The 50560-nt window shown below is 66.3% G+C and carries 41 protein-coding genes and 2 pseudogenes (1 of these 43 only partly in view); 24 read left to right on the top strand and 19 right to left on the bottom strand.

The annotated features are described in order from the left end of the window. Nucleotides 1–391 (top strand): annotated as a pseudogene (locus DAEP_RS23125) (urate hydroxylase PuuD); the annotation flags it as partial. A gap of 313 nt (nucleotides 392–704) precedes the next feature. Beyond that, nucleotides 705–908, top strand: a complete 204-nt coding sequence (locus DAEP_RS0121090; RefSeq protein WP_027246094.1) for a hypothetical protein — start codon at nucleotides 705–707, stop codon at nucleotides 906–908. A gap of 61 nt (nucleotides 909–969) precedes the next feature. Here the strand turns inward: DAEP_RS0121090 and DAEP_RS0121085 are convergent, their stop codons facing one another. Continuing rightward, nucleotides 970–1887 carry a LysR family transcriptional regulator gene (locus DAEP_RS0121085; RefSeq protein ID WP_027246093.1) on the bottom strand — a complete coding sequence of 306 codons (918 nt, stop codon included), beginning with the start codon at nucleotides 1885–1887 and terminating at the stop codon, nucleotides 970–972. A 207-nt stretch (nucleotides 1888–2094) separates the two neighbouring features. Here DAEP_RS0121085 and xdhA point away from each other — a divergent pair, with 207 nt between their 5' ends. From xdhA to guaD, 5 genes are all read left to right on the top strand, one after another. Next, entirely contained in the window at nucleotides 2095–3558 is a 1464-nt protein-coding gene (gene xdhA / locus DAEP_RS0121080; protein ID WP_027246092.1) for a xanthine dehydrogenase small subunit, read from the top strand. A gap of 12 nt (nucleotides 3559–3570) precedes the next feature. Next, nucleotides 3571–5889 (top strand): xanthine dehydrogenase molybdopterin binding subunit, encoded by a 2319-nt coding sequence (gene xdhB / locus DAEP_RS0121075; RefSeq protein WP_027246091.1) that lies wholly within the window; start codon nucleotides 3571–3573, stop codon nucleotides 5887–5889. Nucleotides 5890–5892: 3 nt separating this feature from the next. Then, nucleotides 5893–6786 (top strand): xanthine dehydrogenase accessory protein XdhC, encoded by an 894-nt coding sequence (gene xdhC, locus DAEP_RS0121070; RefSeq protein WP_027246090.1) that lies wholly within the window; start codon nucleotides 5893–5895, stop codon nucleotides 6784–6786. A 31-nt stretch (nucleotides 6787–6817) separates the two neighbouring features. Beyond that, nucleotides 6818–8413, top strand: coding sequence for a xanthine/uracil/vitamin C permease (locus tag DAEP_RS0121065; RefSeq protein WP_027246089.1), 1596 nt, complete (start codon nucleotides 6818–6820; stop codon nucleotides 8411–8413). Nucleotides 8414–8477: 64 nt separating this feature from the next. Beyond that, nucleotides 8478–9782 (top strand): guanine deaminase, encoded by a 1305-nt coding sequence (gene guaD, locus DAEP_RS0121060; protein WP_027246088.1) that lies wholly within the window; start codon nucleotides 8478–8480, stop codon nucleotides 9780–9782. 18 nt (nucleotides 9783–9800) lie between these two features. Here the strand turns inward: guaD and DAEP_RS0121055 are convergent, their stop codons facing one another. Then, a complete protein-coding gene (locus tag DAEP_RS0121055; protein ID WP_208855470.1) occupies nucleotides 9801–11165 on the bottom strand; it encodes a sensor histidine kinase in 1365 nt (454 codons plus the stop codon). Continuing rightward, complete coding sequence (locus DAEP_RS0121050; RefSeq protein WP_008558446.1) at nucleotides 11155–11826, bottom strand: winged helix-turn-helix domain-containing protein; 672 nt, start codon at nucleotides 11824–11826, stop codon at nucleotides 11155–11157. The genes DAEP_RS0121055 and DAEP_RS0121050 overlap by 11 nt, the downstream gene beginning before the upstream one ends. Before the next feature lie 145 nt (nucleotides 11827–11971). Between DAEP_RS0121050 and DAEP_RS0121045 the strand changes: the two genes are divergently transcribed. Together DAEP_RS0121045 and DAEP_RS0121040 are read left to right on the top strand one after the other, a co-directional pair. Next, the gene (locus tag DAEP_RS0121045) at nucleotides 11972–13087 is read left to right on the top strand and encodes a trypsin-like peptidase domain-containing protein (RefSeq protein WP_027246086.1); all 1116 of its coding nucleotides are present in this window, start codon (nucleotides 11972–11974) and stop codon (nucleotides 13085–13087) included. Nucleotides 13088–13322: 235 nt separating this feature from the next. After that, nucleotides 13323–15863 carry an AMP-binding protein gene (locus tag DAEP_RS0121040; RefSeq protein ID WP_027246085.1) on the top strand — a complete coding sequence of 847 codons (2541 nt, stop codon included), beginning with the start codon at nucleotides 13323–13325 and terminating at the stop codon, nucleotides 15861–15863. Here the strand turns inward: DAEP_RS0121040 and DAEP_RS0121035 are convergent. From DAEP_RS0121035 to DAEP_RS0121025, 3 genes are all read right to left on the bottom strand, one after another. Next, nucleotides 15860–17068 carry a pyridoxal phosphate-dependent aminotransferase gene (locus DAEP_RS0121035; protein WP_027246084.1) on the bottom strand — a complete coding sequence of 403 codons (1209 nt, stop codon included), beginning with the start codon at nucleotides 17066–17068 and terminating at the stop codon, nucleotides 15860–15862. The two genes, DAEP_RS0121040 and DAEP_RS0121035, sit on opposite strands and share 4 nt — an antisense overlap. Nucleotides 17069–17197: 129 nt before the next feature. Further along, the gene (locus DAEP_RS0121030; RefSeq protein ID WP_027246083.1) at nucleotides 17198–18085 is read right to left on the bottom strand and encodes a LysR substrate-binding domain-containing protein; all 888 of its coding nucleotides are present in this window, start codon (nucleotides 18083–18085) and stop codon (nucleotides 17198–17200) included. A gap of 1 nt (nucleotide 18086) precedes the next feature. Next, nucleotides 18087–18992 (bottom strand): LysR substrate-binding domain-containing protein, encoded by a 906-nt coding sequence (locus tag DAEP_RS0121025; protein WP_027246082.1) that lies wholly within the window; start codon nucleotides 18990–18992, stop codon nucleotides 18087–18089. Nucleotides 18993–19129: 137 nt separating this feature from the next. On the opposite strand from DAEP_RS0121025, the gene amaB reads away from it, so the two are divergent. Then, the gene (amaB, locus tag DAEP_RS0121020; protein WP_027246081.1) at nucleotides 19130–20632 is read left to right on the top strand and encodes an L-piperidine-6-carboxylate dehydrogenase; all 1503 of its coding nucleotides are present in this window, start codon (nucleotides 19130–19132) and stop codon (nucleotides 20630–20632) included. Beyond that, nucleotides 20622–21893 (top strand): NAD(P)/FAD-dependent oxidoreductase, encoded by a 1272-nt coding sequence (locus DAEP_RS0121015; RefSeq protein WP_027246080.1) that lies wholly within the window; start codon nucleotides 20622–20624, stop codon nucleotides 21891–21893. Before amaB ends, DAEP_RS0121015 begins: the two co-directional genes overlap by 11 nt. Before the next feature lie 31 nt (nucleotides 21894–21924). On the opposite strand, the gene DAEP_RS0121010 is transcribed toward DAEP_RS0121015, so the two are convergent. Further along, nucleotides 21925–22938: a zinc ABC transporter substrate-binding protein gene (locus DAEP_RS0121010; RefSeq protein ID WP_036761536.1), complete on the bottom strand. Its 1014-nt coding sequence runs from the start codon at nucleotides 22936–22938 to the stop codon at nucleotides 21925–21927. 99 nt (nucleotides 22939–23037) lie between these two features. On the opposite strand from DAEP_RS0121010, the gene DAEP_RS0121005 reads away from it, so the two are divergent. The 3 genes from DAEP_RS0121005 to DAEP_RS0120995 are packed head-to-tail and all read left to right on the top strand — an operon-like array spanning nucleotide 23038 to nucleotide 25087. Then, nucleotides 23038–23520, top strand: coding sequence for a Fur family transcriptional regulator (locus DAEP_RS0121005; RefSeq protein ID WP_008558390.1), 483 nt, complete (start codon nucleotides 23038–23040; stop codon nucleotides 23518–23520). Then, on the top strand, nucleotides 23517–24284 hold the full coding sequence (locus DAEP_RS0121000; RefSeq protein ID WP_027246078.1) for an ATP-binding cassette domain-containing protein: 768 nt from the start codon (nucleotides 23517–23519) through the stop codon (nucleotides 24282–24284). Before DAEP_RS0121005 ends, DAEP_RS0121000 begins: the two co-directional genes overlap by 4 nt. Further along, nucleotides 24281–25087, top strand: a complete 807-nt coding sequence (locus DAEP_RS0120995; protein WP_008558505.1) for a metal ABC transporter permease — start codon at nucleotides 24281–24283, stop codon at nucleotides 25085–25087. The genes DAEP_RS0121000 and DAEP_RS0120995 overlap by 4 nt, the downstream gene beginning before the upstream one ends. Before the next feature lie 52 nt (nucleotides 25088–25139). Here the strand turns inward: DAEP_RS0120995 and DAEP_RS0120990 are convergent, their stop codons facing one another. Next, nucleotides 25140–27425: a response regulator gene (locus DAEP_RS0120990; protein WP_027246077.1), complete on the bottom strand. Its 2286-nt coding sequence runs from the start codon at nucleotides 27423–27425 to the stop codon at nucleotides 25140–25142. Nucleotides 27426–27443: 18 nt separating this feature from the next. Then, on the bottom strand, nucleotides 27444–28340 hold the full coding sequence (locus DAEP_RS0120985) for a PhnD/SsuA/transferrin family substrate-binding protein (RefSeq protein ID WP_027246076.1): 897 nt from the start codon (nucleotides 28338–28340) through the stop codon (nucleotides 27444–27446). A 200-nt stretch (nucleotides 28341–28540) separates the two neighbouring features. On the opposite strand from DAEP_RS0120985, the gene DAEP_RS0120980 reads away from it, so the two are divergent. The 4 genes from DAEP_RS0120980 to DAEP_RS0120965 all read left to right on the top strand — a co-directional run bounded on the left by DAEP_RS0120980 (nucleotide 28541) and on the right by DAEP_RS0120965 (nucleotide 34239). After that, nucleotides 28541–32608 carry a PEP/pyruvate-binding domain-containing protein gene (locus tag DAEP_RS0120980; RefSeq protein ID WP_425411789.1) on the top strand — a complete coding sequence of 1356 codons (4068 nt, stop codon included), beginning with the start codon at nucleotides 28541–28543 and terminating at the stop codon, nucleotides 32606–32608. A 138-nt stretch (nucleotides 32609–32746) separates the two neighbouring features. After that, nucleotides 32747–32983 carry a type II toxin-antitoxin system ParD family antitoxin gene (locus DAEP_RS0120975; RefSeq protein WP_027246074.1) on the top strand — a complete coding sequence of 79 codons (237 nt, stop codon included), beginning with the start codon at nucleotides 32747–32749 and terminating at the stop codon, nucleotides 32981–32983. Next, on the top strand, nucleotides 32976–33278 hold the full coding sequence (locus DAEP_RS0120970; RefSeq protein ID WP_027246073.1) for a type II toxin-antitoxin system RelE/ParE family toxin: 303 nt from the start codon (nucleotides 32976–32978) through the stop codon (nucleotides 33276–33278). The genes DAEP_RS0120975 and DAEP_RS0120970 overlap by 8 nt, the downstream gene beginning before the upstream one ends. Before the next feature lie 49 nt (nucleotides 33279–33327). Then, nucleotides 33328–34239: a MurR/RpiR family transcriptional regulator gene (locus tag DAEP_RS0120965; RefSeq protein ID WP_027246072.1), complete on the top strand. Its 912-nt coding sequence runs from the start codon at nucleotides 33328–33330 to the stop codon at nucleotides 34237–34239. A 9-nt stretch (nucleotides 34240–34248) separates the two neighbouring features. Here the strand turns inward: DAEP_RS0120965 and DAEP_RS0120960 are convergent, their stop codons facing one another. From DAEP_RS0120960 to DAEP_RS0120950, 3 genes are all read right to left on the bottom strand, one after another. Continuing rightward, the gene (locus DAEP_RS0120960; RefSeq protein WP_027246071.1) at nucleotides 34249–34683 is read right to left on the bottom strand and encodes a GFA family protein; all 435 of its coding nucleotides are present in this window, start codon (nucleotides 34681–34683) and stop codon (nucleotides 34249–34251) included. Nucleotides 34684–34749: 66 nt separating this feature from the next. Continuing rightward, a complete protein-coding gene (locus tag DAEP_RS0120955) occupies nucleotides 34750–36024 on the bottom strand; it encodes a nucleotide sugar dehydrogenase (RefSeq protein WP_027246070.1) in 1275 nt (424 codons plus the stop codon). 105 nt (nucleotides 36025–36129) lie between these two features. Beyond that, complete coding sequence (locus DAEP_RS0120950; protein ID WP_027246069.1) at nucleotides 36130–36813, bottom strand: hypothetical protein; 684 nt, start codon at nucleotides 36811–36813, stop codon at nucleotides 36130–36132. 552 nt (nucleotides 36814–37365) lie between these two features. Between DAEP_RS0120950 and DAEP_RS23120 the strand changes: the two are divergent. Beyond that, nucleotides 37366–38669 (top strand): annotated as a pseudogene (locus tag DAEP_RS23120) (AAA family ATPase). After that, nucleotides 38666–39793, top strand: coding sequence for a ParB/RepB/Spo0J family partition protein (locus tag DAEP_RS0120940; RefSeq protein ID WP_027246068.1), 1128 nt, complete (start codon nucleotides 38666–38668; stop codon nucleotides 39791–39793). The pseudogene DAEP_RS23120 and the gene DAEP_RS0120940 overlap by 4 nt, the downstream one beginning before the upstream one ends. A 559-nt stretch (nucleotides 39794–40352) precedes the next feature. Here the strand turns inward: DAEP_RS0120940 and DAEP_RS0120935 are convergent. Beyond that, nucleotides 40353–41393: an OmpA family protein gene (locus tag DAEP_RS0120935; RefSeq protein ID WP_027246067.1), complete on the bottom strand. Its 1041-nt coding sequence runs from the start codon at nucleotides 41391–41393 to the stop codon at nucleotides 40353–40355. 202 nt (nucleotides 41394–41595) lie between these two features. On the opposite strand from DAEP_RS0120935, the gene DAEP_RS0120930 reads away from it, so the two are divergent. Next, nucleotides 41596–43101, top strand: a complete 1506-nt coding sequence (locus tag DAEP_RS0120930; protein WP_027246066.1) for a caspase family protein — start codon at nucleotides 41596–41598, stop codon at nucleotides 43099–43101. Nucleotides 43102–43443: 342 nt separating this feature from the next. On the opposite strand, the gene DAEP_RS0120925 is transcribed toward DAEP_RS0120930, so the two are convergent. From DAEP_RS0120925 to DAEP_RS0120900, 6 genes are all read right to left on the bottom strand, one after another. Next, nucleotides 43444–44994 carry a DUF4384 domain-containing protein gene (locus tag DAEP_RS0120925; RefSeq protein WP_027246065.1) on the bottom strand — a complete coding sequence of 517 codons (1551 nt, stop codon included), beginning with the start codon at nucleotides 44992–44994 and terminating at the stop codon, nucleotides 43444–43446. Next, nucleotides 44994–45401 carry an ExbD/TolR family protein gene (locus DAEP_RS0120920; RefSeq protein ID WP_008558463.1) on the bottom strand — a complete coding sequence of 136 codons (408 nt, stop codon included), beginning with the start codon at nucleotides 45399–45401 and terminating at the stop codon, nucleotides 44994–44996. The genes DAEP_RS0120925 and DAEP_RS0120920 overlap by 1 nt, the downstream gene beginning before the upstream one ends. Then, nucleotides 45398–45808 (bottom strand): ExbD/TolR family protein, encoded by a 411-nt coding sequence (locus tag DAEP_RS0120915; protein ID WP_027246064.1) that lies wholly within the window; start codon nucleotides 45806–45808, stop codon nucleotides 45398–45400. The genes DAEP_RS0120920 and DAEP_RS0120915 overlap by 4 nt, the downstream gene beginning before the upstream one ends. Before the next feature lie 17 nt (nucleotides 45809–45825). Continuing rightward, nucleotides 45826–46443: a MotA/TolQ/ExbB proton channel family protein gene (locus DAEP_RS0120910; RefSeq protein ID WP_008558429.1), complete on the bottom strand. Its 618-nt coding sequence runs from the start codon at nucleotides 46441–46443 to the stop codon at nucleotides 45826–45828. Nucleotides 46444–46446: 3 nt separating this feature from the next. Beyond that, nucleotides 46447–46866: a hypothetical protein gene (locus DAEP_RS0120905; protein ID WP_008558443.1), complete on the bottom strand. Its 420-nt coding sequence runs from the start codon at nucleotides 46864–46866 to the stop codon at nucleotides 46447–46449. Nucleotides 46867–46931: 65 nt separating this feature from the next. Beyond that, the gene (locus DAEP_RS0120900; RefSeq protein ID WP_027246063.1) at nucleotides 46932–47777 is read right to left on the bottom strand and encodes a hypothetical protein; all 846 of its coding nucleotides are present in this window, start codon (nucleotides 47775–47777) and stop codon (nucleotides 46932–46934) included. A gap of 186 nt (nucleotides 47778–47963) precedes the next feature. On the opposite strand from DAEP_RS0120900, the gene tssA reads away from it, so the two are divergent. The 3 genes from tssA to tssC form a co-directional block, all read left to right on the top strand. Then, complete coding sequence (gene tssA / locus DAEP_RS0120895) at nucleotides 47964–49028, top strand: type VI secretion system protein TssA (protein ID WP_027246062.1); 1065 nt, start codon at nucleotides 47964–47966, stop codon at nucleotides 49026–49028. 70 nt (nucleotides 49029–49098) lie between these two features. Continuing rightward, entirely contained in the window at nucleotides 49099–49614 is a 516-nt protein-coding gene (tssB, locus tag DAEP_RS0120890) for a type VI secretion system contractile sheath small subunit (RefSeq protein ID WP_008558451.1), read from the top strand. A 15-nt stretch (nucleotides 49615–49629) separates the two neighbouring features. Next, nucleotides 49630–50560, top strand: partial view of a type VI secretion system contractile sheath large subunit gene (gene tssC / locus DAEP_RS0120885; protein ID WP_008558489.1) — the 5' portion only. It continues 566 nt past the right edge of the window; the window shows 931 of its 1497 coding nt (coding positions 1–931); its start codon is at nucleotides 49630–49632; its stop codon lies beyond the right edge, outside the window.

The raw sequence follows: 50560 nt of genomic DNA, 5'->3' as shown, positions 1-50560 counted from the left end.
CCTGTTCATCGGCATCATGATCCTCAGCCAGGCGCCGCTGCAGCAGGACACCTATGAGGAATCCGAGGCGCGGGAGCTGACCAAATCCGAGCAAGTGTTCGCCAGCAATCAGCATTTCGAGGACGTGATGAACGTGGTGCCGGGCCGCTGCGCCATGTGCCATTCGCGGGAGCCCTACTACGACGGCATCCGCCGCGCGCCCAAGAACGTGCTGCTGGAGACCCCGGCGGATGTGGCGAAATACGCCAAGGAGATCTACCTCCAGGCCGGCGCCACCCATGCGATGCCGCCCGCCAACGTGACCTTCATGGAGGACGGCGAGCGCGCCCTGATCCGCCGCTGGTACGGCAGCGCCTCCAAGGATCTGCCCTTCGCGCTGGCCGCGAACTGAGGCAGAACCGTCTGACAAGCCCAGTGGCCCCGCCCCCGTGGCGGGGCCATTTTTGTCCGGCATTCCGCGTGCACCATCCGTGCACCGGCTGTGCGCCCCCGGTGCTGCAAGACGCCGGAACCAAACTGAGCTGCCGTATGTTATACTGCCACAGGGTTTGCCCAAGTGCGCCGGAGACCCAGGGGTCTTCCGGCCTGTTCAGCCACAGCGCCAATCCCTTTCGGGCACCCTTTTTCCCGGCGGAAATCGCCGGCAGCTGGCCGTTTGGGACCGCGGCAACACTGCGGGGTTTGGGCGTGAAGGAGGAAATGTGATGTTTAAGAAGAGTTTCGCTATAGGATTTGCACTCTGCACAACTCTCGCCGCCTGCGGTGACACCACCGGCGAGCGGCTGGTTTACGGCGCGGGCGCCGGGGCCGCCGGCGCGGCGGTTCTGGACGGTAATGTGGCCGCAGGCGCCGCAGTCGGGGCGGCGGCAAACCTGCTCTATTGCCAGGAAAATCCTCACCGTTGCTAAAGCGGGAGCTCAATTCAGATCAGGCGGGCCAAAGGTGCCCGCCCTTCCGGCCATGCAGTCGCTATTCACCGGCCTCACTCTGCCGGAACGCCGCCAGTCCGCGTTTGACCGCGTAATCCACAAACAGGCGGATCTTGGGATCCTGCAGTTTCCGGTGCGGGTACAGGCAGCCGAAAACCGTCGGCTCCGGCGGGGTGTCCGGCAGCACCTCGACCAGCGCGCCGCTGCGCAGATGTGCGGCCACGTCAAAGCGCGGCTTGTTGACGATGCCGCGCCCGTCCAGCGCCCAATTGGTCAGCACGTCGCTGTCATCGGCGTCGTATTTGCCTGACACCTCCAGCTTGCGCGGCCCCTCCGGCGTGGCCAGCGTCCAGTAATATTCGGGTGAGCGCGGGTAGCGCAGCAGCAGGCAGTTGTGCCCCGATAGAAGATCCTCCGGCACTTGCGGGGTGCCATGCCGCTCCAGATATTGCGGCGCGGCGCACAGCACCCGGGTACAATCGGCGATCTTGCGCATCTTCAGCGTCGAGTCATGCGGGGTGCCGATGAAGAACGCCACATCCAACCCGTCCGCCAGAATGTCGACTTTGCGATCCGACATCCGCATCCGGATTTCAGTGGCGGGATACGCCTCGACAAACCCCGGCACCAGCGGCGCGATGATGCGGCGGCCGACACCCAGGGGCGCGGTCACCCGGATCACCCCGCGCGGCACGGCAGAGAACTGGGAGACCACCGCCTCCGCGTCCTCAATCGATTCGAGCACCTTCTTGGCCTCGGTGTAGAACAGCTGCCCGGCCTCGGTCGGGGTCAGCGATCTCGTGGTGCGGTTGAACAGCCGCACGCCGAGGTGCTTTTCAAGCTCCTTGATCCGCTTGCTGGCGACCGCCGGAGTCAGCCGCAGATCCCGCCCGCCAGAGGTGATGCTGCCCAGTTCGACGACTCGGGTAAAGACCCTGAGGGATTCCAGATAAGACATGGTTCACAGACCTTTACGGGGCGCATTCGCCGCTTGCCTTTCACGCGGGCGGGCAGCAAATACGCCGGTTCCGGCCCCTGTTACCCTAATCATTTTCAACAGGGTGTTGAAAGGCTTTCGCGATTGCGGCCGTTAACCGATGCAGTCAGACAAGGTAAAAATAACATAAGCGGGCCAGCCTGGCCCAAGAGACATTCGGGAGGCCCCATGGCACATCAAACCGGCATACGCTTTCTTCTGAACGGCAAGGACATTGTGCTGGAGGACGTGAAGGCGACCACCACCCTGCTGGATTTCCTGCGGCTGGAGCAGCGCCTGACCGGCACCAAGGAAGGCTGCGCCGAGGGCGACTGCGGCGCCTGCACCGTGCTGGTGGGCCGCCTGCAGGGAGGCGCGCTGCGCTACGAGACCGTGAATGCCTGCATCCGCTTCCTGGCGTCGCTGAACGGCTGCCACGTGGTGACGGTGGAGCATCTGTCTGGCCCCCAAGGCCGTTTGCATCCGGTGCAGCAGGCGATGGTGGAATACCACGGCAGCCAGTGCGGCTTCTGCACCCCCGGCTTCGTGATGTCGCTGTATGCGCTGTGGATGGAAAACCCTCAGCCGAATGAGACGCAGGTGGAAACCGCCGTGCAGGGCAACCTCTGCCGCTGCACCGGCTATGAGCCGATTGTGAAGGCCGCACTTGCGGTGAACCAGTACGGCACCCCGGCGAATGATTATCTGACCACCGAACGCGACGCCCTGACCGCCAAACTGAAGGCGCTCCAGCCCGAGGCCCGTGTCGTGACCGGCCCCGAGGACGACCGCGCCATCCTGCCGCTGGATGCGGCCGACCTGGCGCAGGTGCTGGCAGAGAACCCCAAGGCGACCATCGTGGCAGGCTCCACCGATGTGGGCCTGTGGGTCACAAAATTCATGAAGCCGATCGCGCCGGTGGTGTTTGTCGCCCACCTGGAGGAACTGAAGGCCATCGAACTGACGGATGAGGCGCTTATCCTCGGCGCCGGCGTCACCTATACGGAGAGCGAGGCGGCAATCCGCGACGCCTTCCCGCATCTTGGCGCCTACTGGGACCGGATCGCCGGCTGGCAGGTGCGCAACATGGGCACCATCGGCGGCAATATCGCCAACGGCTCCCCCATCGGGGACACCCCGCCGGTGCTGATCGCGCTTGGCGCTGAGGTGACGCTGCAGAAGAAGGGCGGTTCGCGCACCCTGCCGCTGGAGGATTTCTTTATCGACTACGGCAAGCAGGACCGCGAGCCGGGCGATTTCGTGGCCTCGATCCGCATTCCGCTGCGCCGGGACGGGCAGATTGATGCGGCCTACAAGATTTCCAAGCGCCGGGACGAGGATATCTCCTCGGTCGCCGCCGGGGTGAGCGTCACCGTCAAGGACGGCATCATCACCGCCGCGCGCATCGCCTTTGGCGGCATGGCGGCAACGCCCAAGCGCGCCGCCGGTGCCGAAGCCGCGCTGGTTGGCCAGCCCTGGGGCGAGGCCGCGTTTGACGCCGCAGCGGAGGCGGTGAAGCAGGACTTCACCCCCTTGAGCGACTGGCGCGCCTCTGCGGAATACCGGTCGCTCACGGCAAGCAACCTGCTGCGCCGTTTCTACCTGGAACATGATGCGGGAACCGCCGGTGCCGTCCGGCTGGCCGTCGCCTGAGGAGATTTTGAGATGAAAGACCATCAGACCATCAGCGGCGCCGTGCACCATGACCGCCAGCATGACAGTGCCATCAAGCATGTGACAGGCCGCGCCCAATACACCGACGATATCGCCGAGCCCTATGGCACGCTGCACGCTTACTTGGGTGTCTCCACCGTGGCGCACGCCAATATCAAGGGCATGGACCTCAGTGCCGTGCGCGCCGCGCCCGGTGTTGTGGATGTGCTGACCGCCGATGATATCCCAGGCGTCAACGACATCAGCCCCACTGGCAAAAATGACGAGCCGGTGTTCCCGACCACGAAGGTCGAATTCCACGGTCAGCCGATGTTTGCCGTGATCGCCGATACCCGCGATGCCGCCCGCCGCGCCGCCGAACTGGCACAAGTCGACTATGAGGTGCTGCCGCACGCGCTGGACCCGGTCCAGGCGCAGGAAGCAGGCTATCCGATGATCACCGACCCGCTGAAGCTGGAGCGCGGCGATGTGGAGGCGGGCCGCAAGGGCGCGCCCCATCGCATCCAGGCGCAGATGACCGTTGGCGGCCAGGATCACATGTATCTGGAGGGCCATATCGCCTTTGCCGTCCCCGGCGAGGACGAGGATGTGACCGTGCATTGCTCCACCCAGCACCCGAGCGAGGCGCAGCATATGGTGGCCCATGTTCTGGGCGTTTCGAACAATGCGGTGACCGTCAACGTGCGCCGGATGGGCGGCGGTTTTGGCGGCAAGGAAAGCCAGATGAACCTGTTCTGCGCGGTGGCTGCGATTGCCGCGAAGAAGCACAACAGACCCGTCAAGATCCGCCCGGACCGCGATCAGGACATGACCGCCACCGGCAAGCGGCATGATTTCGTGATCGACTATGACGTCGCCTTCGACGATGAAGGCCGCATTCAGGCGGTCGAGGGCAGCTTTGCCGCGCGCTGCGGCTATTCCTCGGACCTGTCCGGGCCGGTCACCGACCGCGCGCTGTTTCACGCGGATAACGCCTATTTCTACCCGAACGTGCTGCTGAAAAGCAGACCCATGAAGACCAACACCGTCTCCAACACCGCCTTCCGCGGCTTTGGCGGCCCGCAGGGTGTTGTCGCGGCGGAGCGGATGATCGAGGAAATCGCCTATGCCCTCGGCAAGGACCCGCTGGATGTGCGCAAGGCCAACTTCTATGGCGAGGAGGGCCGCGACCTGACGCCGTACCATCAGAAGGTGGAGGATAATATCCTCGACCGGCTGATCGGTGAGCTGGAGGAAAACGCCGAATACCGCAAGCGCCGGGAAGAGATCATCGCCTTCAACAAGGCATCGAAGATCATCAAGAAGGGCATTGCGCTTACGCCGGTGAAATTCGGCATCTCCTTCACCGCGACCTGGTACAATCAGGCGGGTTCGCTGATCCATGTCTACAATGACGGCTCGATCCACCTGAACCACGGCGGCACCGAGATGGGGCAGGGCCTCAACACCAAGGTGGCGCAAGTGGTGGCCGATGCCTTTCAGGTGGATTTCGAGCGCATCAAGATCACCAAGACCACCACCGAGAAGGTGCCGAACACCTCTGCCACCGCGGCGTCCTCAGGGTCGGACCTCAATGGCATGGCGGCGCTGGACGCGGCGGAGCAGATCATTGCCCGGCTGACCAAATTCGCGGCCGAGAAATATGAAGTCTCGGAGGCGGAAGTGGAGTTCCTGCCCAACCGCGTGCGCGCCGGCAGCGAGGAGATCCCCTTCGACCGGCTGGTGAAAGAGGCTTACATGGCCCGGGTCCACCTGTCGGCGGCCGGCTTCTACAAGACACCGGAAATCCACTGGGACCGCGCTGCGGGCAAGGGGCAGCCGTTCTTCTACTACGCCTATGGCGCGTCCTGCTCGGAAGTGTCCGTCGACACGCTGACCGGCGAATACCGGGTGGAGCGCACCGACATCCTGCATGACGTGGGCCGCTCGCTGAACCCGATCCTGGACAAGGGACAGGTGGAGGGTGCGTTCATTCAGGGCATGGGCTGGCTCACCACCGAGGAACTGTGGTGGGACGGCGAAGGCCGCCTGCGCACCCACGCGCCCTCGACCTACAAGATCCCGCTGGCCTCTGACCGGCCGCGCATCTTCAACACCCGGCTGGCCGAATGGTCGGTGAACAAGAAGCGCACCATCAAGCGGTCCAAGGCCGTGGGCGAGCCGCCGTTCATGCTGGGCATCTCGGTGTTCGAGGCCCTGTCGATGGCGGTTGCCAGCACCGCCGATTACAAGGTCTGCCCCCGTCTGGATGCGCCGGCCACGCCGGAGCGTGTGCTGATGGCGATCGAAACCCTCAAGGGGCAGGGCTGAGCCATGGCCCGCCGCCGCTCCCTCCAGGACTTTCTGGCCTGCCATGAACATGTGGTGCAGGTGCGCCTGAGCCGCGTCCGCGGCTCCTCCCCGCGCGAAGCCGGCACCTGCATGTTTGTGGCGGCGGAAGGCCTGTGGGGGACTATCGGCGGCGGTCAGCTGGAATATATCGCCATCGACCACGCGCGGCGGATGCTGAAGCAGGGTGTGATCAGCGACACCCTGGACGTGCCGCTGGGGCCGGAAATCGGCCAGTGCTGCGGCGGCCGGGTGGAGATGTCGCTGGCGCAGATGCGCCAAGCCGGCCGCGAGAACGCCATTGCCCGGCAGCAGGCCGAGGATCAGGCGCTGCCGCATGTCTATGTGATGGGCGCGGGCCACGTGGGCCGGGCCTTGGCGGATTTGTTCCAGCATCTGCCGGTGCGCTGCATCCTGATCGACCAGCGCGCCGAAGAGCTGGCCCTGTGCGACGCGGATGTGGAGATCCGCCAAAGCGCTATTCCTGAGATCGATATCGCCGCCGCCCCTGCGGGCAGCGCGTTCATCGTTCTCACCCACGATCACGCGCTCGACTTCCTGCTTGCCTCCGCTGCCCTGCAGCGCGGCGATGCGGGCTATGTCGGGCTGATCGGATCGGCCACCAAGCGGGAGAAGTTCCGCCGCTGGTGCCGGGACCATTGCGACGGTTTGGGAACCGACCGTCTCATCTGCCCCATCGGGGCAGGCGGCAGCCGCGACAAGCGGCCCAGCGTCATCGCGGCCTTCGTGGCGGCGGAAGTGATCGCTGATTTGACCTCTGAAACTGCCGCGTCCGCTCCATCATGGAGCACAGACCTGCCCCAAGCGGGCAAGCAACCGGACGCAGAGGGAGACACGGCTGGAGTGATCAGCCGTTAAGGACTGCGTCCTCTGATAGGAGGAGGCCGCCATGACCACAGGGCGGAGCTATACGTACAAACTGTTCGCGCGGAATGACTTCAGTGCATTCTGGGCGCTGTTCACCGACAACCTGATCAACCTGATCGTGCTTTCGGGCATCTGTCAGTTTGTCTTCAACATGCCTGCCGAAATCGTGTTCGGCCGCATCGTGCCCGGCGCCGCGGTGGCGATCCTGGCCGGTATCGCGGTCTATGCCTGGCTGGCCAAGCATACCGCCGAGAAAGAAGGCCGCGACGTGACCGCGCTGCCTTATGGCATCTCGACGCCCGTGATGTTTGTCTACCTGTTCGGGGTGATCGGGCCGATCTACTGGTCCACCAATGACGCCATGCTGGCCTGGCAGGTGGGCATCGGCGCGGGCTTCATGGGCGGCATCGTCGCCGGTCTTGGCGCCATCGTCGGCCCCTGGCTGAAGCGGGTGACCCCGCGCGCCGGTATGCTGGGCACGCTTTGCGGTATCGCGCTGGTGTTCATCGGCACCGTGCCGCTGGCGACGATCTTCGAGAACCCGTTCATCGGCTTTGCCTCGATGATCATCATCCTGTGGGGCCTCGTCGGCCGCCACCGGCTGCCGTTCAACATCCCGGCAGGCCTTCTGGCGCTGATCGTGGGTACCGTTGTGGCGCTTGGCATGGGTGAAGCCTCGGTTTCCTTCGAGGGCGTGGGCATCTACCTGCCGGTCCCCTACTTCGGTGACCTGATTGCCGGCATCCAGCATCTGTTTGCCAACCCGGAGCTGTTCCTGGTCCTGGTGCCGGTGCAGATCTACAACTTCATCGAAACCATGAACAACGTCGAAAGCGCCGAAGCCGCAGGCGACCACTACCCGGTGGCCCTGTGCCAGGTGACTGATGGCGTTGGCACCATGATCGGCGCGGTCTTCGGCTCGCCCTTCCCGACCACCGCCTACATCGGCCACCCGGCGTATAAGCGGATGGGCGCGCGCTCCGGCTATATCATCGGCGTCGGGCTGGTGATCCCCTTTGCCGCCTTCTTTGGCCTCCTGGCCTTCCTCAACAACCTGATCCCCGTGGCCGCGGCCGCGCCGGTTCTGGTGTTCGTGGCGCTGAGCCTGGTCACGAACACTGCGCATTCGGTGAAGACCGACCATATCGCCGCGGTGACCATCGCGATGATGCCGCATGTGTCGGCCTTCCTGGTGATCAAATGGGGGGCACTGGCCGGCGCATTGGGCGCACTGGGTGCCACTGGCATGGCGCAGCTGGGCGATCCGGAAATGACAGCGGCGCTGCTGCAGCAGGGCGCACACTACGAAGGCCATCTGGCGCTCAGCCAGGGTGCGATCCTGACCGGCCTGATCTGGGGCGCCATCGTGGCCAGCGTGATCGACGGCGACTTCCGCAACGCAGGCGGCTTTGCCCTGGCGGCGGCGCTGATGTCGCTGGTCGGCATCATCCACTCTGCCAGCCTGCATTGGCCGGAATTCAGCGGTGTCGCCATGGGCTACCTGATCGCCGCGGCCTTCCTCTACATCTACCCGATCTTCCACAAGGCGGAGCAGCATGAGGACGCGGCAGAGGACGGTGTGAAACCTCACGTGCCGCATCTGCCGGCGGGCGAATAATCCCAAATAACAACGGGCAGGGGGCCTGAGCGCCCCCTGCCTGCGAACCAAGGACAATAACGACATGACATCGAAACAGACGCTGCTGCGCGGGCGGGTGCTTTCCTTCACCGCCGAGCCGCAAGGCCCCGAGGACACCAGCGCCTATGAGTTCATCGAGGACGGCGCGCTGCTGGTCGCGGACGGCATGATCCTGGCCAAAGGCAGCTATGATGCGCTGGCCCCGCAGGCCGCAGGCGCCGAGGTGATCGACCACCGCCCGCATATCCTGATGGCCGGTTTCATCGACACCCACCTGCATTTCCCGCAGGTGCAGGTGATCGCCTCCTGGGGCTCGCAGCTCTTGGAATGGCTGAACAACTATACCTTCCCGGAGGAGGTCCGTTTTGCCGATGCAGGCCACAGCGCCGAGATGGCCGGGCATTTCTTCGACCTGCTGACCAGCCACGGCACTACTACCGCGGTGGCCTATTGCTCGGTCCACAAAACCTCCGCCGAGGCCTATTTCACCGAGGCCGCCCGCCGCAACATGCGGATGATCGGCGGCAAGGTGCTGATGGACCGCAACGCGCCCGAGGGCCTGCTGGACACACCCTTGAGCGGCTATGACGACACCAAAGAGCTGATCGCGAAATACCACGGCAAGGGCCGCGGCATGTATGCTATCACCCCGCGGTTTGCCATCACCTCCACCCCCGGCCAGATGGAGATGGCCGGCGCGCTGGTGCAGGAACACCCGGAGTGCTACGTCCAGACCCACCTGTCGGAAAACCACGACGAGATCGCCTTCACCGCCGAGCTTTACCCGCAGGCGCGCGACTATCTGGACGTCTACCAGTCATACGGGCTGCTGACGGAAAGGATGCTGCTCGGCCACTCGATCCACCTGCAACCGCGCGAGATCGACGCTCTGGCGGAGACCAAGGCCAAGCCGGTGTTCTGCCCGACTTCGAACCTGTTCCTGGGCAGCGGGCTGTTTGACGACGCGGGCCTGCGCAGCCACGGCATCACCAATGCGATTGCCACCGACATCGGCGCCGGCACCAGCTATTCGATGCTGCAAACCCTGAACGAGGGCTACAAGGTCCTGCAATTGCAGAACCAGAAGCTGCACCCCTTGCGCGCGTTCCACTGGATCACCCGCGGCAATGCGGTGGCGCTGGGGCTGGAGGACAAGATCGGCACGCTGGAGGCGGGCACCGAGGCCGATATCGTGGTGCTCGATTCCCGCGCCACCCCGGCGATGGACCTTCGGATGCAGCGGGCAGAGACCCTGTCCGAGGAGCTGTTCATCCTGCAAACCCTGGGCGACGACCGCTCCATCGCGCAGACCTATGCAGCCGGCCAGCCGATGAAGCCCGCGGCATAGGGCCGGAACCGCGGCGGGTCAGGGGGTGAATATCACCTCGGCCCGCAGACCGGGTTTTGCATCGGAGAGGCGCAACTCGGCCCCGTGCAGGCCGGCAATCGCCGCCACCAGGCTCAGCCCCAGGCCGCTGCCCGGCGTGGTCCGGCTCCGCTCCAGCCGGTAGAGGCGGCGCAGAACCTTCTGGTGTTCCGCCTCCGGGATGCCGGGGCCATGGTCGCGCACGGACAGCACCGCCGCCGCCCCGTCGCGGCGCAGCGACAGGCTGATGCCGGTGCCCGCGGGGGTATGGCGCAGCGCGTTTTCGATGAGGTTCGCCAGCAGCTGGCCCAGCAGGGCGCGGTCGCCTTTGACAGCGACCGGAGCATCCGGCAGGCTGAGGCTGAGGGTGCGGTTCTGTTCCTCCGCCGCCGGTTCATAGATTTCGGCAAAGGTGGCGGCGACCTCGCGCAGGTCCACGGTTTCGAACCGCGACCGCGGCGCGCCGTCCTCAAGCTGGGCGATTTGCAGCAGCGCCTGGAAGGTGCTGGTGATGCCGCGGGTCTCCTCCAGCGCCTTGTCCGCCAGCGCCTGCGCCTCTTCTGGCAGGTCCGGCATCTCCTGCAGCCGCGACAGCTGCACCGCCACCCGCTGGATCGGCGTTTTCAGGTCATGCGCAATGTCCGCCGAAACCTGCCGCAGCGCCTCGGTGGCCTGCTGCTGGGCCTGCGCCATGCGGTTCACGCTGCGGCCGATGCGGGCGATATCGCCCTGCGCCGGCCCGGTCTGCGGCACCCGCGCGCCAAGGTCGCCGGAAGTGAGCGCCGACAGCGTGCGCTCGATCCCCCTGAGGGAACGGGCTGAGCGCCGCGCCAGCAGCACGCCGCCCAGCATCGCCAGGGCCGTCGCGGGCAGCAGGCTGAACAGGAACACCCACAGGAACGTCTGGCGCAGGTCATCGAGCGGCTTGGCGCTTTGCGCCACGGTCAGCAGCCCGCCGTGGATGTATTCGCTGAGCGAAATGAACCGGCCGGAGATCTCCACCGGTTCCGGCCCCAGCGCCACCACCCGGAACCCCGCGTGCTGCTGCATGATCGCCGCATTGCCGGCCACCACCCGCCCGCCGGGACGGCGGTAGCTGAGCAGGCGGCGCTGCGGGTCGGTCTCGCGCGTTTCGGCATTGACCAGCGCCGCCAGCGCCGCGGCGGAGGGCGCGGCGCGAAAGCCCGCCATGTCCTGAGTCAGGCTCTGCTCGATCGCCTGCCGCTGGGCACCATGGGCAACGTAATAGGTGATCCCGAGGCTGAGCGAGCTGGCCGCGACAAACAGCAGCGACAGCCACAACGACTGCCGCATCGGCGAAGAGCGGAGCAGCACCCGCGCCCGGCTGAACAGGTCAGCCGGCAATCCGGTACCCCGCACCGCGCACGGTTTCGATCAGTTCGGTCCCGAACGGCTTGTCGACCTTGGCCCGCAGGCGCGAGATATGGGTCTCCACCACATTGGTCTGCGGGTCGAAACTGATGTCCCAGACCGCTTCCAGCAGCATGGTGCGGGTCTGCACCCGGCCCTTGCGGCGCAGCAGATGCTCCAGCAGGCGGAACTCGCGGGGCAGGAGGTCAATCTCCTGGCCCGCGCGCGTCACCTTGCGGCGGATCAGGTCCATCTCCAGATCCCCCGCCCGCAGCACCGTTTCCTGCTCCTGCAGGCCCGGGCGGCGGGCCAGCGCGGCCACCCGGGCGGCCAGCTCGCCAAAGGCAAAGGGTTTGACCAGATAGTCATCCGCCCCGGCCTCCAGCCCGTCGATCCGGTCGTTCACGCCGCTCAGCGCCGTCAGCATGATCGCGGGCGTGCGCACACCCGCGCCGCGCAGGGTCTTGATCAGGCTCAGCCCGTCAAGACCGGGCAGCATCCGGTCGATGATCAGCACGTCATACTCCGCTGCGGTGGCCTGCAGCAGCCCCTCGCGCCCGTCGGTGACGAGATCGGCGGTATGCCCTTCCTCGCGCAGGCCCGCCTGAACATAGGGGCCGGTGGTGGCGTCATCTTCGATCACCAGGATTTTCAAGGCCGGCCCCTCCCGTGTTTCAGCCGCGCCGGTGATACACCCCGGCGCGGCGCAGCGCACATTACAGATCTGTATAGAAGGCGTCAGGCGGTTGAAATCCAAGCCCTCCATCTGGCTTTCATCACTTCAACGCAAGGAGACGAAGATGTCCAATCCTGCCACCGCCCCCAAGAGATTTGCCTTTGGCCTGACCGCCGCCGCTTCGGCCGCCGCGATGCTTGCGCTGACCCCGGCCGCTGCGCTGGCCGTGCCTGCCGGCGGCTACGCCGATCTGGTCGAAACCGTCGCGCCCGCGGTTGTCTATGTCGAGGTGACCGGCAAGGCGCAGCCCGTGTCGGACCACCAGGCAATGCCCAATGACCCGATGATGGAGGAATTCATGCGCCGCTTCGGGGGCCGCCTGCCGCAGCAGCCGGACAGCCGCCCGATGAAGGGCGCAGGCTCCGGCTTTGTGATTGCCGAGGAGGGGCTGATCGTCACCAATAACCACGTGATCGAAAACGCCCAGACGGTGACCGTGACCCTGGCCGACGGCAGCAAGCATGCAGCCACCGTTGTCGGCACCGACCCGCTGACCGACATCGCGCTGCTTAAGGTAGCGGCGGACGCGCCGCTGCCGGTGGTGGACTTCGGCTCCTCCGGGGAGCTGCGGGTGGGCGATGAGGTCATCGCCATGGGCAGCCCGTTCGGCCTGTCGGGAACGGTGACCTCCGGGATCGTCTCGGCCACCTCGCGCAACATCAACTCCGGCCCGTTCGACGATTTCATCCAGACCGACGCGGCGATCAACCGGGGCAACTCCGGCGGGCCGCTGTTCAATGCCGAAGGCGAGGTCGTGGGGGTGAACACCGCGATTTATTCGCCGGGCGGCGGTTCCGTCGGGATCGGCTTTGCGGTGCCCTCGGACATGGTGCAGAAGATCGTCGCCGATCTGGAAGATGACGGCGAAATCACCCGCGGCTGGCTGGGCGTGCAGATCAAGCCGCTGTCGGAGGACGCCGCCAACGTGCTGGGCCGCGAGGCCGGCAAGGGCGTGGTGATCGAAGGCGTGCAGGCAGACAGCCCCGCTGCCAAAGCGGGTCTGAAGCCCGGCGATGTGGTGCTGCGCTTTGGCGGTGCCGAAATTGACGAGCTGCGCGACCTGACCGCGGCGGTGGCGATGAATGCCCCCGGTGAGTCCGCACAGATCGAGGTGCTGCGCCAGGGCAAGGGGCTGACGCTGGACGTGACCTTGGGCGACCGTTCCGGCCAGGAAACCTGACCCCCTGCGCCGCCAGCGCACCCCCGCCGGGCTGCCGGCGGGGGTGTCCGCATGTGTTCAGCCGGGCGATGCCAACCACTGCTGTCCCGGCTCGATCCATTATTACCATAATGTTGATTACACACTTCAGATAGGGTCCGCACGAGGGCGTGAGAGAGCGTCGCGCAGCCGGCCCGCATCAATAATTGACAAAATTAGTAAATTATCTTACCCGCCGCCCTCGAAGGAGTTGCGGATGTTTTTTGACCTCGAGAATTTGCGCGCTTTCGGCCCCCGGCCCTGCCTGGAGACGGCGGGTGGACCCGGGCTGTCCTACGCCGGACTGGCCGATGCCGCAGCGCAGTTTGGCGCCCTGCTGCCGCAGGACCGGCAGCTGATTGCGGTGGAAGCCGCCGCCGATCCCGAGGCCATCACTGCCTATGTTGGCGCCCTGGCCACAGGCCACGCCGTGATGCCGCTGCCCGCCGGGGATGAAGCAAACGCTGCCCGGCTGGAGGAACGTTTCCGCCCTGCCGCCAGTTTCCGCCGGCTTGGCGGCGCCTGGCAGCTGCTGGCCCATGCGCATGAGTCCGCCGCCATCCACCCGGAGCTTGCGCTGCTGCTGCAAACCTCCGGCAGCACCGGCCATGGCCGCGGCGTGCGGCTGACCGGTACCGCCGTGGACGCCAACGCCCGCGCAATTGCGCAGTATCTGGAAATCCGCCCCGAGGACCGCGCCGCGCTGATCCTGCCGCTGCATTATTCCTATGGCCTGTCGGTGCTGCATTCGCATCTGGCAGCCGGCGCCAGCCTCTGGCTCGCCCCCGGCTCGGTGCTGGAGGCCGGTTTCGCCGCCGCTCTGGAGGCCTCCGGCGCCACCAGCCTGGCCGGTGTGCCGCACCACTTCAGGCTGCTGGAAAGCGCAGGCCTGTCCCACGCCCTGCCCGAAAGCATCAAGACCCTCACCGTGGCGGGCGGGGCCATGGAGCCGGATCAGGTCAGCGCCTGGGCCAGCCGGATGCAGGCCCGCGCCGGGCGGTTTTTTGTGATGTACGGCCAGACCGAGGCCACCGCCCGGATCAGCTACCTGCCGCCGGAAGAGGCGCTGGCAAACCCCGGCGCGGCAGGCCGCGCCATCCCCGGCGGCCGCCTGCTGCTGCGCGATGCCGGCGGCAAGGAAATCACCGCGCCCGAGGGCGAAGGCGAGCTGATCTACCAGGGCCCTAACGTGATGATGGGCTATGCCGAAGACAGCGCCGATCTGGCCAGGGGCGCGGAGCTCAGCGAACTGGCCACCGGCGACCTGGCCCGGCGCGATGCAAACGGGCTCTATCACATCACCGGACGGCTGTCGCGGATGTCCAAGATCGCGGGCCTGCGCATCGGCCACGACGCCATCGAACGCGCCCTCGCCGCCCAGGGGCATGAGGCCGCGGTCTGGGGCGACGACGCCCGCATCTCCATCGCCGTCTGCGGGGCACAGGACGGCATCTCCGCGCTGGCAGCCCGGCTGACCGGCGTTGGCCAGCAGCATTTCACAGTGATCCCGCGCACCTCCCTGCCACGCCGCGCCAATGGCAAGATCGACTACCCTGCGCTTAAGGCGCAGTCTGCTAAATCTGCGCCTGCGAAGGGCGTTCTGGCTGCCTATCAGGCCGCCTTTGCACCGCAAACCGTGGGCCGCAACGACAGTTTCGCCTCGCTTGGCGGCGACTCGCTGCGCCATGTGGAGCTGTCGCTGGCGCTGGACGAGGCCCTGGGCGGCGCCCCGGCCGGCTGGGAAGACATGCCGGTCAAGGATCTGGAGCAAGCGGCCCCGGCACCCTCCGCCAGCCTGCCCTTTGACCTGGTGGCCAGGGTGGTTGCCATCCTCGCGGTAGTCACTGCGCACCAGACATTCTGGCCGGTCTACGGCGGTGCGGCCGCAATGGTGGTCCTGATGGGAATGAGCGTTGCAGGCTTCCGCTGGGACGCGCTGGCATCCGGCAGCATGCGCAGCTTTTTCAAACCGGTGGCAGCGGTGCTGATCCCCTATTACCTGATCCTGGCCGGCTATGCCGTGGCCTGGGAGCAGGTGCCCTGGGCCTCGGTCTTCCTGGCCGGCAACTTTGCCCTGACAACGCCCGAAACCCATCTGATGCTGCCCTATCTTTACTGGTTCATCGAGGCGTATCTGCAAATGACGCTGCTGGCGGCGCTGCCGTTTGCGCTGCCGCAGGTGCGGCGCTGGCTGGTGCGGCAGGGCGCGTTCCGCACCGGCCTTTGCTTCCTGGGATTTGCCGTCGCCATCCGCCTGATCGCGCCGGAAGTCTGGCAGATCGGCGGGCGCGCACAGTTCACCGTGCCGTGGGTTTTCTACCTGTTTGCCCTCGGCTGGTGCATCACAGCCGCCAAAACGCCGGGGGAGCGGCTGCTGGTGCTGGGGGCCGCCTGCGTGATCATGCCTTCGGCGGCCTATCTCGGCGGCAACTGGTACGGCGGCTGGATCAAATACATGTGGCTCCTGGCCCTGATCGCCGGGCTGCTGTTCATCAGCCGCCTGCCGGTGCCGCGCTTTGCCGCGCGTCCGCTGATGCGGCTGGCGCAGGCGGCCTTCCCGATCTACCTGCTGCACCGCTTCGTGCCGGAGCTCTTGATGCCGATGATCGGGCTGGAGGGCCGCAGCCCGCTGAACGATGCGCTGGCGATCTTCGGCGGCATCGCCCTGGGCCTTGCCGCCGCCGCGCTGCAGCGCCAGCTGGTGCAGGCCTGGTCCAATGCGCGCAACCGCCGCCAGCCCGCCATGGCCGAAGCCTAGCTGAGCGCCGCCACCGCCCCGCCGATCCGGCTCAGCGCCTCCCTCAGCTCTGCCTCGGAGGTGGCATAGGAAATCCGGAAATAGGGCGAGATGCCAAAGGCGCGGCCCGGCACCACCGCCACATGGTGCTGGTCCAGCAGATAGGCGCAGAAATCCGCATCGGTTTCCAGCACCGCGCCCCCGGGCGTCCGCTTGCCCAGCACGCCAGCGCAATTGGCGAAGGTGTAAAACGCCCCCTCCGGCACCGGGCAGGCGATCCCCTCCATGCCATTCAGCGCCTCCACCACCAGATCGCGCCGCGCCTGGAAACTCTCCCGCCGCTCGGCCAGCACCTCCTGCGGGCCGGTCAGCGCCGCCACCGCCGCCGCCTGCGAAATGGACGAGGGATGCGAGGTCGATTGCGACTGCACCACCTTCATCGCATCAATCAGCGCCTTCGGCCCGCCGGCATAGCCCAGCCGCCAGCCGGTCATCGCATAGGCTTTAGAGACGCCGTTGACGGTCAGCACCCGGTCCTTCAGCCGCGGCTCCACCTGCGCAGGTGTTGCGAATTCAAAGCTGCCATAGGTGATGTGCTCATACATGTCATCGGCCATCAGCCAGACATCCGGGTGCCGCAGCAGCACCTCCAGCAGCGGCCGGTAATCTGCGGCGCTGTACCCTGCGCCTGCCGGGTTCGACGGCGAATTCAGCAGCAGCCAGCGGCTGCGCGGGGTGATCGCCGCCTCCAGCTTCTCCGCGGTCAGCCTGAAGCCGGTATCATCCCCGCAAGGCACCAGTACCGGCACACCCCCAGCAATGCGGATGATGTCGGAATAGGAGGTCCAATAGGGCGTCGGCACGATCACCTCATCGCCCGGGTTGAGGCTGGCCATGAAAGCATCGAACAGGATTTCCTTGGCGCCGGTGCCCGCGACGATCTCGTCCAGCGCATAATCCAGCCCGTTGTCGCGCTTGAACTTTGCCTGGATCGCCTGCCGCAGCGCCAGCGTGCCGCCAAGCGGGGTGTATTTGGTCTCCCCCGCCCGCATCGCGGCAGCGGCGGCCTCCTTGATGTGGTCCGGCGTGTCGAAATCCGGCTCCCCGGCGCCGAGGATGATCACCGGCGCGCCCTGGCGCTTCATCTCGGCCGCCTTGGCGCCGATGGTCAGGATCTCCGAGACCTCGATCGGGTCGAGACGGGCGGCGCGGCGGAATTGGGCCATGGCGGGGGCTCCTTGCTGATTATGCTCCGCCAGAATGAAACGGCAGCAGCCGGCGGGAAAACCAGCCGGTTTCGACGGCATCCATTCCTGTTTGTCATGGCTGCCCGGCCTGCGGCCAGGCGGACCGCCTCAACCCGGCCTGCCTCGCAACTGCTTGCGCATCCACCCTTCCAGCTTCTGCACCGCCTCCGGCACAACCCCATGCGGGCGCACCAGGTAGTAACGCTTGCGCGACACCAGCGCCGGACCGGGTATCCGCAGCAGATCCGCTGCCGCGATCTCCCGCGCTACCATATCGTAAGGCACGATGGCCGCCCCCAGCCCCGCCGTGGCGGCTGCAATCACCATCGAGTGCTGGTCGAAATAGCGCCCGTCCTGCCGCGGCGCGCCTGCCAGCCCTGCCCGCTCGAACCACTCGGCCCAGGACCCGGCGCGGCTTTCAAGATGCAACAGCGGCGCCTGCGCCAGGTTGCTGGTTTGCGCCAGCTGATGCGCGGCATGAAACCCCGGCGCGCAGACCGGCACCATTTCCTCGCCAAACAGCGGCGCCATATGCGTGCCGGGCCAGTTATCCAGCCCGTAATGCACCGCCAGGTCGAAATTCTCGCGGGCAAAATCAAACGGCTCCAGCCGGGTGGAAAAGCTCAGCTCCACCTCCGGGTGGCGGGCAAAGAAATCCGGCAGCCGCGGGATCAGCCACAGGTTGGCGAATGCCGGCAGCACCGCAATCCGCAGGGCCGACCGCCCGGCCCCGGCGGCGGCCGCTTTCTGCAGGGTGGCGCGCAAGCCTGCCAGATCCAGCTCCAGATCCGCCGCCAGCCCCTGCCCCGCCGGCGTCAGCACCACGCCCCGGCCCGCGCGCTGGAACAGGTCGAACCCCAGATCCGCCTCCAGCTCCTTCACCTTCTTGCTGACCGCGCTCTGGGTCAGCCCCAGCTCCTCCCCCGCGGCGGTAAAGCTTTGATGCCGCGCCGCACTCTCGAAGCAGCGCAGATGGGTCAGGCTTGGCAGCCGCATGTCAGCTCTCCTCCAGCTGCATCAGCAGCCACTCGCGGAACTTGATCAGCGGATACTCCTCCGCCTGATCCGCGGGCCAGACCAGGAAATACTCGCCCAGGCTCACCGCCTCACCCTCCATCGCCAGCGCCAGCCGCCCTTGCGCGATCTCATTCTCCGCCAGGAAATCCGGCAGCAGCGCCACCCCCAGCCCATGCACCGCGCCCTGCGTCATGGCGGAGGACTGGTCAAACAGCATCCCCCTGAGCTTCTCCGCCGGCACATCGTGCAAATGAAACCACTGCTCCCAGCAATCGGGATGCGTCTCCAGATGCAAGAGCGGATAATCCAGCAGCTCCGCCGGGCGGGCCACCGGCCCGTCCATCAGCCCCGGCGCGCAGACCGGCAGCACATGTTTCGGCATCAGGGGCAGATACTCCACCCCCGGCCAGTCCCGGGTGCCGTAGTGAATCGCCGCCTGCGCGGTGCCGGTATCAAAGCTGAACGGCAGGTTGTGGGTGTGCAGGTTGACCGTGATGCCGGGATGGGACGCGGCAAACCCCTTCAGCCGCGGCGCCAGCCAATGCAGGCCAAAGGACGGCAGGATCGACAGGGTGAAACTGCCGCCGTCCGGGTTCGCGCGCAGCTTGACCGAGGCCTGCGCCAACCGGGTCAGGATCGCGCGCGCCTCCTTGGCGAAGCCTGCGCCCGCCGGCGTCAGCTGCATCCGCATCTGGTCGCGGGCGATCAGATCCACCCCCATCTGCTCCTCCAGCTGCTTCAGCTGGCGGCTGACGGCGCTTTGCGTCAGCGACAGGTCCTCCGCCGCCGCGGAGGCGCTGCCGAGCCGGTCCACGGCTTCCAGCGCCAGGAGAGACGGGATCGAGGGCAGAAAGCGGCGCGGGGCAATCATATGATCTTTGCTCATAGCTTCAGGATTTAGTTTCAATAGCAATCCGCGCCGGAGGGTGCAATTTCTATATCAGACCGACGCCCGGCGGGACATCAGCGCAAAGCAGGCTAAAGTTTTGCTCATGCCTGCCCTCGCATCCAAAGGATTCCGACATGCCCCATTCCGACATTCTCGCCGCTGCCGGCCTCACGCAAGCCGAACTGACCGGCGGCAGCCTTTCCGTCACCACCCCGGTGGACGGCAGCGAAATCGCCCGGCTGAAACCGCACAGCACGGCTGAGGCCGAAGCGCAGATCGCCGCCGCCAAATCCGCCTTCAAATCCTGGCGCCTGGTGCCGGCCCCGCGCCGCGGGGAGCTGGTCCGCCTGCTGGGCGAGGAACTGCGCCGTGAGAAGGAAAACCTCGGCCGCCTCGTCACCCTGGAATGCGGCAAGATCTACCAGGAGGGTTTGGGCGAAGTGCAGGAGATGATCGACATCTGCGACTTCGCGGTTGGCCTCTCGCGCCAGCTTTACGGCCTCACCATCGCCTCCGAACGCCCCGGCCATGCGATGCGCGAAACCTGGCACCCGATGGGGACCTGCGGCATCATCACCGCCTTCAACTTTCCGGTCGCGCCTTGGTGCTGGAACGCGGCGCTGGCGCTGGTCTGCGGCGATCCGGTGATCTGGAAACCGTCGGAGAAAACCCCGCTGACCGCGCTGGCGGTGCAAAAGATCTGCGACCGCGCCATGGCGGCGTTCGGCGGTGACGCCCCCGAGGGCCTCATCCAGGTGCTGATTGGTGAACGCGATCTGGGCGAGGCGCTGACTGCCTCCAAGGACGTCGCCATCATCTCCGCCACCGGCTCGGTCCCGATGGGCAAGGCGGTCTCCGCCGACATGTCGAAACGCCTCGGCCGCACCATTCTGGAGCTGGGCGGCAACAACGCGATGATCGTCGCCCCCTCCGCCGACCTGGAAATGGCCCTGCGCGCCATCGTGTTCTCCGCCGTCGGCACCGCCGGCCAGCGCTGCACCTCCCTGCGCCGCCTGATCGTGCATGAAGACATCTATGACGCGCTGATCCCGCGCCTGATCAAGGCCTACGAGGGCCTGCCGATCGGCGACCCGCTCGCGGACGGCACCCTGGTCGGCCCGCTGATCGACGCCGCCGCGCTGGATGCGATGACCAGCGCACTGGAACGGGCGACATCCGAGGGCGGCACCGTGCATGGCGGCACCCGCGCGCTGGCGGACAGCCACGCGGCGGCGGCCTATGTGCATCCAGCCATTGTCGAGATGCCCGCCCAGACCGCCATCATGCACACCGAAACCTTCGCCCCGATCCTCTATGTGGTGAAATACTCCGATCTGGACCAAGCCATTGAAATGCAGAACGAAGTGCCGCAAGGCTTGTCGTCCTGCATCTTCTCCACCGACGTGCGCGAAACCGAATATTTCCTCTCGGCAGCGGGCTCCGACTGCGGTATTGCCAACGTGAACATCGGCCCCTCCGGCGCGGAAATCGGCGGCGCTTTCGGGGGCGAAAAGGAGACGGGCGGCGGCCGTGAAAGCGGTTCTGATGCCTGGAAAGGGTATATGCGCCGGCAGACCAACACCGTGAACTACTCACGCGAGCTGCCGCTTGCTCAGGGGATCAAGTTTGACATCTGATCTGGCGTCCGGCCTCTGGCACCAAACCTGCCAGGAAACCCCTGCCTTCCCGGAATTCTCCGGGGAGGCCGAGGCCGATCTGGTGGTGATCGGCGGCGGCTACACCGGCTGCTCCGCCGCTTTGAAGGCCGCCGAACTGGGCGCCTCTGTCCACCTGATCGAGGCGGAGGATACCGGCAGCGGCGGCTCCGGCCGCAACGTCGGGCTGGCCAATGCCGGCCTCTGGCTGCCGCCGGAGGACATCAACGCTGCAATAGGCGCAAAGGCCGGCAGCCGCCTGTCGGCCCTGCTGGCCGGCGCGCCGCAGATGGTGTTCGATCTGATCGCAAGACACGCCATTCAATGCGAGCCGGAGCGTAAAGGCACCCTGCACTGCGCCCATGCGCCGTCCGGGCTGAAAGACCTGCAGCGCCGCCACGCCCAGCTTCGCGCCATCGGTGCGCCGGTGGAGCTGCTGCCGCGCGAGGAGGCCGTGCAGCGCACCGGGTCTAACGCCATTCACGGCGCCCTGTTCGACCCGCGCGCGGGCACCATCCAGCCGCTGGCCTACGCCCGCGGCCTCGCCCGCGCCGCCGCTGCGGCAGGCGCCCAGCTGCACACCCGCTCCCCGGCCACCGCCATCCGCCGCGACGGCAGCACTTGGCATGTGGCGACGCCCAAGGGCAGCCTGCGCGCGCGTCACCTGATCATGGCGACCAACGCCTATGCCCGCGACATCAGCGGCTACGGCGCGCCGCGGGTGATCCCGGTCCATTACTTCCAGGCCGCCACCGATCCGCTGCCCGCGGCCTTGCTGGAGAAAATCCTGCCGGGCAAGGAAGGCTGCTGGGACACTGCGCTGGTGATGTCGTCGTGGAGACTGGATCAGGCCGGGCGGCTGGTGATCGGCGGCATGGGAGCACTCAACCACTTCGGCAGCTCTCTGCACCGAAGCTGGCTGCCCCGCAAGCTGGCGGCGCTCTATCCTGAGCTGAAGGATGCCCGGCTCCACAGCCACTGGCACGGCCGCATCGCCATGACCACCGAGCATTTGCCCAAGATCCTGGACCTGCAGGGCGGCTATGCCTGTTTCGGCTATTCGGGCCGCGGCATCGGCCCCGGCACCCTGTTCGGCGCCGCCATGGCCGAGGCGCTGCTGACCGGCGACAGCGCCCGCCTGCCCGTGCCGCCTGCCAAGGATCATGCGATCCCCTTCGCGGGCCTGCGCAGCGCCTACTATGAAACCGGCGCCACCCTGACCCATCTGGTCAGCGACAGATGAAAAAAGCGGGCCGCCCTGGCCCGCCCTTCACTCATTCGCAACCGGCAATCGCACTGCCGATATCCCGCAGAAGCGCTGGATAAAACTGCGGCCCCGGTTCCAGTTTGGCGCCCAGCGGATCCAGCAGCGCGGTGCCTGCTCCGGTTCCGTCCAGCACGGTGGCGACCACGCCCGGATTAAACTGCGGCTCCGAGAACACGCAGGACACCTTGAGATCCGCCACAACGCCGCGCACTTCGGCAATCCGCGCCGGGCTCGGCTTGACCGCATCCCCCAGTGAAATCGCACCGGCCGCGTTCAGGCCAAAACCGCGCTCGAAATACTGATAGGCGTCGTGGAAGACGATGAACTGCTTGGTCCGGAACGGTTCCAGCGACGCCGAGATACTGGCGGCAGCGTCCGCAATCTCCTGCTTGCCGGCCTCTGCATTGGCTTTGTAGGCTGCGGCATTGTCCGGGTCGTGCTCTGCCAGCTCTGCTGCGATCAGGTCCAGCCAGGCCTGTGCATTGGCCGGCAGCAGCCAGGCGTGCGGATCGGCGCCCGCATGACTGTGCCCGTGCGACTCCGCGTGATCGTGATCGTAATCGCCCTCGCGGCTGTCGTGGTCTGCATGATCCTCATGGCCTGCGTGATCATCATGATCGCCATGGTCCTCCTCATGCCCATGGGCCTCAAACCGGGCCCCTTCGCGGAATGCCAGCACTTCGGTGCCTTCCGCCGCCAACAGCTCCACCCGGTGCGCATCGCCCGCCAGTTCCTCCAGCGGGCCTTCCAGCCAGGGGGTCAGCGCCTCGCCCATCCAGAACACCAGATCCGCCTGGTCCAGCGCCTGCGCCTCGGACGGGCGCATCGCATAGCCATGCGGCGACGCCCCCGGCGGCACCACAAGCGCAGGCGCGCCCAGGCCCTGCATCACCCGCGCCACCAGCCCGTGCACAGGGGTGATATCCGCCGCCACCCGCGGCACCTCGGCCCAGGCCCCGCCTGCCCCGGCCAGCAAGGCCGCCGCCGCCGCACCGCTTTTCCACACGCTAGAAGTCCGCATTTTGAGCCTCATGTAATCTTATAACATCACGCGGTTGATAAACGTCATAACATAACATATCAAGAGGCAAATCACCCCGCCTCTCAAAGGACCCGTCAAATGGACTCCATCGGTTTTGAGCCGCACGACCACAGCAGCTGCATTCAGGACTGCATCGCGGCAGTGGACGCCCACTGCCGGGCAGAGGGGCTGCAATTCACCCCCGTGCGCCGCCGGGTGCTGGAAATCCTGCTGCAAGAGCACCGCGCGCTGGGGGCCTATGAAATTCTCGACCGCCTGCGCGAAGAGGGCCTCGGCTCGCAGCCGCCGGTGGCCTACCGCGCCTTGGATTTCCTGGTGAAAAACGGCTTCGCCCACAAGATCGAGCGGCTCAACGCCTTCATCGCCTGCTCCCATCCGGGCGAGACCCACGCTCCGGTTTTCCTGATCTGCCGCGCCTGCGACGCCGTGGCGGAGGCACAGCGCGAACCCACACAGGGCCAGCTGGGCCAGGCCGCCCGCGACGCCGGTTTCGTGATCGAACGCGCGGTGATCGAGGCTGAGGGGCTATGCCCCAAATGCCAGAAGGCCGCCGCCGCATGAGCCTGATCGCCCTGAACAACCTGTCGGTCCGGCACGGCGGCAATACGGTCCTGTCCGGCGTCAGCCTGACCATCGAACCGGGCGAAATCGTCACCGTGGTCGGCCCCAACGGTTCCGGCAAGTCCACCCTGCTGCGCAGCGTGATCGGCGCGCAAAAACCTGCGCGCGGCACTGTCACCCGGGCGCCGGGGCTGCGCATCGGCTATGTGCCGCAGAAACTGCACATCGACCCCACCCTGCCGCTGACGGTGCGCCGCTTCCTCAGCCTGCCGCAGCGGGTGTCTGACGCCCGAGCCGCCGAGGCGCTGGAGCAGGCCGGGGCCGGCGATCTGGCGGCGCGGCAGATGTCGGGCCTCTCCGGCGGCCAGTTCCAGCGGGTGCTGCTGGCCCGCGCGCTTCTGTGCAATCCGCAACTGCTGATCCTGGACGAGGCCACCCAAGGCCTCGATCAGCCCGGCTCCGCCGCCTTTTATCAGCGCATCGAGAAGGTCCGCCAGGAGCTGGGCTGCGCGGTGCTGATGGTCAGCCACGAGCTGCATGTTGTGATGGCGGCCTCCGACCGGGTGATCTGCCTGAACGGCCATGTCTGCTGCGAGGGCGCGCCGGAGCATGTCGCCTCCGCCCCGGAATACCGGGCGCTGTTCGGCACCGGCACCCAGGGCGCGCTGGCGCTCTACCGGCATGAACACAACCACAGCCACGACCACGACTGCGCCCACACCCACGGGAACGGGCACGAGCACTCTCACGAGGCCGCAGAATGACCTTTCTCGACGATTTCCTGATCCGCGCCGCGCTGGCCGGCATCGGCGTGGCGCTGGCCGCCGCGCCCCTGGGCTGTTTCGTGGTCTGGCGCCGGATGGCCTATTTCGGCGATGCCACCGCCCATGCGTCGATCCTGGGGGTGGCGCTGGCGCTCAGCTTTGACGTCTCCGTCTTTGCGGGCGTCCTGGCTACGGCGCTGGCCATGGCCACCACCGTGTCGGCGCTGGCCGGGCGCGGCTATGCGATGGACACGCTGCTGGGCGTGCTGGCGCATTCCTCGCTCGCCTTCGGCTTGGTGGCCGTTTCTTTCCTGCAGGGGGTGCGGATCGACCTGATGGCCTATCTGTTCGGCGACATCCTCGCCGTGGGCCGCGCCGATCTGGCGGTGATCTGGGGCGGCGCGGCGCTGGTGCTGGGGCTGCTGTGGTGGCGCTGGTCCGCCCTGCTGACCGCAACGCTGAACCCCGACCTGGCCCATGCCGCCGGCATTGATCCGCGTCGCGAGCAGATGGTGCTGACCATTGCGCTGGCGCTGGTGGTTGCCGTGGCGATCAAGGTGGTGGGCGTGCTGCTGATCGCGGCAATGCTGCTGATCCCCGCTGCCGCGGCCCGCCCCTTTGCCGCCACGCCGGAGCGGATGGCCGCCATTGCCGCGCTGCTGGGAATGCTGTCGGCCACCGGCGGTTTGCAGCTGGCCTTTGCGCTGGATACCCCGGCCGGACCCAGCATTGTCTGCCTGGCCGCGGCGCTGTTTGCCGCCTCCAGCCTGACCGGGCTGCTGCTGCACCGCCGCCGCGGCTGAGACTGCAGCGGGCAGCGCCCGCAGCCTGACCTGGCAGCCCGCCGCGGCGGGCTCAGCTGCCGGTTTTCTGCAGATCCTGGCGGCCCGCCCATTTGCCGATCGCCTCGGTCAGCGCCTTCTTGTTGATCGGCTTGCTCAGGAAGTCATCCATCCCCGCCTGCAGGCATTTTTCCCGGTGGGTCTGCAGCGCATTGGCGGTGAGCGCCACGATCGGGCATTTGCCGCGGCCGGTCTCGGCCTCGATCCGGCGCATTTCGGCGGTGGCTTCGATCCCGTCCATTTCCGGCATCATCATGTCCATCAGCACGATATCAGGGCGTTCGGCGCGGAAGCGGGCAACCGCTTCGGCGCCGTTGTCGGCGATGCTGATCACCAGCGGCGCATCCTTCAGCATCTTGGTCACCACCAACTGGTTGGTGCGGTTGTCCTCTGCCAGCAGCACTTTCAGCAGCTGCCCTTCCGGCTGCAGCCCGGCCGCCGCCCCGGCGGCGTCCGCCGGTTTCTGCACCGGTCTGCTCAACAGCCGGCTCATCACCTGGCGCAGCTGAACAGCCCGCACCGGCTTCAGCGCAAACTCGCAGGCGCCAAGGGTCTCGCAATCGGCCCGGCACAGGGCATTGTCGACCGAGGACAGGATGATCAGCGGCACGGTTTCAAAGCCGGGCATCGCCCGGATCCGCGCCGCCAGCTCATGCCCGTCCATCGCAGGCATCTGGTAATCCAGCAGAATCACATCGAACCGCCGCCCGTCCAGCTGCGCATCCGACAGGATTTCCAGCCCCTCATGCGCCGAAGCCGCCTGCGTGCAGGCCACGCCCCAAGTGTTGAGCCGTTCCGACAGGATCACCCGGTTCAGCTCCAGGTCATCGACCAGCAGCACGCTGAGCCCGGCAAAGCTGCGCCCGCCGCTGTCCTGTGCCGGCAGGGTCTTTTCAGTGGCCCGCAGCGGGATCTGGATCGTGAAGACGGAGCCCTTGCCCGGCTCCGACTGCACCTCGACCGAGCCACCCATCAGCTCCAGCAGCCGCGACGAGATCGCCAGCCCCAGACCGGTGCCTTCGAAATTGCGGGTGGCCGCATTGTCGGCCTGCTCAAAGGCGCGGAAGATCCGGCCGATCCGGTCCTGCGCGATGCCGATCCCGGTATCGGTCACCTGCAGCCTGACCAGCAGGCCGCCGTCCGGCTGCGCGGTTCCGGTCACTTCGATGAAGACATATCCCTCGCAGGTGAACTTGACGGCATTGCCCGCGATATTGGTGATCACCTGGCGGATCCGCCCGGCGTCGCCCTCGAACAGTTCCGGCAGGGCGGGGTCGTACCGCATGGTGACCTCCACCCCCTTTTCCGCCGCCTTGGGCGACAGCAGGGTCACCACATCCTCGACCGCGGTCTGCAGATTGAACGGGGCGCAGCTGAGCTCCAGCTTGCCGGCCTCGATCTTGGAGAAGTTGAGGATGTCGTTGATGATCGTCAGCAGCGCCGAGCCGGATTTGCCGATGGTCTCCGCATACATCCGCTGGTCGTCGTCCAGCCGGGTTTCCTGCAGCAGCTCCGCCATGCCGATCACACCGTTCATCGGGGTGCGGATCTCGTGGCTCATGTTGGCCAGGAATTCCGACTTGGCGCGGTTGGCGATATCCGCGGCCTCGCGGGCCTGTTCCAGCGCAAACTCGCGCTCATCGCGTTCGGCAAAGGTTTCCTCCAGCACCCCGACCGAGAAGTCCAGCGCCCGGAATTCCCGCGAGGCGAACCAGGGCAGCGGCCGCAGCGGGCTGCGCAGGCCGGCAATCGCATCCGACATCCGCTTGTGGATCATGTGCAGCGGGCGCAGCGCCAGCACATGCACCAGCAGCAAGACCAGCAGCGACAGCGCCAGCACCGGCACCACCGTCCAGATGATGATCTGGCGCACCTTCTCCCGCACCAGCGCCTGGCCGTCGCGCGTCGACCATTTCACCAGCATGGTTCCGAAGGAGGCCCCCTCCAGCTCGATCGGCCGCTCATAGATCACATGGTCGCCGTCCTGCGGCGCATCGGGCGCCTGGGCCGAGGCCAGCAGCTTGCCCGACGGGTTGCGGATCTGGATCGACACGATCTGCGGCTTGCGCGCCACTGCTTCGTGAAGGCCGGTTTCCAGCACCGGCACATCCTCCACGATGATCGCTTCCAGCATCAGCCCGCTCAGCAGCGACACCGTCAGGTCCGCCTGCTCGGTCAGCTGCTGCTCCAGCCGCTGCACCTCCTGGCGCTGCGCCAGATTGCCAACCGCAAAACCGACCGCGGAGGCGGCCAGCAGCAGCGACAGTACGATCTGAAAGAGGATGCCTGTTCGTTTCATGTCTTCAATGCGGCGCCTTTAAAATGCCAGGCTGCGCTCCATTGCCCGGCGGATGATGTCATAATCCTGATCGTCCCCCAGCAGGAACCCGTTCTTCGAAATCCGGCGCACGATCTCCTCGTTCTCCGAGGACAGCATGACCTTGCGCATGGCCTCCAGCACGTTTTCCGGCATCTGCGACGACGCCAGCCAGGGCTTGGTAACATTGTCGAACGAGGCCAGAACCCGGATCGGCACCCCCTTGGCGACCAGCTTCTTATAGGTGCTCTCCTTCAGGGCGCCTGCGGAATACCGGCCTGCGCCCACCGCCTCCCCGACCAGGTCATGACGCCCGAGATAGGCAAATTCATAAAGATCGGCGCTGCTGATACCGGCGTTCAGCAGGTATTCCTGAGCCAGATAGCGGCCGATGGTCGACAGCTCATCCCCGAAGGCAAAACTGAGACCGGCCAGATCCTCCATCGCCTGAACGCTGCTGTCCTTGTGGACCACGATCACCCCCTTGAACCGCTTGCCGCCGTTCTTGGATTCCATCGCGACAATCCGGATGCCCGGGTTTTCCTGCATCACATGCACGTAAGACGCCGGGCCGAAACGGGCGAAATCCACCTCGCCGCTGGCCAGCTGGCGGATCCCCTCGCCGTACTCCTTGGCGATCTTCAGCCGGATCGACACCGGCTCGCCCAGCTCTTCGCTCATGCGTCCGGCGAGGAAGGAGAGAAACGGCTGGTACTTTTTAACCGTTGCAGTAGGTTTATCCGCTGCATAGGTTCCGAAGACCAGTTCAATCCCAGCCTGGCCCGGCCCCGGAAACCACAGCGCAAGGCACGCGGACAGCACAGCAGCCGGTGCCGCTGCCCGCAGCGAGCCCAGGAAAAGCTTAATGATACCAATGATCCACGCAAACAACTTCACGGCTTTAGCCTCCTGACTGACATCGGCTGGCATAGCGGGCGGGCCTTTCCACCCTCGTTACATGCCACATGGTTAAGAATACAATGTTAACGCGCCTCCAATTCTTGGAAAAATTTTGCGGTTCTTTTATTCTCCGTCCTCTATATTAACGGTTCAGTAAGATTTTCGTAATCTTTTAGGCAAATTCGCCACAATTCAGAATGCCCGATAGAACTGGCTCAACAGGAAACGCCGTGAAGAATACCACCTTGCCCCACAGAACCTCAGGGTCCCGCCACCGCTCAGTGCAAATCACTGTGCTGACGGCACTTTTTTCAGCAGTCCCGGTCGCGGCTCTGGCCATCCCCTCGCCGGAGCTGGTCATCGGCTCGGTCTCTTCGCTGTCGCAGGTGCTGGCTGTTGGAATTGCCATGGTTTCCGGCCTCGGCGCTGTCGTTGCGGCAAAACTTGGTTTTACCCCCAAACCGGGCGGAACTCCGCGGCGGTACCCGGTCAAGCTGATTTCTGTGCTCGTTCTGGCGGCCATTGCGCTGGCGGCTGGTAACTATTGGCAGTATTCCTCGCATGAGCAGAAGGAACTGGCAAGACTGCAGGCAACCCTGACCCGGCCGGCGCAGTTTGACGGCACCACCATCAAGGACGCCGCGCTCAAAGAGACCAGCTTCACCAAGCAGGAGGACCATCCGCTGGCGATGAGCACCGCCGAGGCCGCGGCGGCGCTGGAAGACGGCACGACCCTGTTCTACGACATCCGCGAAACCGGCGAGAACGCCATGGGCACCCTGCCCGGCGCGACCCATATCCGCTTTCCGGATTTCGTCCAGAGCCAGCCGGTCAAGCCCGGCCAGAAGGTCGTGCTGTTCTGCCACAACGGCAACCGCAGCTCGGAAACCTGCGCCAAGCTGGCGGCGATGGGCATCGACTGCAGCTTCATCGCCGGCGGCATCGAGAAATGGATCGTCGAGGGGCGCGCGTTCTCCGACAAGGACGTGAAAACCCTCTCCGATCTGCGGGCGATTCCGGACTATCCGGGCAAGGACGTGCTGCTCAGCACCGATGATTTCACGAACCTGCTGACCACCGAGGATTTGCAGATCGTCGACACCCGCTATCCCGGCGACTTTGAAACCGGCCATCTGCCCGGCGCCGTCAACATCCCGATCCGCAAGATGACGACCGCAGACCTGATGGAGCGCATCGCGGAACTGGACCCGGACAAACCCACCATCGCCGCCTGCTATGACCGCCGCAGCTGCTTCATGAGCCAGGTGCTGGGGCTGGAGCTGTCGCAGCAGGGCATCGACTTCCGCGGCCGCTACACCCTGCCCTGGGAATATTTTGTCGCACCCAAGCCAAAGCCGCATGTGCAGGCGTGGCTGGCCGATCAGCAGACCGGCCTCTGGGACAAGGCGATCTCGGCGCTGGCCGCCGCGCTGCTGTGGGTGCATGAGCGCAGCCATATCCTGCTGGGCCTTCTGGCGCTGTCCATCGTGACCCGCATTCTGGTTCTTCCGGTGGCGCTGAAATCCGAACGCGACCAGATCATCACCAATGAAACCGCGGACGAGATGAAGGCGCTGAAGGCGAAACTGGCCCATGACCCGGTGCGCAAGGCGCGCGCGGTGCAGGCGTTCTACGCCGAAAAAGGCCTGACCCCGATGAAGAACCTCACCGCGCTTCTGTTTCTGCCGGTGATGATGCTGGGCGTCTCCGCCGCACAAGAGGCCAGCGCCTCGCTGCAAACCCCGTTCCTGTGGATGGAGGACCTCGGCGCGCCCGATCCACTGTTCATCCTGCCGGTGCTGTTCTGTGCGCTTGCCGCCGTCTACCTGCTCTGGGCCGTGGCCAAGACCAAGCGCCAGAAACTCCTGTGGATGGTGCTGGGCATGCCTGCGCTCTTTGCCATGGTGTTCAGCCTGACCGCGGCCGCCAATGCCTATCTCTGCTTCAGCCTGACGCTCCTGCTGGTGCAGCGCGCCTATGTCACCGGCATGCACCGCACGCTGGCTGAAGCGGTGTCGCTGCGCGCCCACAAGCGCCGCCTTGCCAAGCTGCCGCGCGGCGTGATCCCGATGGGCTACACCGAAGAACTGGAGCACGCCGGCAACAAGGCCCTGCGCCTGTCGATCCTGCGCAACGCCGGCCTGCCGGTGCCCGGCGGCGTGATCGTGCGCTCCGATGCGATCCACGACTACCGCGAAATGTCCGATGCGAAAAAAGACGCCTTTGCCGCCAGGGTCTTTGCCCTTGCAGGCGGCAAGCCGGTCGCCGTGCGCTCCTCCGCCAGCAACGAGGACGGCCACGATCAAAGCTTCGCAGGCGTCTTTGAATCCGTGCTCGACGTGACCGCGGACACCATGCGCGCGGCGCTGGACGAAGTTGTTACCAGCTTCTCGTCCGAACGTGCCGCCAGCTACTCCGGCGAGGGCGACAGCACAGATCAGGGCAACATCGTGGTGCAGGAAATGGTGCAGGCCGAATACGCCGGCGTCCTCTTCACCCAGGACCCGATGGCCCCCGGCATGGCCATGATCGAATGGGTCGAGGGCTGCGGCGAGGATCTTGTGTCCGGCCGCGTCACCCCGACCTCCTTGCGCTTTGGCCGCTACACCGGCCTGCCGGCGGATGCCGATCAGGACCAGACCCTGGACATGGCGCCGCTGCTGGCCCTTGGAAAGCAGATCGAGGAGACCTTCGGCTGCCCGCAGGACGTGGAATGGGCCTATGCAAACGGCCAGTTCCAGATCGTCCAGAGCCGCGACATCACCACGCTGTCCCTGGGCACCGAGCAGGAACAGACCCGCCTCGCCGAATGGCGCGATCTGCTGGACCGCTACGCCGGTGCGGACCCGGACCAGATCATTCTGGAACAGGACGAAATGTCCGAGGTCCTGCCCCGCCCCACCCCGCTCTCCTTCTCGCTGATGAGCGAGCTGTGGGCGCCGGGCGGCAGCGTTGACCTGGCCTGCCGCGAGCTGGGCGTGCCCTATGGCCTGCCGGAAGGGCGCGACGGCCATCTGGTCAACCTGTTCGGCAAGACCTACGTCGATGTGGCGCTAAAACAGGGCATGACGCTCAAGCTCACCGCCGCCAAGGCCAAGCAGCTGCGCAAGCAGGCGCACCCGATGATCACCCGCTTCCGCGGCGAGGTGATGCCGGAGCTGAAGAACAAGCTGGCGATCTGGCAGGCGGTGGATTACGCCGCCCTGCCCCAGGACAAGCTGCTGGAGGCGATCTCCACCCTCAAGGACATGTTCATCCGCGAGGTCTATCTGGAGGCCGAGAAGATCAACATCCTGGCAGGCTTCACCATGGGCGAGGCCGGCACGGCAGCGGCTGGCGATCCGGCCCTGCGCGCGCACCTGATGCACGCGGACCTGCCCAACGCGCCCTCCAGCCTGCTCGCCTCCTGCACCGGAAGGGATGCCCAGGCCCGCGCCACGCAGCTGATGGGGCACCGTTCGATCTTCGACTATGAGCTGTCCTCGCCCCGCTACAGAGAGGCGCCGGCGCTGCTGGAATCGCTGCTTACCAACACGGTGGAGCCGATCGGGTCCGTCCCGGTTCCGGCCAACCTGCCGGATGAGCTGGACGATACCATCGGCATCGCCATCGCCTACCAGGACCTCAAGGAGCAGGCCAAGCACGAGGCCCTGCGCGTCGTCGCCGAACTGCGCCGCGCCCTGTTGGCGCTGGGGCAGATCAGCGGGCTGGGGGATCTGGTGTTCAGCCTCACCTTCGACGAGGTTCTGTCCGGCAACTGGTCCGCACCCGCGCAGCTGCGCGCCCTGGCAGAGGCCCGCGCCGCCAAGGAGGAGCTGCGCAAGAAATCCGCCCCCACGGACGTCACCCTCACCCTGCGCGACTGCGAACTGCTGTCGCTCGGCGCCCAGGCCAAGGCGGCCGGCGGCACCATGGGCGGCACCTGCGTCGCGGGCAGCGGCAGCGCCACCGCCCGGGTGTTCTGGATGGAAGACGACAGCTGCATCGACCCGGCTGCGTTTGCAGACTTCGAGGACGGCGACATTCTGGTCTGCCGCATGGTCAACCCGGCCTGGCTTCCTTATGTCCAGCGCTCTGGCGCTGTGCTCAGCGAGGTCGGCGGCTGGCTCAGCCACATGGCCATCGTTGCCCGCGAAAAGGACGTCCTGATGCTGGTCGCATGCAAGGGTCTCGACAGCCTCAGCCACGGCGAGAAGGTGACCGTCAGCGAAGACGGCAGCATTGAGCCGCTGGAAGAGAAAGGCCTCAAGGTGGTCTCGGCCTGATCCAACCGGACAGCAACAACCAAAAGCCCGCAGCATCTAGCTGCGGGCTTTTTGCGTCAGGCGGGCAACCTTCCCGCTTCCTCTCTTGCACTTTTGGCAAAGATTGCCATATCCTGTGGCAGCGAAAGGAACCCGCCCATGGCCACCATGAACGTCTCCCTGCCGGACCAGATGAAGGATTGGGTCGAGGAACGCGCCCGCACCGGCACCTATGCCAACTCCAGCGACTATGTCCGCGACCTGATCCGCCGCGACCAGGCCCGCGCCGCCGCCATTGCCGAACTGCAAACCGCCATTGATGCAGGCCTCGCCAGCGGCCCGTCCGAGGCGCTGACCGCCGAAGCTTTCAAGGCTGCCATGCGCCGCAATGGCTGAGCCGCGCTGGCGGATCCGCCCCGCCGCCCGCGCCGACCTTGCCGCCATCTGGCGCTATGGCCAGCACACCTGGGGCGCGGCGCAGGCAGACGCCTATACAGACAGCCTGTTTGCCCTGTTCGACCTGCTGGCGGACTTCCTGGAAATGGCCCGCGAACGGGCAGAGTTCACCCCGCCGGTCCGTATCCACCCCTCCGGCGCGCATCTGGTGATCTACCGGCTGGAACACGGCCGCCCCGAGATCCTTCGCATCCTGCACGCCCGCCAGGACCTGATGGCGTTCCTGTCGGAATAACAGCCGTTCCGCCCTTGTCATTTTCCGCACATCTGCTCTGATACGGCGCATGGACCCGCATCTCGACCCCCGGAAAACCGCCCGGCTGATCCAGCACCTTAAGGACCGGATGGACAGCCTGCCGCCCAAGCTCAAGGCGGCGGCGAAATACGTGATCGACAACCCCGGCGACTTCGGCCTCGACACCGTGCGCACCTCGGCCCAAAGGACCGGCATCAGCGCCAACGGGTTTGTGCGCCTCGCCCAGCACCTGGGATTTGACACGTTCGAGGCCTTCCGCGCCCCCTTCCGCGCCGCCCTCACCACCGCGCATGAGGCAGACCTTGGCCAGGACTGGCTGGAGCGCATGGCCGGCGAAGGCCCCGCAGGCGCGCTGCAGGCGGCGGCGGCGCGCAACCAGCTCAATATCACCTCCCGCTCGCTGCGGCTGATGACGGCCGGGCGGACGCAGGCGATCGTGGACGCTCTGACGTCCGCCCGCCGCAGCTATGTCACCGCCACCCGGTCGTCCTACGCGCTGGCCTACTATTTCCACTACGTCGGCCGTATGGCCTTGCCCTCGCTGGAGCTGGTCCCCCGCCACATGGGGGCCGCGCTGGATGACCTTCTGGACATCGGCCCCGGAGACTGCCTGGTCGCCATCACCTTCGCCCCCTACTCCGCCGGCACCATCCAGGCGCTGCGGCTGGCGGGGGAGCGCGGCGCATCGGTGATCCTGATCTCCGACAGCGAGGTGATCGCCCCCGGCATCCGCACCGACCATGTGCTGGCCGTGGCCGCCAACTCGCTGCACCCGTTCGGCGCCATCGGCGGCGCGATGGCGGTGCTGGAATGCCTGCTCACCCATCTGATCGCTGCCGGCGGCGAGGACGCCCGGCGCCGGATCGAAGCCTACGACGCCCTGCGCCAGGACAGCGGCGCCTATTGGAGCGGCCCGAAGCTGCCGCGGGTCGGCAGCTGACGCCTGCCCTCAGACATCGCCGTCAATGAACGGGTTTTGCGCCTCCCATTCATCCCGGGTGGCGCGCTTGTGGCCGCCCTCCAGCCGCACCGATGCCATCGCCCGGTCGGCGTAGATCTCCGACCTGAGCGGCCACGCCAGCGCGGCATCAAACAGCCCCGGCATCAGATCATAGGCTTCCCCGTCCTTGTCCACGTCCCGCATCCACAGATGCGATCCGCAGGTGCTGCAAAAGGCCCGCTCGGCAAAGGCAGAGGATTGGTAGCGCGAGACCGGCCCCTCCACCGTCACCGCCGCTGCATCGGCCTCGAAACATAAGAACAGCCCGCCGCTCCAGCGCTGGCACATGCGGCAATGGCAGGCCCCGGCGCGCGGATCATGCGCGCCCTCCACACGGATTTTCACCGCGCCGCACAGGCAGCGGCCTTCCAGCACGTCACTCATGACTGACCTCCTTGCCACGATGAGCAAGGATACAGCAATTCGAGGATGAGCGGGAGAATTCCCCGGTTAGAGCCGCAAATCCGCCTCCTCCGGCGCCAGCACGTATTTCAGGTCATAGACCAGCGCGCCCTCCGCCCCCAAGGCACGGACCGCTTCCGCCCCCATCGCGCGGAACTCCGAATGCGCGACGGCCAGCACAATCCCGGCATAGGCCCCCTGCCCCGGCTCGGCCAGCAGCGAAATGCCATATTCCTCCTGCGCCTCTGCCGGGTCGGCATGGGGATCGTGGACATCCACCACAGCCCCGTACTGCTGCAGCTCCCGCACCACATCAATCACCCGCGTGTTGCGCAGATCCGGGCAGTTCTCCTTGAACGTCAGCCCCATCACCAGCACCCGCGCGCCCGCCACCGGAAGCCCGCGTTTCAGCATCGCCTTGACCATCTCACCGGCAACATAGGCGCCCATGCCGTCATTCAGGCGGCGGCCGGCCAGCAGGATCTCCGGGTGATAGCCCAGCTGCTCTGCCTTATGCGTCAGGTAATAGGGGTCCACCCCGATGCAGTGGCCGCCCACCAAACCGGGGCGGAACGGCAGGAAGTTCCACTTGGTGCCCGCCGCTTCCAGAACCGCCTGAGTGTCGATCCCCATCTTGTTGAAGATCTTGGCCAGCTCATTGACCAGCGCGATGTTGATATCCCGCTGGCTGTTCTCGATCACCTTCGCGGCCTCTGCCACACGTATGCTGGCGGCCTTGTGGGTGCCCGCCGCCACCACCTCGCGGTAGAGCGCATCCACCCGCTCCGCCACCACTGGCGTGGAGCCGGAGGTCACCTTCACCACATCCTTCAGCCGCCGCTGCTTGTCGCCGGGGTTGATCCGCTCCGGGCTGTAGCCGGCAAAGAAATCCGCGTTGAATTTCAAACCCGAACGCGCTTCCAGCACCGGCACGCAGTCTTCCTCGGTGGCGCCGGGATAGACGGTGGATTCATAGATCACCAGATCACCGGCTTTGAGCACCCCGCCAACAATGGCCGAAGCCGCCAGCAGCGGGCGCAGATCGGGACGGTGGCTGGCGTCCACCGGCGTCGGCACAGTGACGATGTAAATGGAGCAATCCGCAATCTCTGCCGGGTCCGACGTGAATTTCAGAAACTCCGCAGCGGCCAGCTCCTGCGGCTCCAGCTCGCGGGTCCGGTCCTCGCCCCGGCGCAGCTCCGCGATGCGGCCCGGATCTATGTCGAACCCGATGACCTCGCGGTACTGCCCGAATGCGGCCGCCAGCGGCAGCCCCACATAGCCAAGGCCGATGATACAGATCCTGTCCTGCGCGCCGTTCATTCCGGGCTGCTCCTTGTTCCGCGGGGCCGTTCGTTCCAGGCCCCCTGCCCGCCCACATAAGCCCCTGCCCCCAAGGGGTTCAACCATATGGGCCAAGTTTCGGCCTCACGCCTCCACAACAATGGCGGAGACTTCGCCATCCACATCGCGGCAAGCCGCCAGCAAGCGCGGCATCAGATGCGCCATGACATAGTTCGCATGGAACCGGCTCGGTGCCTTCAGCATCAGCCTGCCCCCTGCCCGGCCCGCGCGCTCCAGCCCCTGCACCCAGGAGGCATAGTTGGCGGGATCCTCCGCATGCAGCACCGCCTTGGCCAGGCTCCATTCACTGCCGTCCGACACATCCGGCGCAGGCGGCACCGCGCCGGGGCGCAGCGGCACCACATTCGGCGCCGGCTCGTCCGCCCCTTGCATCCGGTGCTCGAAGTCCGGCCCGACCGCCCCCCAGCGCTCCTGGGTATCCGCCAGCAGCCGCTCCAGATCAATGCCGTACTCGGTGACCCGCCCGCGCGCGCCCTGGCGTTTCACCACCAGCCAGCCCATGCCGCGCAGCTTCGCCATCTCGCGCTTCACCGTGCGCTCGTCCACGTCCCACAGCCGGGCGATCTCCCGCTGCCCGACGGCCAGTTCATCGCGCTGCCAGTTGTAGCGCGCGGTCATCAGTGTCATGAAACGCAGAACCAGCCTCTGCGCCCCCTTGCCCTGGGCAAGCGCATAAGCCCCCATCGCCGTGAGGATGTCATATTTCAGCGCAGAGGCGTTGCGCCCCGCAGGCCGTTTGGCAAGCATTGCTGCCCCCGTTTCTCCCCCCTGCCCTCCTGGGCCGGGATGTGCTGCCTCAAGTGCTCCCGGATGGTTTGCCGGGAATTACGCTGGCCGGTTTGGCTCCGAACTCAACGCTATTCGTTTGTTGTATCCGATTTGCGTCCGGAATTCCGATTCTGTCAAGCGCCGGCGGGAATTGAATTCAGACCCAATCCCTTTTTCGAAAGAAAAATTGGTATCAATGGTATGGGGGGACATCCTGAGTGTCCCCTATTCGCGCGGAAATGTCCCCCAATCTGCAGTGTTCCGGTCTGAGGTGTCCCCCTAAATCTGGCGTCTGAACCCCAGAAAAATCCAATGAAACGAATCGTTTGGCCGGGGCCTTCCGAATCGCCCAGGCCCTTGTGCTGCTGGGCCTTTTGCAAATGTGTCCCCGCGGGGACAGGACGCTCTTTCCAACCATATTAGCTTTTGCGTTTTTTGCAAATTCGGCGTAAATGGATATTGAGGCTGAATTAGCGTCCGCAAGAAATGGGCGCTGTAAAAAACAACACCGTGTGAGGCTAAGGAGCAGCGATGTTTACGCACGAAGACCTGTCCAAGATGCAGGCCCAATCTCTCAAGATGCAAAGCTGGATCCGCCAGCAGACCTTCTCCCCCGAACTGGAAAAGACCCTGCGCCGGTTCTCCTCCTGGGAGGTGGCGGAGCTGATCTTCCGCGTCAACCAGTCGACCCTGCGGGGACGGCTCGCCACCGACCCCTCGCTGCCCCAGGGCCATGTCGAGGAGGACGGCCGCCAGCGCTGGTATTCGCTGGACGAGATCAACGAGCTGCGCCGCCGCATCAAGATCAACCGCAAATCGCTGCTGCCCAAGCGCCCCGCGGGGAAACGGGCGCTGCGGGTGGCGATCTCCAACTTCAAGGGCGGCGCCGGCAAATCCACCGTTGCCCTGCACTTCGCCCATGCCGCGGCGCTGGACGGCTACCGGGTGCTGTGTGTCGACTTCGACCCGCAGGCCACCCTGTCGCACTCCATGGGCCTCAGCGACGTCACCGAGGACTACACCGTCTGGGGCATCATGGCCCGCGACCTGGTGCGCGAGACGGAACGGATGAACGCGGTATCGCAAGGCGCCGAGTCCGGCACCGCCCTGCCCCAGCGCCAGCTCCCCGACGCGATCACCGGCATGGGGCTGCAGGACCTGCGGGTCAGCGATTTCGTCAAGCCGACCAGCTGCCCACCATCGACATCATCCCGTCCTGCGCCAACGCGGCCTTCGTGGAATTCGCCTCCGCCCAGTACCGCCACTTGAACCCGGAATGGTCGTTCTTCGCCGCGGTCTCCCGCTACCTCGACCAGCTCCCGGCCGAGGACTACGACCTGATGATCTTCGACTGCCCGCCCGCCATCGGCTACCAGTCGATGAACGCGGTCTTCGCCGCTGACATGCTCTATATCCCCTCCGGCCCCGGCTACTGGGAGTATGACTCCACCACCTCCTTCATCGGCCAGCTCTCTGAGGCGCTGGAGGATCTGTCGGCGTTTAACGGTGTTGTCCCCGCGGGGACATTTGCTCTGCCGAAGGTTTTCCAGGACGTCCGCTTCCTCCTCACCCGTTACGAAAGCGGTAACGATTTGCACCGTGCGATGCGTTCGGCATTTATGAAGGTGTTCGAGGGTAGAATGACCGAGCACCCGATCGAGATGACCCGCGCAGTCGAGCAATCGGGCCGCTTCCTGAGTTCGATCTACGAAATCGATTACCGGGACATGACACGCGAAACCTGGCGCCGTGCGCGGGCGTCGTTTGATCAGGCCTATGACGAATTCAAGGCCTACGCGCTGGAAGCCTGGGAAAATCTGGAGGATGAGGCATGAGCAAACGCAGAGTCTTCGACATCGACTTCCCGACTGAACCAAACGACCCCTCCGAACCAAAGACGCCCCCCGCGGAGACCGCCGTCCAGAAGCCGGACCAACGGATGCGCAAACCGTCTGAAGCGCGCCGCGGGCCGATGGCCACCGCGATCTCCGAGAACGCCGATGCGTTGCGCACCCGTGCCGAGGCGGAAATGAAGATCCGCGCTGAGAACGACCGGCTGGCGCATGAGTTCGTGCGGCTGAAGAAGCTGGGCCTGGTGGTCGACCGGATTCCGATTGGCCGGATCGGCATGCAGAAGCTGGTCCGCGACCGCAAGGAAGGGCGCGATCCGGAGCTGGATGAGCTGAAGGCCTCCATCAAATCCATTGGCCTGTCCAACCCGATCCGGGTCGAGGAAAACGAAGACGGCACCTATGAGCTGATCCAGGGCTACCGCCGGATGCGGGCCTATCTGGAGCTGCTCAGTGAAACGGGGGACGAAATCTACGGCCATATCCCCGCAGGTTTGGTGGCCAAGGGCGACAGTCTGCAGAGCCTTTACCGCCGGATGGTGGATGAGAACCTGGTGCGCCGCGACATCTCCTTCGCCGAAATGGCGCAGCTGGCGCTGCGCTATGCCGAAGACACCGGCACCGGCGCGGAGACCATCGAGGATGCGGTGAACGACCTTTACGCCTCTGCGGGCCGGCAGAAGCGGATCTACATCCGCCATTTTGCCCAAGTGCTGAAGGCCGTGGGGGATGCGCTGAAACACCCGGAGGCGATCCCGCGGGCCCTGGGGCTGGACTTGAAGAAACGCCTGGAAGCCGATGCGATGAACGCCCAGGTGCTGCGCGACGCGCTGGCGCGGGTGAAGCCGCAGAGTGAAGAGGCAGAGCTGGAGGTGCTGCGCAGCTTCGCCGAGGGCAAGCGCAAGAACGCCCCCCGCACTCCCGCTGCGCCGCGCGCCGGCGTGGCCAAGACCACCCTGCGCTGCACTGTCCCCGCGGGGACAGTTCGCTGTCAGGCGCGCGACGGCAAGATCGAAATGGCGATGGAGCGCGACTTCTCGGAAATCGACCGGCACAAGCTGGAAGACGCCATCGCAGCCTTCTTTGCGGCGCTGGAAGACCCGTCCTGACGGGTTTGTCCCCGCGGGGACAGTGGCCGAAAACAACCGGGGCCCGGCAGAAATGCCGGGCCCTTTTCATATCTGCGGCCGCAATTGCGGGAGGTTTTCACGCGCTGTCCCCGCGGGGACAGCACCGGCGGCCTGTCCCGCCGCAGCCCGCGGAGCAGGGCCGGATCAGGGGATTTCGAACCCATTTTGCGCTGCTGTCCCCGCGGGGACAACACGCGGCTTGCGGCGGCAAAGGGCGGAACAGCCCCTCCAGCACTTTGGCGCTCACTCGCCGGGCGGCTCGGTGGACTGCTGTCTAACGCCTGAACCCGGAGGTGTCCCCGCGGGGACAGCCAAAGATTTTCCTGACGGCACCGGGCCCGGCAAAAGAAAAGGCCCGGCGGCAGGGGCCGGGCCTTGCATGTTTTCAGAGGCTGTCCCCGCGGGGACAGGGCCGGAAAACTTCTTGTGGCCCCCAGAGGCGAAACAACAAAAGACCCGGTTCGGGGCCGGGTCTTCGGTTGTTTTCTGCGGCTGTCCCCGCGGGGACAGCTATGGATTTTCAGGCGTGGCCGGTTGTTCAGTTCAAAACCTTGAACTCGATCCGCCGGTTCTTGGCCCGGTTCTGCGCGGTGTTGTTGGGCACCAGCGGCGTCGTCTCGCCATAGCCGACGGCCACCAGGCGCTCCGCCGGGATGCCCTTCTGCTGAAGATACTGGTTCACCGCCGCTGCGCGTTTTTCGCTCAATGCCATGTTCCAGGCTGCTTTGCCCTGGCTGTCGGTGTGGCCGCCGACCTCGACAATCATGCCCGGGCAGCGGCGGATGATGTCCGACAGGCTGTTGAGGAAGTCGCGGGAACTGGCGTCGAGCCGGGCGGTGGAAGGGGCGAAGTTGACGCTGCGGCCCTGTGACAGGATTTCGAACCGGCCGGTGCAGGCCTCGCGGCTGAAATCGCCGCTGGCCTCCAGCGCTGCGGCGGCGCCTGCGGTCACTGTCCCCGCGGGGACAGAGGCGGTGCCGGGCGCGGTGCGGTCAAACAGCAGATCCAGGCTGACCAGGCCCACGGGGGTGATGGTGACGCCCGCCGCTTCCTCCAGCTTTTCGCGGCCGGGGTTCAGCGCAAAGTCCTCCAGCTTGAGGATGACCGGCTGCACGGTGGCCACGGCAACGCGGTCCTTGCCCAGCAGGGTTACCGCTACCGGCACGGTCAGCTGCGCGTCGATCCCATGCAGCGACAGGGTGACCGGCAGCTCGACCTGCTTTCGCTGCACTGCAGCAAGATCGGCGATCTGGTCCGGGCTGATGCGGGCGGTGATGGTGGCCTCGGGGTAGGTGAAGGTTTCGAAGAACAGGAACCGCATCCGCACGTTGCGCAGGTCGATGGAGGTGTCGACGGAATCCAGCGCGATGCGGATTTCGGCATCGCCCTGTTCGGAGATGCTGCCGGAGAAGGCGGCGAAGCGGCTCGACTCCGCAATGCTGCCCTTCTTGATGGATATGAAGCGGATGGCCGAGGATTCAGTGTCGAGCTGCCAGCCGTGCTCAAACGGGCCGGAGGCCAGGGCTGGACGGAGGAGTATAAGAAAAACTGTTAATATTGAAAGGGTTAAGCGGAGCATGCGCGATCCATTCAGGTTGGCGGACGGGGAGTCCCGGCCCCGCGGGCGGGGCGGAAGATACCCGAGCAGTCTAACAGCAGGGTTGCTGCATGGCGCAAGGGACGCGATAGTTTGGTAACGAAATACCCTTAATAACCGGGAAGCTGGTCCGGGCACGTCAACCGGGGCAAGGAAGTGGAGCAGGCGCGTGCGAATTTTCGGGATGTGGATCCGGCTGGCAGTTCTGGCCGCCGCGGTGCTGGGCCTTGCCAGGGCCGCCTGGGCGGAGGAGCGGCTGGCGCTGGTGATCGGCAATTCGGCCTACGGGTCGGTGCAGCCGCTGGACAACCCGGGGCGTGATGCCCGGCTGATGGCTGAGACGCTGGAGCGGCTGGGCTTTGACGTCACCCTGGCGGTGGATGCGCCGCAGCTTGAGATGAAGCGCGCGATTGCCCGGTTCGGACGCAGGCTGCGCGGGGCAGGGGAGGATGCGACGGGCCTGTTCTACTATGCCGGCCACGGGGTGCAGAGCTTTGGCAGCAACTATCTTTTGCCGGTCGATGTGGCGCTGTCGGATGCCGCCGATCTGGACCTGATGGCGGTGGAGGCGCAGTCGGTCTTGCGGCAGATGGCCTCGGCCCGCAACCGCACCAATATCGTGATCCTGGATGCCTGCCGCAACAACCCGTTTAAGGCGGTGGCGGATCTGAACGAACGCGGCCTGGCGGAGATGAAGGCGCCGACCGGGACCTTTTTGGCCTACGCTACCGCGCCGGGGGAGGTGGCACTGGACGGGGAGGGGGAGAACAGCCCGTTCACCGAGGCGCTGGCGCGTGAGATCGTGGTGCCCGGGGCGCCGGTGGAGCAGGTGTTCAAACAGGTGCGCCGGGCAGTGCTGGAGCAGAGCGGCGGCGGCCAGACGCCCTGGGACACGTCTTCGCTGGTCAGTGACTTCACCTTTGCCGCGGCAGAGCCGGAAGCGGTGATGAGCGCCGCGGAGATCGAGGAGGCGCAGATCTGGCGCTCCGTGAAGGCGTCGCGCGATGCGATGCAGATCATGCTGTTCCTGCGCGGCTACGGCAGCGGGAAATATGCAGATGAGGCGCGGGCGCTGCTGGCCAGCCTGATGGAAGAGGAATTGCACGGCGGCGCAGGCGCTGCGGTTACGGCCGCCCCGGCCGCCCCGGCAGAGCCTGCGCCCGCTGTTGCGGCTGCGGATGCCGAAACGGCGATGTTCCAGGCGGCACAGGGCGATGGCAGCAAGGCAGCCTTTGAGGCCTATCTGATGGCCTACCCGGAGGGCCGGTTTGCCGAGTTGGCCGCCGCCGAGGTTGCGGCGCTGGCCGCCGGGGCAGGCCAGGACCCGCAGGCCGGCGCGGACACTCCGCCAGCCGCGGCTGAGGACGCCCCTGCGGCGGTGGCGCTGGCGGAAACCGGGCCGATCACCTATGCCAGCCCGCTGGACACCGATGCGGCGGCGCTCTCCGGCCTGACGCTGGCCGAGGCGGTGACCCGGTCGCCGTCGTTTCCGCCGGTCGAAGGGCTGCCGGAAAGCTATTGGAAGGACCAGTCCTGCAGCAGCTGCCATCAATGGACGCGGGAGCGGCTGTGCACGCAGGGAAACACTTACCTGAGCCTCAACATGCAGCGTTCCTTGGGCAAGCAGCATCCGTTTGGCGGGGCGCTGAAACAGGCGCTGAAGAGCTGGGCGGCGGGCGGCTGCCAGTAGGTCTGCGGGCTTTGATCCAGCAGGGCAGGGGAGGGCTCCCGCCTGCTGCGGCGCATTTCAGGAAATGCGCCTTCCCAGTTGGGCGTGGCGCTGTGCGGCGCACAGCGCGGAGCGCTTCAGGAGCTGACGGACTGCCAGACAGGAACGTGATTTCCGTTTGCTGAGAAGTGCTTGAGGGCAGGTTTGCCCTTCAGGCGTTTGCCACAGGCCATGCCGCCTCCATCCGCCTTTGGGGGCGTGCGCGCGGCGCGTCAGCGCAGCGCCGGGCCCAAGGCCGCGAAGGCCTGGCGGCGTCAGCCGCGGGCCTGCGGGCGCGGGAGGCCCCCCCGCGGCCGGGCGGTGTCAGGGGGCGTGGGTGGTGATCAGGAAATAGACCCATTCGCCCTTGAAATCAGGGTATTGGGTGCGGGCCTCTGCCACTTGGGCGCGCAGGAAGCCCAGGTAGGGCGCGGCAGGTTCGCTGAGCGGGCGGGGGCCGTCATACAGCGGGTGCGAGGCGGCAAAGGCGACGGCGATTTCCTGGCCGTAGGGCGGGCCGACGGTGATGTGCAGGCCGGCGTCTCCCGCCTCCTTGGCGCCGACACGCAGGGCGCTTTTGGGGGCGGCTTGTGCCAGCGGCGCCAGCTCGTTCGGGCTGAGGTGCAGCACCGCGCCGCCGGCGTCGAAATAGTCGACATACACATAAGCCGGGTAGTCCGGCGCGGTGAGGTCGAAGAACAGCCGCTCGCCGCCGGAATAGTCGAGCACGCGGGCATGGGCGTCCGCGCCGACCAGCAGCGGGTTGGTGATCTGGTCGGTGCTTTGCGGCAGGCCGACGCGGGCGATCCCCGCCAGCGCGCCGCATTGCGGACGGGGCAAGAGGCGCATCTGGTCGGAGACGGTGATATCGGCGCCCATCTGCGCTTGCAGCGCTGCCAGGATGGGGTTGCGCAGCCCGTCCTCGGGCAGGTGGCCGCGCAGCTCCAGCGTGGCGGTTTCGGGAACAAACGCGGCTTGCAGGCGGGAGCAGGGGACAGCGGCGAGGATGCCGGAGATGCCGTCGCGCAAGGGATCGCCTTCGGCCGGTGCATCGCCGGGCTGCATGAAGCTCTGGAAGGCGGCGAGGGAGACCGGGTCGATGTCGCCGCTGCCGCCCTGGAACGCCAGCGCGGCCTTGATGCGGGGCGCGTCCGGGAGGACGGATGGCGTTTGCCGGGCGGACGGAGCGGTGTCCGCCAGGGGTGCGGAAACGGGCTGCGCCTCGGGGCTGGGCTGGCTGGCAGGAGCGGCCTGCGGCAGGGCCGCCGCGCCTGGTTGTGCGGTTGCGGCGGCACTCAGCGGCGCGGGCGCGTCAGCCAGCGTGATGGCGGGTTCTGCTGCGGCGGCCAGCAGGACAGGGGCCGCGGCGGCGGCGGGGGCCGGTTGCACCGCTGCCGGGGCCGGGGCCGCCTGGGCGGATTGCGGCGCCGCCGCCACGGCGGCCAGGACAACCGGGCGGACGTCAGGCAGGCTGGCGGCAGGCGCGGAGGCGCTGGCGAGCTTGTCGGACGGGGCGTTGGCAGGAGCGGCCGCAGGCGGCTGGGGGACAGCAGGGGCAAGGGGCGCTGCCGGCGGGGCGGCGGAGGCGAGGCGGTCTGCGTCGGGGGACTTTGGCTGGGTCCTTGATTGGAGGATGCTGCCTGCGCTGAGGCCTTGGCTTTGTGATTTGGATTCAGGGGCTTGCGCGCCTTCCGCGGCCTGCGGCACGGCTTCGGACCGCGGGACGCGGTGGGCCTGCAGGTTGAGGGCGCTTTCCGGTGCGGGCTGCTGCGGCAGCGGATCGGGGGTGAGCGAGATCAGCAGCGCGGCGGCGCCGCCAGCGTGGACCAGGGCGGAGGCCGCAAGCCCCAGCACCCATATGGCCGGGGTGCGCATCACCCGTCCGTTTCCGGGGTGACGACCAGCACGACGTCCTGGAACCCCAGCGCCTCGGCCCCGGCCACCAGCGGCAGCACGGTGCGCAATTCAGCCGCGCGGTGGGCGTTGATGCGCAGGCGCCGTGCCGGATCTTCTGCCAGCAGGGCGGAGAGGGCAGGGGAGAGGGCGCTGCGGGCGATCGCCTCCCCGTCGAGCGCCAGGGCGCCCTGGCCGGAGATGGCCAGCGTGACACCGCCTGCGGGCATGTCGCGGCCGGTGACGGCGGTGGCGGGGCGGACGTCGAAGGGGGCGGTGGCGTCCATCCGGCCGATCAGCATGAAGAACACCAGCAGGAAAAACACCACGTCGATCAGCGCGATGATGGTTTCGGAATGCGGAGTGCGGGCCGGGCGGTTGAGCTTCATGGCAGCGCCTCCAGCCGCAGGACGCGCAGGCGGGTGACGCCGGCCAGCGCGGCGCTGTCCATCACGGTGATCAGCGCCTGGGTCTGCGCCGCGCCGGAGGGCAGGATCACCACCTGGGTGAGGGGTTCCTCTGCGATGGCGGCGGAGAGTGCGGCCTGCAGGGAGTCCGCGTCCAATGCAGTGCCGCGCAGCACCGGCACGCCGTCCGCGCCGAGGCGGACCATCAGGGTGCTGGCCGGGGTTTGGGGGCTGGCGGCGGTGGCCTCAGAGGGTTTCACCGCCGGGATCATGTCGAGGTTCAGGTAGGTGGATGTCACCATGAAGAACACCAGCAGGATCAGCATGACGTCGATCATCGGCACCAGCGAGATCAGGGCGCGGGGCCGGGCGGGCCGGTTGATCGTCATGGCAGATCCCCTCCGTGTCAGCGCGACCCGTCGATCAGCAGCAGGCGGCCGGCGGCGCTTTCGATGGCTTGCGCGGCGGCGTCGATGCGGGCGGCGAACAGACCGGCGGCGACGGCGGCGGGGATCGCCACCAGCAGGCCCGCGGCGGTGGTCAGCAGCGCCTGCCAGATGCCGCCGGCAAGCACCGACGCGTTGGCGGCGCCTTGTGCCAGCTCCAGCTCCTGAAAGGACTGGATCATGCCCAGAACGGTGCCGAGCAGCCCCAGCAGCGGGGCAACCATGGCGATCAGCTCCAGGAGGCGGATCAGCGAGTTCATCCGGCTCACCTCCTCATTGCCGCGGCGTTGCAGCTCATCCTGCAGCAGCGGGCCGCGCAGGCCGTCCTGCAGCGCCTGCATGGCGTAGCCCATCACCCGGCCGGCCGGGGACGGGTCGGTCTCGATGCTTTGCTGAGCGCGTGCGCGGTCGCCGTCCCGCCACAGGTTCAGCGCCTGTTCGCGGGCCGCCGCGCCGGAGCGCACCGGCCAGAGCTGGATCAGCTTCACCGCGATCACGGTGACCGACAGCAGCGACATCAGCGCCAGAAGCGCAATCACCGGGCCGCCGGTGCCAAGCATATCCCAGGTGCCGCTCATGGCCTATTTCACCAGCGGCGCGGCGGCGCGGGAGCCGAGCTCGAGGATTGGAAAGCAATCCATCTGGTCCTCGTTCTGGGGCTGGCAGGAGGTGATGTCATGCAGCAGGATTTCAGAGATATTGCCGCAGGCAATTTCCGGAATTTCGAACAGTTTCAGGGTGGTGCGCTGGACCGGCAGGGGGGCGGCATCAATCGACAGCAGCCGGTCGATCACCCCCTGGCCGTCGAGGATGGCGAGCGACATCTCGAAGCCTTCGAAGCTTTTGCCGGTCTGGTTGCGGAACAGGAAAAAGGCGCGGCAGCCGCCGCCCTCGATCTCCTCTGTCTTGTTCAGCTCGACCCGCAGCGGGCCGGTTTCCGCCGCGGCGGCGAGCGGCAGGCAGATCAGGGCGAGGGCAGTCAGCAGGCGGGTGAGGGGCATCACTGTCTCCGGGGTCCGGTGGGATGCCCAGCCCGCAACCACTGCGGGCCGGGCTGTCGTTGGGGTCAGGCCAGGGCTGTCAGGGCCTTTTCGATCTTGTCCATGGCGTCGCGGGCCGAATCCAGGTCGCGGCGTTTCAGGTGGCGGGCGGCGGCATGCAGGGCGCGGCCCAGGCGGTCGCGGACCTTGCCAGGGGCGCGGGCGACGCTGGCCTGTAGCGATTGCGCGCGCTTGACCTGCGCGCCCAGGCTGCGCTGGTCCATTTCGCGCTGGCCGCGTTTCATCGCCTTGGCCTCATCCTCGCGGTCCTTGCCGATGCGGGCGGTGGCGCGTTCGATCACCACGATCATCGTCTCGGCCTCCTGCAGGCGGCCCTGATTGATCAGGCTGACGGCCTTCGCCAAGGCGCGCTTGAGCTTCAGCTCCAGCGGGCCGGGAGCGAGGCCGATGCGCGGCTGGATGCGCTTGAGCCGGCGCTTCAGCGGCGCGACGGCCTTCTTGTCGATGCCCGGGGCGGAGATGTCCGCGGCCTTCTCCTCCGTCACCTGGCCCTCGGGTTTTTCCGGCTTGAGGCTGTCCAGCAGGTTGCCGCCGTCGTCGTAGAACAGAACGTTGACCTTGGGCTTGCCGTGCTTGAGGAATTTCTTCAGCTCAGTGACCATGCGCTGCGGCGCTGTTTCGCAGATCATCTCCATCGCGCCGGAGCGCACCACATAGGTCCCCCAGGCCATTGGCGGCCCGCCGCCTTCCTTCTTCATCGGGTTCTTCAGGGTTTCCGGTTTCTTGCCCGGCTGGATCATCAGAAGCGGGTCTTTGCTTTGGTCCAGACAGAAGGCAAAGCTCATTCTTTTCCTGGCGCCCTCGCGGACCATCGCTTTGACTTCCTTGCCGGAAATGCGCTCAATACTCATTATTCACCCGCCGCAAAAAGGTGTGAAAACATTTGACTTCAGGATGCCGATAAGGCTGACTTAGGGTCAAGTTTTTGTTTGAGATTAGGGCATCCTTAACCGCCAGTTCTGAAAAGGGCGGGGGGCTGCTTGACGTTACGTTAACAAAGGCCGCAAAACCGGAAGAAAAAGCGGGGGGGCTATTAGATGGATCCGGCAGTATTGCTGCAGTCCAAAGGGGACGGTTCGCCCAGCGGCGACAACCTCGAATACGACCCGGCCTTCACTGAGATGGAGCTGGCGGCTCAGCCCGGGGAAGAATCCGTTGTGGGCAATGAGACGATTGCGGCGACGGATCCGGATTACCGCGAAGTGCAGAAGAAAGCGCTGGAGGTGCTGGAGCGTAGCCACGATCTGCGCGCGGCGGTGTTCCTGGGCGATGCGCTGCTGCATTCCGAGGGGCTGCGCGGCTTTGCCGACGTGACCACCTATATCCGCGGCTGCCTGGAGGAGTTCTGGGACAGCTGCCACCCGGAGCTGGACGAGGACGACGGCGACCCGACGATGCGGATCAATGCGGTGCAGGACCTGTGCGGCCAGCCGGACGGGATGGCGGGGGCGTCGCCGCTCTACCGCTCGCTGCGGCGGGTGCCGCTGACCGAAAGCCGCGGCTTCGGCCGGTTTTCCCTGCGCGACATCGAAATCGCCGAAGGCATCATGACCGCGCCTGCGGGCATGGAGCATATTCCCGACACGGCCACCATCGGCGCCGCCTTTCAGGACAGCGACGAGGACCTCATCACGGAGCGGCTGGCGGCCATCGAGACGGCGGAGAAGAATGTCCGGGCGATCTCGGCGGTGTTTGATGAGCAGACGCCGGGGCAGGGGCCGGACCTGAGCGCGCTGATCAAGCTGCTGCAGCAGATCGCCAAGCGCATCCGCAGTTATGCCGGTGTCGGTGCGGATGAGGCTGCCGGCGGCGACGAAGCGGATGCGGACGCGGAGGACGGGGCCGCCGCCCCGGCTGCGGCCGCAGCGGGGCGGCCGGCGGCGGCGCCGGGGGTGATCAACTCGCCCGCGGATGTGTCCAACGCGCTGGACCGCATCATCGGCTATTACCGGCGGGCGGAACCTTCCAGCCCGCTGCCGATCCTGCTGGAGCGGGCCAAGCGGCTGGTGGGGGCCGACTTCCTCACCATCATGAACGATATGGCGCCGCAGGGGGTGGAGAATGTCCACCTCATTGGCGGCATCGAAGACGACGATGACTGACGGACAGGGGCGTTTCTGCGGCGGCCCCCGCCGCGGCCCCCGTGACAGCAAGACGAGTAAGGAGACCTAGATGGCCGGAAGTTCACAGAAATTCATTGCACGCAACCGGGCCCCACGGGTCCAGATCGAATATGACGTGGAGCTGTATGGCGCCGAGAAGAAGGTGCAGCTGCCGTTTGTGATGGGCGTGATGAGCGACCTGGTGGGCAAGTCCGAAGTGGAGCAGCCCGCGGTTGCAGACCGCAAGTTTCTGGAAATCGACGTGGACAACTTCGATGACCGGATGAAATCCATGGCGCCGCGGGCCGCCTTCACCGTGCCCAACACGCTGACCGGCGAGGGCAACCTGGCGGTCGACATCACGTTCGAAAGCATGGACGATTTCAAGCCCGCAGCCATCGCCGCAAAGGTGGAGCCGCTGCGCGAGCTGCTGGAAGCGCGCAGCCAGCTGTCCAACCTGATGACCTACATGGACGGCAAGACCGGCGCCGAGGATCTGATCTCCAAGATCATTCAGGATCCGAGCCTGCTGAAAACCCTGGCCGCGCAGCCGAAACCCGGCGGCGATGCCGGCAGCGAAGAATAAAAGGGGAGGACAAAGATGGCTGAAAAAGAACTCCAGGCGGAAGCCGCTGCCGGTGAAGCCGCCTTTGGCTCTGCCGAATTTGCCAACCTGCTGCAGAAGGAATTCCGCCCCAAGTCGGATCAGGCCAAGACTGCGGTGGAGAGCGCGGTCAAGACCCTCGCCGAGCAGGCGCTGGCAAACTCCGCGCTGATTTCCGACGACGCGCTGCGCTCGATCGAGAGCATCGTGGCGGAGATCGACAAGAAGCTGACCGAGCAGGTCAACCTGATCCTGCACAACGAGGAATTCCAGCAGCTGGAGAGCGCCTGGCGCGGGCTGCATTACCTGGTCAACAACACCGAGACGGACGAGCAGCTGAAGATCCGGGTGATGCCGATCACCAAGAAGGAAATGTCCAAGACCCTGAAGAAGTTCAAGGGGACGGCCTGGGATCAGTCGCCGATCTTCAAGAAGATCTACACCGAGGAATTCAGCCAGCTGGGCGGCGAGCCCTATGGCTCTTTGGTGGTGGACTATCACTTCGACCATTCGCCGCCGGACATTGAGCTGCTGGGCGAGTTGTCCAAGATCGCCGCGGCCGCCCATGCCCCGATGATCACCGGCGCCAAGCCGACGCTGTTCCAGATGGACAGCTGGTCGGAACTGTCGAACCCGCGCGATCTGACCAAGATCTTCCAGACCCCGGAATATGCCGCCTGGCGCAGCCTGCGCGACAGCGAGGATGCCAAATACGTGGGTCTGGCGATGCCGCGGTTCCTGGGGCGTCTGCCCTATGGCTCCAAGACCGACCCGGTGGAGGAGTTTGCCTTTGAGGAAGACACCGCAGGCGCGACCAGCGACAAATACGGCTGGGTCAACGCGGCCTACGGCATGGCGGTGAACATCACCCGGTCGTTCAAGATGTACGGCTGGTGCTCGCGCATCCGCGGGGTGGAAAGCGGCGGCA

Origin of the sequence: Leisingera daeponensis DSM 23529, assembly GCF_000473145.1 — a bacterium.
Classification (GTDB): domain Bacteria; phylum Pseudomonadota; class Alphaproteobacteria; order Rhodobacterales; family Rhodobacteraceae; genus Leisingera; species Leisingera daeponensis.
Note: the sequence above shows the minus strand (reverse complement) of the source record. Positions and strands in the feature narration are given on the sequence as shown.

Bases quoted from the DNA above. Each gene is read 5' to 3' on its own strand.
- DAEP_RS0121030 (WP_027246083.1), bottom strand. From the start codon at position 18,085: ATGCGGCTGCCAAGCCTGACCCATCTGCGCTGCTTCGAGAGTGCGGCG.
- xdhB (WP_027246091.1), top strand. From the start codon at position 3,571: ATGAAAGACCATCAGACCATCAGCGGCGCCGTGCACCATGACCGCCAG.
- DAEP_RS0120955 (WP_027246070.1), bottom strand. From the start codon at position 36,024: ATGAACGGCGCGCAGGACAGGATCTGTATCATCGGCCTTGGCTATGTG.
- DAEP_RS0121035 (WP_027246084.1), bottom strand. From the start codon at position 17,068: ATGGCCCAATTCCGCCGCGCCGCCCGTCTCGACCCGATCGAGGTCTCG.
- DAEP_RS0120910 (WP_008558429.1), bottom strand. From the start codon at position 46,443: ATGAGCGGCACCTGGGATATGCTTGGCACCGGCGGCCCGGTGATTGCG.
- DAEP_RS0120935 (WP_027246067.1), bottom strand. From the start codon at position 41,393: ATGCTCCGCTTAACCCTTTCAATATTAACAGTTTTTCTTATACTCCTC.
- DAEP_RS0120900 (WP_027246063.1), bottom strand. From the start codon at position 47,777: ATGAGTATTGAGCGCATTTCCGGCAAGGAAGTCAAAGCGATGGTCCGC.
- DAEP_RS0120975 (WP_027246074.1), top strand. From the start codon at position 32,747: ATGGCCACCATGAACGTCTCCCTGCCGGACCAGATGAAGGATTGGGTC.
- tssB (WP_008558451.1), top strand. From the start codon at position 49,099: ATGGCCGGAAGTTCACAGAAATTCATTGCACGCAACCGGGCCCCACGG.
- DAEP_RS0121010 (WP_036761536.1), bottom strand. From the start codon at position 22,938: ATGCGGACTTCTAGCGTGTGGAAAAGCGGTGCGGCGGCGGCGGCCTTG.
- DAEP_RS0121045 (WP_027246086.1), top strand. From the start codon at position 11,972: ATGTCCAATCCTGCCACCGCCCCCAAGAGATTTGCCTTTGGCCTGACC.
- DAEP_RS0120925 (WP_027246065.1), bottom strand. From the start codon at position 44,994: ATGCGCACCCCGGCCATATGGGTGCTGGGGCTTGCGGCCTCCGCCCTG.
- DAEP_RS0120990 (WP_027246077.1), bottom strand. From the start codon at position 27,425: ATGAAACGAACAGGCATCCTCTTTCAGATCGTACTGTCGCTGCTGCTG.
- DAEP_RS0121065 (WP_027246089.1), top strand. From the start codon at position 6,818: ATGACCACAGGGCGGAGCTATACGTACAAACTGTTCGCGCGGAATGAC.
- DAEP_RS0120960 (WP_027246071.1), bottom strand. From the start codon at position 34,683: ATGAGTGACGTGCTGGAAGGCCGCTGCCTGTGCGGCGCGGTGAAAATC.
- amaB (WP_027246081.1), top strand. From the start codon at position 19,130: ATGCCCCATTCCGACATTCTCGCCGCTGCCGGCCTCACGCAAGCCGAA.
- DAEP_RS0120995 (WP_008558505.1), top strand. From the start codon at position 24,281: ATGACCTTTCTCGACGATTTCCTGATCCGCGCCGCGCTGGCCGGCATC.
- DAEP_RS0121085 (WP_027246093.1), bottom strand. From the start codon at position 1,887: ATGTCTTATCTGGAATCCCTCAGGGTCTTTACCCGAGTCGTCGAACTG.
- DAEP_RS0120930 (WP_027246066.1), top strand. From the start codon at position 41,596: ATGTGGATCCGGCTGGCAGTTCTGGCCGCCGCGGTGCTGGGCCTTGCC.
- DAEP_RS0121025 (WP_027246082.1), bottom strand. From the start codon at position 18,992: ATGAGCAAAGATCATATGATTGCCCCGCGCCGCTTTCTGCCCTCGATC.
- tssA (WP_027246062.1), top strand. From the start codon at position 47,964: ATGGATCCGGCAGTATTGCTGCAGTCCAAAGGGGACGGTTCGCCCAGC.
- DAEP_RS0121000 (WP_027246078.1), top strand. From the start codon at position 23,517: ATGAGCCTGATCGCCCTGAACAACCTGTCGGTCCGGCACGGCGGCAAT.
- DAEP_RS0120920 (WP_008558463.1), bottom strand. From the start codon at position 45,401: ATGAAGCTCAACCGCCCGGCCCGCACTCCGCATTCCGAAACCATCATC.
- DAEP_RS0120950 (WP_027246069.1), bottom strand. From the start codon at position 36,813: ATGCTTGCCAAACGGCCTGCGGGGCGCAACGCCTCTGCGCTGAAATAT.
- DAEP_RS0120940 (WP_027246068.1), top strand. From the start codon at position 38,666: ATGAGCAAACGCAGAGTCTTCGACATCGACTTCCCGACTGAACCAAAC.
- xdhA (WP_027246092.1), top strand. From the start codon at position 2,095: ATGGCACATCAAACCGGCATACGCTTTCTTCTGAACGGCAAGGACATT.
- DAEP_RS0121005 (WP_008558390.1), top strand. From the start codon at position 23,038: ATGGACTCCATCGGTTTTGAGCCGCACGACCACAGCAGCTGCATTCAG.
- DAEP_RS0120965 (WP_027246072.1), top strand. From the start codon at position 33,328: ATGGACCCGCATCTCGACCCCCGGAAAACCGCCCGGCTGATCCAGCAC.
- xdhC (WP_027246090.1), top strand. From the start codon at position 5,893: ATGGCCCGCCGCCGCTCCCTCCAGGACTTTCTGGCCTGCCATGAACAT.
- DAEP_RS0121090 (WP_027246094.1), top strand. From the start codon at position 705: ATGTTTAAGAAGAGTTTCGCTATAGGATTTGCACTCTGCACAACTCTC.
- DAEP_RS0121040 (WP_027246085.1), top strand. From the start codon at position 13,323: ATGTTTTTTGACCTCGAGAATTTGCGCGCTTTCGGCCCCCGGCCCTGC.
- DAEP_RS0120970 (WP_027246073.1), top strand. From the start codon at position 32,976: ATGGCTGAGCCGCGCTGGCGGATCCGCCCCGCCGCCCGCGCCGACCTT.
- DAEP_RS0120905 (WP_008558443.1), bottom strand. From the start codon at position 46,866: ATGCCCCTCACCCGCCTGCTGACTGCCCTCGCCCTGATCTGCCTGCCG.
- DAEP_RS0120915 (WP_027246064.1), bottom strand. From the start codon at position 45,808: ATGACGATCAACCGGCCCGCCCGGCCCCGCGCCCTGATCTCGCTGGTG.
- guaD (WP_027246088.1), top strand. From the start codon at position 8,478: ATGACATCGAAACAGACGCTGCTGCGCGGGCGGGTGCTTTCCTTCACC.
- DAEP_RS0120980 (WP_425411789.1), top strand. From the start codon at position 28,541: ATGCCCGATAGAACTGGCTCAACAGGAAACGCCGTGAAGAATACCACC.